This window comes from Lysinibacillus sp. NPDC086135 (genome assembly GCF_044746345.1).
GTDB lineage: Bacteria > Bacillota > Bacilli > Bacillales_A > Planococcaceae > Lysinibacillus.
Window position 1 is genome coordinate 92,227 of sequence record NZ_JBIVCA010000001.1, and the last position, 57,671, is coordinate 149,897.

Below are 57,671 nucleotides of genomic sequence, written 5' to 3' on the forward strand. Positions count from 1 at the left end.
GTTACACTACGCTTTCGCACAGAAAAACTTGTTGCTGCCGCTGCGTTACACTACGCTTTCGCACAGAAAAACTTGTTGCTGCCGCTGCGTTACACTGCGCTTTCGCACAGAAAAACTTGTTGCTGCCGCTGCGTTACACTACGCTTTCGCACAGAAAAACTTGTTGCTGCCGCTGCGTTACACTGCGCTTTCGCACAGAAAAACTTGTTGCTGCCGCAACGTTACACTGCGCTTTCGCACAGAGCAACGCTTCCTGGGGACGTTCGATAAGCCGCTTCACTCGTGGTGCTCGCTCCAAAGTCTCAGCTGATCCCCAAGGAGTCGCCCAGCCTTCACTCCAAGCAGAATACGTTTAAAAAAATGTCATCCGCAATTTTTGGGTAGTTTAGTAAAATCCTACTGTAGCTCTTTTACTAATGTTTTCACTAGAGTAGGGAGCCAATCATGAAGTTGACTAAATGTAAAGCCTGCCGCTTCTGCTTTTGTAGTTGACATATACCAATCTGCCCGAACCCCATATGGTGACTGCGACATTTCATCGTTACCTACCAGAGAAATTTTTGCAGACTTTCCGGTCGTTTTTTCAATAAGCCCAAGCAAATCTTTTAACGAAATTGCGCCTGCAGCCGTGGCATTATAAGGTCCTTCAATTGGTGTAATGCCAGCAAAGTATAAAAATGCAGCTGCTTCGTCATCCGTAATAAAGCTCATCTTTGCTGCGATATTTGGTAATGAAATAGGTTGTTCCTGTAAAACTCGTTCAACATGAAAATGTAAACGGCGTGTATAGTCGTTCTCCCCCATAACAATCGGGAAACGTACAGCGACAACAGGGAATGTGGCTTCTTTGAAAAGTACTGCCTCTGCTTGACGCTTACCCTCCCCATACGAAAATTCTTCACGGTTCCCCATCCGAACTTCATAATCATATGGATTAAAATCTTCTTCTGTTTTGACAATGCCGTCTATTTCGTAGGTTGATAGAGTAGATGTAAAAACGAACTTTTTCGTTTTACTTTCTAAAATTCCACATATTTTATGAGCTTCGTTAGGAGAATAGCAAATATTATCATAGACAATATCCCATGCTGTATTGGATAGTGCATGGGATAACGAATCGGCATCATCTCGATTAACTATTAGCTGCTTCACCTTTGTGCCAAAAGGATTCCCACTTTGTCCACGTGTTAAAATAGTCACGCTATGACCGTTTTGAATATAGAGTTCAACAAGCTTTTTACCAAAAAAACGAGTGCCTCCTAAAACTAAAATGTTCAATTATTTCCACCCCTTCAAATTAGTAGTCCCCTTTATAATGACAAAAAAACAGGCATACTACAATTACTTTTGAATTGTAGTATGCCGTGTAAGATTATTATTGGGTAGGTGGTGGATTAGTCGGTGGAGTTGTATTTCCGTTGTCTCCTCCGTTAGAGCCATTCCCAGTGTTTCCGGAACCATTCCCGTTATTTGAGCCATTACCGTTATTTCCGGAACCACTGCCGTTATTTGAGCCGTTTCCGTTATTTCCGGAACCACTGCCGTTATTCGAGCCGTTTCCGGTATTTCCAGAACCATTGCCGTTGTTTGAGCCGTTCCCGTTACTACCATCTGACCCATTGCCATTTTCCGAACCGTTTCCGTTATGGTTCGAGTCATTACCGTTAGTAGGTGGGGTCGTTGGAGGATCTTTTTCTTCCTTGTCTTTTTCAGGTTGTTTGTCATTCGCACTACCACCAGTAGAAACGACATTAGATTGCGATGAAGTTAAACCTGTAATATCGACAGCGACAACAACATAGGCTTGACCACTTGCTACCGTCATACTTTGTGATGACTCAAGCACTGATCCGACAAGCGTTTTACCACCGTTTGTTACTTTATATATTCGATAACCGACAACAGCATTTGAAGAGCCTGTCCAAGATAATGTATTGCCATTAACTGAAGCGGTTACTGCTGCTGGCGAATTGTGATCTGCCGGGAAATCAACAGCTGATACCGATGAATTCGATAATGTCGAATTTTTTGGTAGTAGGCTGGCTGGGTTACCGCCAAGTCTGCCTAACATTCGTTTAATAAATGCCTGATTAATACCTGCGCCACCTTGTTTTACAAATTCTGGTGGTGTGTTAGGGAGTGCATTATACGTTTTACCTTTAATCGTCACAACCTTTGAGGAAGCTAAGCTATCATCAGGCTGCGAAGGTAAAAATACTTTCGCGTTAAACAAATCAGAGCGTACGAGACCAGCATTAGCACATGCTGCTGAAGGTGCTAGACCAGAAATACCACAGAATGATGCAGTAACAACGTTTTTCGGTTGCTTAAATCTAGTTTTAGGGGAGATTAATTGTGGATCGACATCATACACAGAATTCATTAATGATCCCCATAGCTTGTTAATTCGCACACTAGGCTGTTGATACGTATTATTAAATGTATACAGTGATTGATTGTTATCATAACCCATCCATACACCAAGAGAAACATTCGGGTTATAGCCAACTAGCCAAACGTCTTTATAATTTTGCGAAGTACCTGTCTTAGCAGCAAAGTCAGCAGAGAATTTAAGTGAATTTCTTGCAACTGTACCTGTTCCTTGTGTTAACACATCTCGTAACATATCTGTAACGATATAAGAAGTTTCAGGACTAAACACTTGTTCAGGTTTAACTTCGTGTTTATATATGATATTTCCATTTTGGTCTTCAATTCTATCAATCATATAAGCGTCAATGAATTGACCGCCGTTTGCGAAAGTTGCATAGGCGTTGGTGTTCTCTTCAACAGTAATACCATCTTTTACTCCTCCGATCCCAGCTGCAAGGTTTGTAAAGTCATCAGGTTGTAAAGTTGAGATCCCCATTTTTACTAAATAATCGGCAGGACGTCTGTTAAGAATATCATAATATAGACGTAAAGCAGATAAGTTTTGTGAACTAGCTAAAGCTTCACGTGCAGGTATAAGTCCTCGTTCATCACTACTAATATAGTTGCTCGGACTCCAACTGCCAACAGAGAATTTTACGTCGACTAATGGGCTACCTGCACCGATTACACCGTATTCTATTGCAGGTGCATATACGAGTAATGGCTTCATTGTTGAGCCATTTGAGCGTTTTGCCTGTGTTGCATAGTTATAATTTTTTAATTCAAAGTCACGACCACCGACAAAGCTTAAAATACGTCCAGTATTATTTTCAATTAAAATACTGCCGACCTGTACAGGCATTTCAGTATCCACTGCTTCACCTGTTGCAGGATCCTTGTCTTTAACGGTGTAAGTATGACCGTAATTTTTGAAGTTTTCCGCTGCTTTTTGCATCGCATCGTACATATCCTTATTTATAGTTGAATAGATGCGATAACCTTTTGAACGGACATCACGATCTGCTAGGATCGTATACTTATCTTTTAATTTTTTTTCATTTTTTAAGCGTTCTGGATCAATACCATCTGCTACCGCTAGTTTTTCAGCAATAATTTCTGTCGCGCGACTTTCAAGCTCATATGTTAGCCATGGGTAGCGATCCTCTGTGCGCATCTCTGGTGAACGGAAGTCAGCGGTAATATCATAAGCGAGTGCTTCTTTATATTGAGCTTCGTTAATGTAACCTGCGTCTTTCATGCGATAAAGTACAGTTTTCATACGATCAATACCCTGTTGAAGAGCTTCTTTACTTTTAAGTGCACCTGTATTTGTAAAAGGTGTGTAAGTAAAAGGTGCTTGAGGAATACCAGCTATATACGCTGCTTGAGGAAGCGTTAAATCCTTTGCTTTTACATTGAAAATACCTTCAGCAGCTGTTTCAACCCCTGCAATGTTTCGACCGGAAGAGTTACGACCGTAAGGAATTATGTTTAAATAGGCCTCTAAAATTTCTTCCTTTTTCATAAAGTGCTCTAAACGCATTGCGAGTAAAAGTTCTTTTGCTTTTCGCTCGTAAGATACTTCGTTTGTTAATACTTGGTTTTTTATAAGTTGTTGTGTTAGTGTAGAACCACCAGTTTGAGTGGAAGAGTTTGTGACGTCTTGAAGTAGCCCGCGGATGACAGCTTTCGGAACTATTCCGTTATGTTCACGGAAATACTCGTCCTCTGTCGCTAATACCGCATTAATAACATCAGGTGCGATATTGTTTAATGTTGTTGCCCGACGGTCTAAATCTGTACGTAATTTTCCGATATAAATATCATTGGCAAAATAAATCTCACTTGTTGAATCGTAGTTGAAAATTTCATTTCGTAATTCTTGCTTTGAGCGTAGTGGCTCTTCTTTTACAAGTGACGCAAAATAGCCAGCGCCAACTGACCCGGCAAATACAGTACCTACCAATGCAAAGACTAAAAATAGTAAAAATAAGTTCCAGGTAACACTTCCTGAAATACGTAATTTCTTCATCCATTTTTGTTGAATTAATTCATCGATCTTTGCATTGATTTTCTCAATCCAATCTTTCAATGTATCGACCTCCTAAAATCTTGTTTATTATAGCACATATTGATTTAGGTCGAACATAGTTATTGACAATGAAAAAGAATCGTATAGAATAATGCTTATAGTTTTCTAGTGAGGAAGAGCTTGCAGTAGTGTCTATATTCCCTGTTTAGAGAGCCAGCGGTTGGTGAAAGCTGGTCATAATGTAGAGACGAATTACGTGCTTGGAGCTTAGACGTGCGCGCCTGCGATAAAGGCGGTTGAATGAAGAGGAAGATGGATAACATCTTCAAGCCGGGTGGTACCGCGTTAGTTATTAACGTCCCTGCATGCAATGTTTTGCGTGTAGGGACTTTTTTGTTTCTAAAATAATTCTCCCTACACAACATATTAAACACTTAGGAGGAATAATAATGACGAACGAATTATTACAAGACTTAGAATGGCGTGGATTGTTATACCAACAAACTGATGCTGAAGGTATGAAAAAATTATTAGATGAACAATCTGTATCTTTATACTGTGGTGTTGATCCAACTGCGGATTCTATGCATATTGGGCATATTGTGCCTCTTTTAACGCTACGTCGATTCCAAAAAGCAGGCCACCGTCCAATTTTGTTAGTTGGTGGTGCGACTGGTATGATTGGCGATCCATCTGGTCGCTCGGAAGAACGCCAATTACAAACTGTTGAGCAAATTGATAAAAATGTTCAAGGTATCCGTAGTCAATTAGAGCGTATTTTTGACTTTGCAGAAGATGGTAATGGTGCTCAATTAGTGAATAACCGTGACTGGATTGGCAATATAAATACGATTGAATTTTTACGTGATTATGGGAAATTAATTAACGTGAATTACATGTTAGCAAAGGATACGATTGCATCACGCCTTGATACAGGGATTTCATTTACTGAGTTTGCGTATACTTTAATTCAAGGTATTGATTACAATCATTTATACAACCATTACAACTGTCGTATTCAAGTAGGTGGCTCTGACCAGTGGGGGAATATTACAACAGGTTTAGAAGTTATTCGTAAAACACATGAGGAAGAAACGAAAGCTTTTGGTATAACAATTCCTTTAGTAACGAAAGCAGACGGTACGAAATTTGGTAAAACAGCAGGTGGTGCTGTATGGTTAGATAGTAAGAAAACATCTCCATACGAGTTCTACCAATTCTGGATTAATGCTGCAGATGCTGACGTTGTAAAATACTTAAAAATCTTCACATTCCTTTCTCGTGAAGAAATTGAAGCTTTAGCAGTATCTGTAGAAGAGGAACCACATTTACGTAAGGCGCAAAAAGCACTAGCTGAAGAAATGACTCGCTTAATTCATGGTCAAGAAGCATTAGACCAAGCAATCCGCATTACAGCTGCTTTATTTTCTGGAGACTTAAAAGCACTTTCTGCTGATGAAATGAAGGATGCGTTTAAAGATGTTCCTTCTATTGAATTGGCGAAAGAAGATAAAAACATTGTGGAATTATTAGTGGAAGCGGGTATTTCACCTTCAAAACGTCAAGCTCGTGAAGACGTAACAAATGGTGCGATTAGCGTGAATGGTGAAAAAGTCACTGAATTAGAATATGTAATCGACGGCAAAGATCGTTTAGAAGATGCATTCAGCATTGTTCGTCGCGGTAAGAAAAAATACCATATGGTGAAATTCGTATAATCCAGACTCAAAAACATCCCTTCGAAATTTGAAGGGATGTTTCTTTATGTGGCTCTTCTGCAAAACGAGGGGGTGATTTCCGTTCCGGCTGGGCGCTTTCCTGGGGGCGTCCGATGAGCCGCTTCGCTGCAGGGTCTCGGGCCAACACGATGTTGGTCACGAAGGCGTTATCACAGGACGTGATGCTTTTAGCCTTCGTTCCTCTATCGCTGATCCTCAAGGAGTCGCCCAGCCTCCACTCCAACCACCTACTTCACATAGAATATACCTTCTGGCATGTTCCTCTAATTTATAAGTGATAAAACTAAAACTTCAGCAATGTTTGTGCGAAAGCGTCATCAGCAACAAGATGTGTTTTGTGCAAATGCGAAGTGACAGCAACAACTATTTCCTGCGAAACGAAGTGTCAGCGGAAACAATAGCGGAGGAAGCGGCTCGACGCTCGCCCACAGGAAGCTTTGCTCTGCGCGAAAGCGAAGCGTCAGCGACAAAGCGGGTAGCCTGGAACGGAAATCACTCTCATTTAAAGTGTAACAATATTAACAAAGACCTCCTTGATTATTTCTTTTAGCTATCTAAAAAACTAGGAAGCTTTATGTGCTCATATTCTTTGGGGTGAAGCATATTTGCAAGCTTTAATGCACCCTCTATGAGGCGTGGTGATGGGCGACAATAAAGCCATTCCTCCATTACGTGAAGCTGTTTCATTTTAATGGCTTGAAGCTCCTGCGCTTGTGCACGCTTTAATAAATTAGCCGGTTGAATACGCTCAAATGCAACCCCTACCCAAGCCATCATAATATAGTCTGGGTCGCGCCTTACAACATCAGCCCAATCAGTTTGCACGCTTGCTAGTTCTACATCTTGAAACAGATTTTGCCCACCAGCAATGGCACTTATTTCAGTTAGCCAATTTATGTTACCTGGTGTAAAGATAGGGTTTGGCCACCACTCCCAATAGAGAGTTGGTTTTTTAGGAATCGTTTGAGCAACTGTGCGAAGACAATCGATACATTGTAAATATTCCTCAGAAATTTCTTTTGCACGTCCTTCAACTCCGCAGGCTTTACCTAAAGTACGGAGATCCTGTGCGATTTCCTCTAATGAATTAGCATTAAAAACAATATGGGGAATATTTCTAGCTTGTAATGCTTCAATATTTTTTTCCATGCCAGGGACACTTAAGGATGCGAGTACAAGATCAGGCTGCAACGCCTCTAATGCAGCCATATCAATTGATAAATCTGGGCCAAGCTGAGGTAAGTTTTTTACTGCTAATGGCCAATCCGAAAAATCATCGACTCCAACAAGCTGATCAGTCAGACCTAAATAAGCAACAAGCTCGGTATTACTAGGACAAATTGATATTAAACGCATCTTCTTATCTCCAATTCTTTTTAAGAAAAGTATAGCTAGTGTTGGAATCACATACAATGACAGAATGTTTTTCTCAATAAAAAAAGCATGCCAAGAGACATGCCTTCTGATTACTTATTAAGAAAGTGCGATAGCTTCGAGTGATTCTTCTTCTTTCGCTACAGGGCCCATCGCATTTGTAATAATTTGTTTAATGTCTTCTAAAATTGCTTTACGTGGGTTTGTTGCAGCACATACATCTAACATTGCATTTTTCGCTAAGATTTCAATATCCTCATCCTTTGCACCTAGTTCGCGGAAGCCACTTGGAATGTTCAAGTCGCTAGAAAGATTTTCAATTGCTACAATTGCCTTCTCCGCAGCATCACGTTTACTTAATCCTTCAACGTTTTCACCTAACAATTCAGCAATTTTTGCAAAACGCTCAGTACGTGCTGTTAAGTTAAAGCGACAAACATGAGGCAATAAAATAGCATTACAAACACCATGTGGTAGATTATAGAAGCCACCTAATTGATGAGCAATTGCATGTACGTAGCCAAGTGAAGCGTTATTAAACGCCATGCCTGCTAAAAATTGTGCGTAAACCATTTGCTCACGTGCTTCTAAATCAGCACCGTTTGCATAGGCACGTGGTAAATATTCAGGAACTAACTGAAGTACCTTTTCAGCGCAAGCGTCAGTAATTGGTGTTGCGTTTGTCGATACAAATGATTCGATCGCATGTGTTAATGCATCTAAACCAGTTGCCGCTGTTAGAGCAGGAGGTAAGCCAATCATTAGCTCTGGGTCATTAATTGATAGTAGTGGAGTAACATGTTTGTCCACAATAGCCATCTTCACTTTACGAGCTGTATCCGTGATAATCGTGAAGCGAGTCATTTCACTTGCTGTACCAGCAGTTGTGTTAATAGCGATTAATGGCACTAATGGGTTTTGTGATTTGTCAACGCCCTCGTAATCATGAATGCGTCCACCATTCGAAGCAATAAGTCCGATACCTTTCGCTGCATCGTGTGCGCTACCTCCTCCAAGAGAAACGATCGAGTCACAGTTTTCAGCATGATACACTGTAATCCCATCTTCAATGTTTTGATCTGTTGGATTTGGTTCTGCTTTCGGGAAAATTGCTACATCAATTCCAGCAGCTATAATGATGTTAGCAATTTGTTCAGAGAGACCTAGTTTGTGTAAGCCCTCATCTGTTACGATTAATGTCTTTTTCACTTCTAAATCATTTAAGCGTTTACCAACTTCTTGAATTGCTCCAGGTCCAAATAAGTTTGTTTTCGGCATAACAAATTGCTTTAGAACGTCTGACATATTTCCAACCCCTTTAAAAAAATTGTTATTGCTTGAATGATGGCGAACCACCTTTCGAAATTCATAGTATTCTATTCTTTGTAAAAGTTCAACTCGTATTTTTATTAAAATTGTTAATTCTAATTGTCTTATTATTTTACAAAAAAGTTAGCCTTATTTTTTGGTTAGCAGAAGGTTGAATTGTCTAGAAGCGCTGATTTTAAAAAGGTTTAAAAATCGTTTTCCTATGAAAATAAAATATATTTTTTTGAAATATGTTCTATTTTAAAGAAGTGTTGAATAGTAAATAACTGATATTTTGTTATTACTATAATAGTAGTGGTTAAGTTTTTTTATTGTGTAATTACTATTTTGAAGTACATAAAATCGTCATAATTTATAGGAATATTTAAAATTATTTGACCCTCCTTTTTAAATTGTTTAAGGAAATCTATAATGCGAGAGTTACATAAAGAATGTCCGTATATCCGAGTAAAGTGCACATATAGAAAATTGCCGTTGAATCTGAACTGATAGGAGGATAACCGCTATGAGCATTAAAATGATATACCTCCTGCTTATAACCGAACCAAATTGCTACTAATAAAAAGTTGGTTACAAGAAGAGCCAGTAAAGCTTTTTTATGAAAAGTGATGTAACAGATTTTCTTTAAAAGTAATTGGACGCTTAATTCCTTGCTTTGATGCTTTTTAAAGGAAACTAAGAAAAAAATCATAATGCCACTATAAACTAAAACACGCACAGTAAGTTCAGAAACCCCCAATATTTCCTCCTTTGAATTTTTAATATTTCTTATTTAGATTTTCGTAAAGATAAAAGGATTCCTTTTTCATTGATATATATTAATTAATATTTACAAACTGAAATGAAAACTTATTAAAGTTTTTATTTTCTGGGCACTTTTCAGGAATATTTGCAATTTTATTGAATATTATTACAATGAAAATATATTCAATAAAGGGGTGGGGGAGATGTCAATTAGACATGAACAAAAAGAACAACGAAGGGCCTTGATTTTACAATCTGCATTAGATTTGTTTATTCGGAAAGGGTATGGTGAAACGAAAGTTGCTGATATTGCTAAAGCTGCTAATATGAGCATGGGGTTGCTTTTTCATTATTTTGACTCTAAGGAAAAGCTTTATGAAGAGCTAATTCGCATAGGGTGTGAAAGACTTCAGATGGATTTTAGTTTTACTAACGAATCCCCATTAGCTATTTTTACAGCTGCTGCTGAGGAGTTGTTTGACATGATTCGTACAAACCCATCTGCAGCAAAAATGTTTGTCCTAATGGAGAATGCACAACATCTTGATTCCTTGTCGGAAGATTTAAAAGAAATGCTTATGGAAGCAGATAAAGTAATAAGAAAGAGTGTTCCATTAATAGAGAAAGGGCAAATGCTAGGTGAAATTAAACAGGGTAATGCTGAAGCCCTTGCAGTAGCATTTTGGTGTTCTATTCAAGGAATCGCTCAATACATTGCACTGCATCCCGAAACTCCTTGTCCCGATACGATGTGGGTTATTTCAATCCTTGAAAACAGGGAGGTGGATTGAAAAATGAAAACAAAACGCAACTTAATAATTTTTATAGTTGTTGTTTTGCTATGTGGTTGGCTTGGTGTTTTTGTAGATCGCTTCGTCCCTGAACAGCCTAGAGGTGACACGCTTGGAATGGGCATTTGGCTAGTGTTTCCACTGCTGACAACTATACTGTTACGTGCCTTTGCGGGAGATGGTTGGCGAGATATTGGCTTATTACCTAATTTGAAAGGTAACATAAAATGGTATATTGTCTCGCTCCTAATCTTTCCTGGCGTCACTTCTATAGTTTTGTTAGTAAGTGATCTATTTGGCTGGATGGATTTTTCGGATTTTAATTTAGATGCGCTTGTTTCGGTTTTCGTTGGTGGTTTACTGATTCAATTTATTAAAAACTTTTTTGAGGAATCCGTTTGGAGAGGGTATTTGACAAGTAAACTTTTAACGTTAAAAGTAAATGATTTTCGGTTATATTGTACTGTTGGTAGTGTTTGGGGAGCATGGCATATTCCGTACTTTTTGGTGTTCCTATCAGAAAGTGATATCTTCAGTGTACTTCCTGTAGATAGATGGCTATTTGCGTTAATAGGTATTGTGACGATGATTTGCTGGACAGTAATGTATACAGAAATTTATTTAATGACGAAAAGTATATGGCCACTTGTCCTTATGCATATGACAGAAGATGCGCTTGTAAATCCGCTTATTCTTGATGGCTATATTAAAATTGTTCAAGGGAAAGAATTCCTTGTTTCCCCAACGGCAGGCATTATTACTACAATTCTTTACCTAATGGTAGGGCTTTTATTTCGAACTAAACGAAAAAAGCTGGAGAGGGAAATTGTATCAAAATCAACTACTGTTATCGTGAAAATTTGAACTTTTTGGCGTTGTTGCTGCCGTTACGTTAGAACTACGTTTTCGCTTAGAGTTGTTGTAATGGTAAAACAGAGAAAAATTTCCAAATAGATTTAATTTGAGTATTATTAGACTAACGATGAAAGGGAGATAACAGTGGGATATTGGGAGAGGGGATTGTTTAAAATTGGAAGGGGATCCTCCTCATTTGTCGAATTGAAGTAGATGGAAAAAGGAGAGGTTTTATGGAAAGAGACCAACTTAAACAAAGAATAATAAGAGAATCATCTAAATTTATTTCATATTTGAAAGAACTAATTAGCGAAAATAGATTTGACGATGGTGAAGCGTTAGAAATATCGTTGCTTGTCATAAAAAATGGACCTGAAAGTTTATCGGATAAACAATGGTATGTTTTTTTAGAGAATGGTACTTTACGTGATAAGTATGTAGATAAATGCGAAAGATGTTCTGAACATATTCCTTGGTCAAATATGAACAGTGCTATATTTATAAATAAAGATTATCTTTGTGCTAACTGTAGTTATTTTGAAAATAAAGTTACCTTCCACAATTATCTGTGAAGGGTTATCTAATGTACCTAGAAATGCACTGTGTCAAACGGTGCTTTTTTTTTGTAAGTAAACTTTTCTTATAATGGACCAACAAAAAAGATGGAAGCAGTACCCAATTAGGTGTTTAGTCATTCATACCCACAAATGCGTTAATATTTAGCTCGGAAATAACAATATATAATACATTATTAAAAGCAAAAACCCTAGAGAGCCTTGATATAAAAGGCTTTCTAGGGTTTTCTAAACTACTCTTTGCAGAGTAATTTAATTAACGTGAGTAATACTCTACGATGAATGCTTCGTTGATTTCAGCTGATAATTCAGAACGCTCTGGAAGACGAGTGAATGTACCTTCTTTTTTGTCAGCATCAAATGTTAAGTAGTCAGGTACGAAGTTGTTTACTTCGATTGCTTCTGCTACTACAGCAAGGTTTTGAGATTTTTCACGAAGAGAAATCGTTTGACCTGGTTTTACGCTGTATGAAGGAATATCAACGCGTTTGCCATCTACTAAGATGTGGCCGTGGTTTACTAATTGACGAGATCCACGACGAGTACGAGATAAACCTAAACGGTAAACTAGGTTGTCAAGGCGAGTTTCAAGAAGGATCATGAAGTTTTCACCGTGTACACCTTTCATTTTACCAGCGCGGTCAAATAGAGTACGGAATTGACGTTCGTTCATGCCGTACATGTGACGAAGTTTTTGTTTTTCTTGAAGTTGTAAACCGTATTCTGATAATTTTTTACGTTGGTTTGGACCGTGTTGACCTGGTGCGTAAGGGCGTTTTTCGATTTCTTTACCTGTACCGCTTAGTGAGATACCAAGACGACGTGATAATTTCCAAGATGGACCTGTATAACGAGACATAGTGTTGTCTCCTCCTTTAAATTTGGTTTTTTTGTTGTAAAACAAAAACCAGTAGTACCCATTCTTATACGCATTTTATTTTCATGTATTTTCGCCTATGCAGCCGTTAGGTTACGCAATACACCATCTATTTGTTTAGAATCTGTTTAGTTATACTAAATAGAATAGAGGAATAAAATACAGTAATAAGCTCATACCACTGCTGCGTTTATTTTACACAAACTCCATTGTAACGGCTTAATACATAGACGTCAATTATTAGACTAACTATTTTCGAAAAAGGGTAATAGTATAAATTTCCTCTTTGTACATATTTCGATACACAAGAGTAGTTAATGGTACAGTGTGAAATGTAAAATGTAAAAGTAAAATAGAATAACATAGTCAAAATGACACAAATTATGTATACTATACTATAAGTTAATAGTATTGATTTGGACGTTATATAGAAAAGGTGATTTCATGACAGACCATTTACAAACGCTAAAATATATAAAATCAGATGTTTTGAGCATTTGGGTGAGTTCTAAGGAACAAGCCGGTTTTAATGAGTATTTTTGCTTATTGGAACAGTGTCTAAAGAAGCGCTTTGGAATTGTAAAAACGGCATTTCTTGGTTTCGAAGGTAATTCTTTAATACCTGTTGAAGAAATGGCTACTTTAACAATTGAAACAAAACTAAATGCTGTGTCATGGTTAATGATTGAAGCTAGCTTTTATCAACAGAAGTTAGTAAAAGTCCCTTATATATTAAAAGAAAAAGAAGCATATAAGATGATGACCGATATGGTGCTTTTCCAAACAGATGGCAAAACTCCAATTGGTGTGCTACTCGTTGAGGCAACCGATGCCTGGACAGACTTTATGGCTTCGGATTATGGGGAAGAGTTTGTTGCAACGCTCACGAAGTTCTTTCAGATAATTAGAGAAAATCTTCAAGTAAAAGTGAATGAAGATCAATATAGAAAATTGTACAATATGACAGATTTATTTCATTCCACTATGGATATTGATTTAATTTTAGAAAATGTCTTGAAAAATATTAAGGATAATTTTCCAGAGTTTAATGTGGAGCTTATACTATCGAATGATCAAGACCGCCATACGACGATCGATATTAAGCTATTTGATTACTTATCTGAAAGACCTGCGACAATTGAGGCTTTTGTCTCAGGAGAGCTGACGACGGAGCTAGCAAGCGATTTGAATTGTCGATTATTAAACGCCCCTATAAAAGGAAGACAAGCTATTTATGGTATTTTACAAGTAAGTGCACCTACAACATATCTTTTTTCAACGACTGAAAAAGATTTTGTACGAATGCTAGCACAAACATCTGGAAATGCGCTAGAAAATGCGAAATTATATCATCAATCACATCGCCTTGTAAGTGATTTACAACTCATCAATGAAACATCGCATCGTTTAAATATGAGGATTGACATAAATGAAATGTTACTTTTCCTTCAAAAACAGTTAATGAAATCTTTTCAACCAAAGGAAGTTTGTTTCGCTTTTAAACATAATGATACCTTTAAAGTGACGGATGCTAGTACAGCCTTATTCAATGCAGAGAAGGGTCAAACATATATAAAACATGTTGAACATCATTTTGAACATACCAACGATCCACTATTTATTGCCGATTTCAGTCGATTAACCCCTAATCAAATTGAATATCATTCAATTATGGCAATCCCGATTTTAATGGAAGAAAAAATTAATGGCTTTAGTATTGTGTTACACAAGGAGCCATATTTCTTTTCATTTGATAGCTTTAAATTAATGCAATCATTAATCCATCACTCTTCTTTAGCAATTGCAAACTCTATACTACGTAATCAACTTCAAGAAATGGTAGATTTGGACCATTTAACAAAACTATATGCAAGAAGTTATTTAGATCAGTATGTAGAAAAATCTCTTAAAAATGATCAATCAGGGATGTTTTTACTTATTGATATTGATAATTTCAAACGTATTAATGATACGTTTGGTCACCAAATTGGTGATAAGATTCTTATGCAAATTGCGGTACAGTTAAAAGAAACGATTGGAGCTCGTGGCATCTGTGCACGCTGGGGTGGAGAAGAAATGTCTGTGTATATCCCAAATATTAATGAGAAAGAAGCAATCGAATTAGCAGCTACAATCGTTGCAAAAATTCCAAATACAACAGATCCTCAGGTGACTATTTCAGCAGGTCTCATAACATGGGACGAACAGTACCATCCAGCGTTTCAGTCTGTTTTCCTCCATGCAGATACAGCGCTATATGAAGCGAAAAACAGTGGCAAAAATCGATTTTGTGTTCATGATCGATCTTATCAAAACAATTTATGAAAATAAAACGTCAGCCTTATGCGCTGAAATGCCCCGAAATGACAATACATCATTTCAGGGTATTTTTTATAAATGGAGAAGTAAGGTATTAACGAATATCTCTAACCCCTCTTGATCTTCTTTTGAAAAGCGGTTTACGATTGGACTGTCGATATCAAGAACACCGATGACCTGTCCTTCATTTATTAAGGGAATAACAATTTCGGATTGGGATGCGGCATCACAGGCAATATGTCCTGGGAAGTCATGTACGTCTTTTACTACTATTGTTTCTGCTTTGCCTACAGCTGTTCCACAAACTCCGCGTCCAATTGGTATTCTGACGCAGGCAGGTAAGCCTTGGAATGGCCCTAATACAAGTTCATCCCCCTGTAAGACATAAAAACCAACCCAGTTAATGTTTGGTAGGAATTGATTTAGTAAAGCAGAGGCGTTGCTTAAATTAGCAATGCGATCGCTTTCTCCCGTAAGTAAGGCATCTAACTGTCTTGCTAATATATTATATTGCTCGGCAATGGGCCCTTCATAATTAATTTGTGTAAACATAATAGCACCTCGTTTGAAAGTTATTTATTTTGGAAATATAACATTATAGTGTTGATGTAAATCAGCAACACTATGAGCATCTGAACCAAAAACCATTGGTAGCCCAATCGATTTACTATAATCGATAAAGGTAAAAGGTGGATAAGGTTCCTGACAATATGTTTTACTTAAACCAGCACTATTTAAATCTAGCTCATAGCCTTCTTCCTTCATTAAATCTAAAACTTCTCGAATCCACGTAGAGTCATCAATTTTCATCTTATGTGCTAATTGAAATTTGTGAATAAGTGAAGGATGTCCAATGCGCTTAGGCTTGTATTGCCCTAAATCTGCTTTAATGGATTGTAGGACGGTATCATAATATAAATTATACACTTGTTCAATAGAGCCCACTTTTTTTGAAAAAGCCATAAAGCTTTCTGGAGAAAAGTCTATGCATTCAAAGATATTTTGCCATTGTAAAAAATGGACTGATAAAATAGAGTCATCTAAAAAGTGTCCATATGTATCAAGAAATTGACGAGTTTCTTGTTCAAAGCCTTGAATATAGTCAACCTCAAGACCGATATGAATGCGAATGTCTTGTGCGTACTCCTCTTGAAGGCGTTGTAAATCTTCAAAATAAGGCATTAAAAATTCTGGATTCATACCACTATCTTGCTGAGGTGTAGGGTCAGTAAAATTCAATGGTAATGGTGCATGTTCTGTAAAAGTGATATCAGTAAAGTTGTGAGAAATTGCTTTTTCAATGTATTGCTTAAATGAATCAGAAGTACCATGTGGACAATAAGGACTATGAACATGGCCGTCACATTTCATAAAATTACCACTCCTTTAGCTTTTGGATCAAACACTTTTATTTGCGCAAATTGTTCGAAATTTAAGTAGGTGTTATTCTTGAAAGGCGTAAATACATAAAAAACACTCAAATTTTAGTACAAAAGGCGATAACATAGTATATAATAAATACAACTAGCCAATTCGTTTATTGTAGAATAGGAGGCTTACGATGGAGTATATCATCATTCCGGTTATCCTACTATTAATTTTAGCAATAGTAGGATTTATGATGCGACGAAAACATACAACAATCATTACTAAACTTGAAAATGAAAAATCACAAATACAAAACAATCCCATAAATGAGGAAATTTCAAAAGTTAAATCTTTGAACATGAACGGTGAAACGGAAGAGATGTTTGAACGATGGCGTAATAGCTGGGATGAAGTCATCGATGTACATATGACAAAAATTGATTCACTTTTATTTGATGCAGAGGATCAAATCAATAGACTTCGTTTTAAGAAAGCAACGTTAATTGAACGTGAGATAGAAGATTACATTCAAAAATGTGAACAAGATAAAGATAAAATTTTAGAAGAACTAAATGAATTAATTGGCAGCGAAGAAAAAAATCGTATTGAAATTGAACAATTAAAAGAATACTATCGCTCTGCACGTAAAACATTGTTAGCTCACCAACATTCATTTGGTGTAGCATTACCGGCTCTGGAGAAAAAGCTGGAGATGTTTGTTCAAAAGTTTGAGGAATTCGATGTACTTACTAGCGAAGGGAATTATTTGCAGGCTCGAGAAATTGTTATTGGATTGAACCAAGAATCACAACAGACATTTGAATATATTAATGATGTCCCAACAATTTTGACTGAATTACAAGTAAAGCTACCAGGAGCGGTACAAGAATTACGTAGTGGACAGCGTGAAATGGAGGAGCAATCCTACTATTTACAGCATTTAGAGCTAACTAAGGGGCTCGATAAATTTGATGAAGAATTTGCAACATTAAAAAATGAATTAGCAGAGCTTAATTTAACCGTTGTTAAACCACGTGTAGCTGAAATAAATGAAGAGATTGATCACTTTTACGATCTACTTGAAAAAGAAGTTATTGCTAAAAATTATGTTGACCAAAATTGTGATCGTTTATTAAGCTCAATTACTAATGTTATAAGTTCAACAAGATTAGTAAGTGATGAAGCAACTTTTGTGCAGCAAAGCTATCGTTTAAATGAAAAAGATGCAGAAATTCCAAAAGCTGGATTAAAGCAATTAGAGGCTTTACAACGTCGCTATGATTTATTAGCGATGCGTGTTAGGGAGGAAAAATCTGCATACTCAAGTTTGCAGGAAGAATTGATTGAAATTAACGAGGAACTTGAACGTATTCATGAGGAGCAAGGTCACTTATCAAATACGATGAAGAAGCTCCGAATTGATGAAAACAAGGCCCGTGCACAAGTAGAAAACTTAAAGAAAACATTACAAGAAACAGATCGTCTATTGAATAAGGCGAATATTCCAGGTATTCCTGAAGAGATGGACGCTCGTCTAGATGAGGCAGCAGAGCATATTTATGTAGTTGTGCAAAGCCTTCAAGAGGTACCACTCAATATGGGAACAGTTCATAACAATTTAAATGCTGCAACACTTTGTGTAGAGGATGTAAAAGCGAAGGCGCATGAATTGATTGAAAATGTAATGCTGATTGAACGTATTATTCAGTATGGTAATCGTCATCGTGCCACAAATCCAAAATTGCATACTTGTTTAAGAGAAGCAGAAAAATCCTTTAATCAATTCCGCTATTCCAAGGCATTAGAAGAGGCTGGAACGGCAGTTGAAGAAATGGAGCCAGGTGCTTTAAAGCGAATTCAAGAACTTGTAGCAGAAGAAACAGTATCAAAATAGTCAAGTATAATAAAGAATTACATCAGCTGTCTAAAAGGTATAGTTAATACTTTTTAGACAGTTTTGTTATAAAGGTGCAAAATTCAATAAACATATGATTTTACGTCTTGGAACGGTTGAGGAAGCTACGCATTCATTTTTAATGAGAAATGGAACGGGAAGCTTGACATGCTGTCTCACTACGATATTGATTAAAAACTATTAGAGGTGTTTCAAATGCATTTATATATTCGGGAAATGAATGAAATTTTTGCGACTGATATTTTAAGTTGGAAATATGAGGAACCATATGATTTTTATAACAATGATCTATGCGATGAAGCTCTAAAAGAAATTCTTGAAAGTCCGTATTATTCAATTGTCAATGATAAAGAAGAGCTAGTTGGTTTTTTCTGTACAGGAACATCAGCACAAGTACCTATAGGACGTGATTATAGTGCGTATTTAGACGAGTACATTGATGTGGGGATAGGGATGAAGCCTGAGCTAACAGGAAAAGGTTATGGTTCAGAATTTTTTTCATTTATTTTAAATCAGCTACAACAAGAAAATCATAGTCCCCTTCGTTTAACAGTAGCTACATTTAATACAAGGGCAATTCACCTGTATGAAAAATTTGGCTTTACAAAAGTCATGGAATTTACAGCTTCAACTGAATTTATAACAATGAAGAAAGATTGAAAATAAGCGTGTTGACTAGGATTTATAGTGGTGAAATTCGCCTTCAATACGGTGTTGAAATATAGTTTAAATATGGTCGCTGAAAGTTGAGGATGGCATTTATTTAAAGCATATGTCATGTATATAAGTTGATTGGAGTGGAGGTTGGGCGACTCCTTGGGGATCAGCGGCTCATCGGACGCCCCCAGCCGGAACGGAAATCAACCTCACGTTATAGTAATAAGCCTAACAATGCAAAACCCAAATTTTTATATTCAGGAAACGCTCATAGTAAATTTTAATATGCCACTCTATAATGGGTGGTTTTGCACATTAAAAGCAAACGAATGAGTGATTAAATTAGGATAATTGTTAAAGTTAGTAGTCAATCGCTGAAGATTGCGTTATGATAAATACCGTTAAATCAACGTTTTGAAAGTGTGTGAATATTAATGAAAGTTAATACAATCTATTTAGACAACAGTGCAACAACAAAACCTTTAAAAGAGGTTATGCAAGCATTTATGGCAGTGAATGAGCAGTATTATGCCAATCCTGCTTCCATTCATGCAATGGGTGTTGAATCAAACGAATTGTTAATGCGTGCACGTGAGCAAGTAGCAGATATTTTGCAGACAGAAGCAAAAAATGTGCTATTTACATCAGGTGGTACTGAATCCAATAACACGGCTATATTTGGTTTAGCAAGTAGCAATACACATAAAGGAAATCATATTTTAACAACCGAAGTTGAACATCCATCTGTTCTTGAATCTGTTAAGCAACTTGAGCAAGAAGGTTTTGATGTGGAATACTTACAAGCCGATAAAAATGGCGTTATTTCTTTAGAGGAGCTTCGTACAAAAGTGCGCAAGGATACCATTTTAGTAAGTATGATGCATGTAAATAATGAAATGGGTGCTATCCAACCAATTTTTGAAGCTGCAAAAATTATTCATGAATCAAGTCGCGCAGCTTTTCACGTGGATGCTGTACAAAGCTTTGGAAAGTTACCAATATTATTTAACGATGAAGATGGACCAGACTGTATTTCAATTTCTGGCCATAAAATTCATGGCTTTAAAGGTTCAGGTGTACTAGCGTTCCGTAAAAAAATGAAATGGCAACCATATGCACTTGGCGGAGGGCAGGAGTTTGGTTTACGTAGTGGAACAGTAGCTGTACCGCAAGCAGTAGCTTTATCCAAAGCAGCCCGAATGGCAGTCGAGACGATGAATAATCGTGCAAAAAAATATCGACAATGGAATGATGAAATATGTACGCAATTACGTGGTTATGGAGATGTAGTGCATATTTTATCAACCCCACAAGGTGCGGCACATATTTTATCTTTTAGTATTCGAGACTTAAAAGGTGAAGTCATTATCAATGCATTGCAAAAACGCAATGTAATTGTGTCAACATCGAGTGCTTGCTCATCGAAACAGACAAAAACAAGCCATGTTGTTGAAGCTTTAAATATTGATGAGCACTTTAAAAAGGGTGTTATTCGTATAAGTTTTGGAGCGCATGTAACAAATGAAGATATAGTAAAGTTTAAACAAGTATTAGATGAAGTATTGATGGAACTTAAAGGAGAATATTAAAAATGATTTGGAAAGAAATTTTAATTCGATATGGAGAGCTTTCTACAAAAGGTCGCAACAAGATGGATTTTATTCGTCGTTTACGCGAGAACATTCGTCATGCGTTTGCGGATTTAGGACATTTACACATTCGCACAGAGCGCGACCGTATGTTTATCGCCATTCAAAATGAAACACAAATGGACGTTCTATTAAAAGGATTACCTAAAATTTTTGGTATCCAATCTTTTAGTCCAGTGGCAGCATGTGAAAAAGACATGGAGGCCATGAAAAAACTTGCCATAACAATTATGGATACATTTAAAAATGAGCAGCTTACTTTTAAAGTAGAAGTAAAGCGTACAGATAAAACATTTCCGTTAGAATCACATGCTATTCAACGTGAAATTGGTGGTTATGTATTACCACAATATCAAAATTTATCAGTAAAGGTGAAACAGCCTGATATCGAGCTTCGTGTAGAGGTACGTCATGATGCAACATATATGATGGCACAAGTTATTCCGGGTGCAGGTGGAATGCCTGTAGGTTCGAATGGTAAATCTTTATTAATGCTTTCTGGTGGAATAGATAGTCCTGTTGCAGGTTATTTAATGATGAAACGTGGAGTGCGCTTAGAAGCGATACACTTCTTTAGTCCACCTTATACAAGCCAAAATTCATTAGAAAAAGTAAAGGTGCTGGCTAATGAATTAACGAAATTTGGCGCTAATATACGTTTACATGTTATTCCTTTCACTGAAATCCAAGTTCTTATTAAAGAAAAAGTACCTTCTAATGTATCGATGACAACAACTCGTCGTATGATGCTAAAAGTTGCTGACAAAGTACGAGAAGAAATTGGTGCATTAGCAATTGTTACAGGTGAGAGTCTTGGACAGGTAGCAAGTCAAACTCTTGAAAGTCTAACAGCTATTAATGCCGTAACGAACACACCGATTTTACGTCCATTAATCTCATCAGATAAATTAGAAATTATCGATATTGCAGAGAAAATAGGCACATACGAAACGTCTATCCAGCCATTTGAAGACTGCTGTACAATTTTTACTCCAGCAAGTCCAAAAACAAAGCCAAAGCTTGAAAAGGTTGAGCATTACGAAAGCTTCTCGGATTTTGATGAGCTAATCGAACGAGCAGTGAAAAACCGTGAAGTCTATATATTCCCGAAAAAAGAGCAAGAAGCCGATAAATTTGCAGATCTTCTATAGAAGAAACTTGCGATTTCATAAGCTAACGAGCCGACTCAGAAGTCTTGAGTCGGCTTTTTTGTTCATTTCCTTCGTAGGCACAATTTACCTATAAAATTTTCGTATTAAAAATCTAATATCGCACATTCTATATTCACAAGGAGGTGAGAGACATGACTTCAACAAATCGCAGTTCAAACAAACTTGCTGTACCTGGTGTAGAGTACGCTCTAGATCAAATGAAATACGAAATTGCACAAGAATTTGGTGTTCAATTAGGAGCTGACGCTTCAGCTCGTGCTAACGGTTCCGTTGGCGGTGAAATCACTAAACGTCTTGTACAAATGGCAGAATCACAATTAAAAGGTATGCCAAACAACAACCTATAATTGCATAATCAGCAATTATTAAAATTAAAACCAGTGACCGTAAAAGGCACTGGTTTTAGTTTGTTTAAATTTTTTATTTTTATCCTGTATTAACGGACTGTATCAAAAGAGAAGCGAGTTGTTCCTATTTCAATTCAATGAGAGCAAAGAAATAGGTGAGGCTAACTGCCCGTAAAAAACCGATTGGTGAAAACTAATAAAAGTTTCACCTTTATCCTACAAATGATTTAAATGTAGAGACTGTATTTGCAATATCCTCACTTTGGCAAATTGCAGAAATAACTGCTATCCCATCAGCACCTGCTTTAAATACCATAGGAGCATTTGAACAGTTTATGCCTCCAATTGCAACGATAGGGAGATCCGGATATTGCATCCGAGCTTGTTGTAAAAAATTAGTTCCACTAGGTGGATTGGCGTCACTTTTAGAAGTGGTTGAAAAAATCGGACCAATTCCTACATAATCAGCACCATATTGTAGAGCAGTTTGTAATTCAGCTTGTGAATGAACAGAAACACCTAAAATCATGTTGCCAATTTTATTACGCACCATCGACACAGGAAAATCCTCTTGCCCAATATGAACACCGTCTGCTCTAAGATTTATAGCCAGCTCGACATCATCGTTGACGATAAACGGAACATGATATTGTTGACAGAGCTTTTGACATTTACGAGCAAAATCTTCATAGGCTTGCCCAGTTAGTGTATTTGGTCCTTTTTCACGATATTGAAACATCGTAATTCCAGATTGCAGAGCTTTCTCTAAAACGTTTAATGGCTCGTGTTTGAAAACATTACTTGTACCCATTATAAAATATAGCTGTAGATCGTCATGTTTCATGAATGATCACCTCGCAGGAATTCTTCAAGTTTTGATAAGCAAAATGATTGGTAGGACCATGTCCATTACCAATAGATAAATCATGAGTTATTGCTAATTGAATAAATTTTTTAGCTTCCTCAATCGCATCTTCTAAAGTTAGTCCACGACCAAGAAAAGCAGTTAATGCAGCGGAAAACGTACAGCCTGTACCATGCGTATTTTTGGTTGCAATACGAGTGGACTGCATGGAAAATGACCGACCATCTTGGAAAAATACATAATCAGTAGCATAACATTTATCCTCTAAATGACCGCCTTTAATAATGACGCATTGAATGCCCATTTGTAATAAGACCTTAGCTGCTTCTTTAATATCTGTTAAAGAATTGATTTTCCTTCCAGAAAGGGTTTCTGCCTCTGGAATGTTCGGTGTTACCACTGTTGCTATAGGTAGCAAACAACTGCGTAATGCCTCAATTGCTTCTTGCTGTAATAAGCTTTCGCCACCTTTTGCAATCATGACAGGATCTACTATAAGCGGACTATTTATTTCAGTTAAAATCCGTGCAATTGATTGAATAATTTCCGAGGAAAACAGCATTCCGGTTTTAATAGCACTTATTGAAAAATCCTCGACAAGCGCTTGGAGTTGTTTTTCGACAAAACTAACTTCAATTGGTAAGACATCCGATACCCCGAGTGTATTCTGGGCGGTTAAAGCTGTAATAACAGACGTTCCAAACACCTTTAATTCCTGGAATGTTTTTAAATCAGCCTGTATCCCTGCACCGCCACCACTATCAGAGCCAGCAATTGTCGTTACAATATGCATCATTGTTCACCACCCTTGGAGAGGCGGTGTAGTTCGTTCAATACTGCAATTTGAAAATCGCCAATATATGGGGTAGAAGAAGCAGCTTGCTCTGCCACTTTTTTATAAAGCGATAATGTTTCTATTAATTGGTCAAATGGCTTATTTCCTACGAGGTAGGAAGCACAACAAATGGCACTCAATAAGCAACCTGTTCCAGTGACTTCTGTCATTTGTGAATTTCCACCTGTAACCCATTGCTGATGTTCGCCATCAGTAATAAAATCCTTTTCACCGGTCACAATAACAATACAATTGTAAAGTTGAGCTACTTTTTGTGCCTCAACTTCTAAAGAAATTGAACCACTACCACTATCTACGCCTTTTTGTTGCCATTCTACATCGGCTATTGCTGCAAGCTCTCCGACATTACAACGAATAGCAGCAAAATTTATTTCCTTGAGTAATTGTTGTACCGTTTGTTTCCGGTAAGTTGTTGCACCTGCAGCAACAGGATCTAAAACAACGGGAATGCCAAGAGCATTTGCTGTTTTTCCTGCAAGTAACATTGATTCTTTCATTCGCTCATTAAGGGTACCGATATTTATTAATAAGCCTGAGGCAATTGCGACCATTTCTTCAACTTCATGACTGTCATCTGCCATAACTGGTGAAGCGCCTATAGCTAATAAGCCATTTGCTTGGAAATTAGCTACAACATAATTAGTGATGCAATGAATTAGTGGATTTTGTTTACGGATAGTATGAAATAACATTTTTAGTCCTCCTTGTTGGATGGACGTAAGCGTGCAAAAAAGGCTCTTTTTCGTGTAGAAAAAAACACGTAAAAGAGCCTTTCATCAGTAAATAGATGTGAATTGCTCCCTACGTCAGTATTAACTAACAGGTTCAAAGGGTCAGGTTTTACCTTCTCAACTCTAAATGAGTCCCCCTGCAATCATGCTTTTAGTTGACCAAAATGTACCATATTATTCATTCGTGTTCAATAGTTTTTTTCTTCATTGCGAAAACGGCACTAATGCTAAGTCGAAATGGATAGTACCAATACGTGACTGATGCCATATAGCAGAGCATGATAGTTGTCACGACTTTAATGAATTGGAGTGAATTCCATTGAAAATGATAAAAATTGAGTTTTATAATGAGCGTACAAAAGGGGGCATTTGCCATGAAAAGAGAAGATTTAATCGCACCAGAATGGTATAACATTTCAGATGAAATTGAAAAATATGCACAGGATTCTACTAAAAATGCATTATTAGTTTATAACGAAGATGAGGAAATTCAATATTTAACATATCGAGCTTTACTTGAAAAGGCAAATCAGGCAGCACATGTATTTACATCTCAAGGTTTAAAAAAAGGTGATGTTATTTTGGTCATGGTGCCAAGATCAGTTGAAGCGTATATCGTTTATATTGCTGCCTTAAAGGCAGGCTTAACCATTATACCTAGCTCAGAAATGCTAAGAACTAAGGATATTGAATATCGAATCAATCATGCCGATGCAAAAGGCGTTGTTGCATTTGAACCTTATATTGAACAATTCGATAATGTGGGAAATTTACAAGAAATACAGCAGTTTGTCATTGGTCATGCACATGAACCTTGGCAGCCATTGCTTGAAAAAATGCAACATCAACCGACGACTTACATAAGTTCTACACCGACTAAGAGTACAGACATTGCATTTTTAGCTTATACGAGTGGTACAACAGGCAATCCAAAGGCAGCGGTTCATACACATAGCTGGGGTTATGCGCACTTGCGAACTACTGCTCCAAATTGGTTAGGTGTACAAGAAGGTGACATTGTTTGGGCTACCGCAGCACCAGGTTGGCAAAAATGGATATGGAGTCCGTTTCTTGCTACTTTAGGAAGTGGTGCGACAGCATTTGTTTACAAAGGTCACTTCGATGCGGCAACATACCTTTCATTGCTTGAGAAATTCAATATTAATATTCTGTGTTGCACACCGACCGAATACAGATTTATGGCAGGTCTTGAAAATTTGCAAGACTTTAATTTAAGTACGATACGTCAGGCTGTGTCAGCCGGTGAACCTTTAAATAGTGAAGTGATAAAAGTATTTTCCGAGGTCTTTAATGTACAAGTACGAGATGGTTATGGACAAACAGAGAATACATTACTTGTTGGAACAATGGTAGGGATGGAGGCTAGAATGGGCTCAATGGGTAGACCTACTCCAGGTAATATGGTTGAAATTATTAATGATTTTGGAAATCCTACTGTAATTGGAGAAGTAGGAGATATTGCTGTGCACTGTGAATCACCCGCGTTATTTAAGAAATATTTAAACGATCCCGAACGTACAAATTTACAATTTAGGGGCGAATGGTATATTACAGGAGATCGTGCATATAAAGATGAAGATGGCTATTTTTGGTTTGAAGGACGTGGAGATGATGTCATTATTTCGTCTGGGTATACGATAGGTCCATTTGAGGTAGAAGATGCGTTATTGAAGCATCCAGCAGTAAAAGAAACGGCCGTAGTCGCGAGTCCGGATGAAATTCGTGGAAATCTCGTGAAGGCATTTGTTGTGCTCTCTGATGGAGTAGTTGGTGATGAAACGCTAATAAAAAAACTACAAAGCCATGTAAAAACTTTAACTGCCCCTTATAAATATCCTCGTGCTATTGAGTTTGTTACTGAGCTACCAAAGACTGCATCAGGCAAAATTCGGCGTGTCGAATTACGTGAGCAAGAAAAAATCCAATATAGTAATCATCGTTGATTTCCTAGGAAATAATGTCGAAAATCAAAGTTCCTGCTTTTTTTATGAACTTTGATTTTTTTTTTATAGTAGATAATGTAGTATAGGTTGAATAAGTTAGATTGGTTAAAGCTTTTGCATAGTATTTGTCAGTTACCAAAATTTGGAAATGTAATTTGTTAAAATGTGTAATTTGTTTCTAAGTGGATTGGAAACGTCATAGATTTAGACCTGAGTAAGCCGAGTAGAGGAGACAAAGGTTAAAAGTATCATATTCTGTGATAACGATGCACTTTCGCAAGAGATCAACCCCATGTTATGGTGCTAAGCATATTATTGCAATAAGTATGAAACAAATTTGGATATCAATCGTATAACGTTATGAGGAGGCGGAAAGATATGAATGGTAAAAGGTGGACCGCTTTAATAATTGCAGGTGTACTATTAGTGTTTTCATTAGGGATCAACACAATTTTTGCAATTTTTAAATCGAATTTCTTTAGTAATTTTGATAGCTTGGTGGAGGGAAACGATTTATCTGTGATGGAAGAAGTTAAAGAAAGTGGCGAAATGGATAAACGTATTGCATACTTAAAGGTTGATGGTACGATTCAAGATGTTGGCTCAAGTTCGTTTTGGGAACCAGTTTCTTATGATCATCAATTTTTCTTAGATCAATTAGAAAATATTTTAAGTGATAAGACTGTGGAAGGTATCGTCTTAAGTGTTAATTCGCCAGGTGGCGGAGTAAAGGAATCAGCTGAAATCTATAAAAAACTCATGGAAATTAAAGAAGAGAGACAAATTCCAATCTATGTAACTATGGATTCGATGGCAGCTTCAGGTGGTTATTATATTTCAGCCCCTGCAGATAAAATATTTGCGCAACGTGATACAATTACAGGTTCGATTGGTGTCATTATGCAATCTATTAATTATCAGGCGTTAGCAGAAAAAGTTGGTATTAAATATGAAACGTTTAAATCTGGTGAACATAAAGATATGCTTAGCCCAATGCGTGAAGTGACACCGGAAGAGCGTGCTATGATGCAAGACATGATTAATGAAACTTATCAGGAATTCGTTCATATTGTGGCAAAAGGTCGTAATATGTCTGAAGCTAATGTGAAAAAAGTTGCCGATGGTCGAATTCTTAGTGGTAAGAAGGCTCTTGAAGCGGGCTTAGTAGATGAGATTGGCGATGAGGAAGCAGCAATTATTGCAATGCGTAAAGACTTTAGTTTAGAGGACGCAGAATTATTTGAGTATTCATATGAGACGGGTGGTTGGCCATCATATGTTGGGATGAAGATTGGATCAATGTTTGGCCCTTCAGCAGAGGAAAAAATGTTGATGAAAATTATGGCAGATTATAAAGCACCAAAAATGATGTACTTATATGGCGAAAACTAAGGAGGGAGTACAATGACAAACAATGATATTGTTATGCAAGGTTCACCCTCTATGGAGAATACGTTCCTAATAGATAAACCAACTACGAATAAAAATTATGCGTTAAAAACGGCAGGCTTTTGGATACGTTTTTGGGCATTTTTATTAGATGGATTCGTTATTACAGCTATAGTTGGAATTCTCGTTAACCCAATTTTTTATTTAATGGATTGGTCATTATCTGAGTCTGTATGGTATGCACCGATTTCGATTATATCCGCTATTCTTTATTACAGTTATTTCGTATTAATGACGAAGTTTTTTGGGCAAACATTAGGGAAAATGATATTTGGATTACGTGTTATGTCATTAAAGCATGATAAGCTTACTTGGTCAGATGTGTTATTCCGTGATTGGATAGGGCGTATCATCAACAGCATTTTCATGCCACTTTATATTCTTGTAGGCATTTTACCAAACAATCAAGGTTTACATGATTTTTTCGCGGATACAACAGTCGTTCATGAAAAAGTTTATATTGAAAAAGATATTGTACAATCATCTTTGCCAATCAAAGAGCAAAAGACTGAATCTGTACCTCTAGAGGAAAAACCAGAACCTGAAAAGCTGGAAAAACATAACGAAGAATAATGGCTTGAGCTGTCTCATTACGGTGAGACAGCTTTTATTTTTGTGAGGATAGAGGTGATTAATGGTTAGTTCATTGGAGAAAAGCCCCGAAAGTTGGGATGACATTTTATTATAACGTATACAATGAATAAAATTGATCTTCGTTCCGGCGGGGTGACTCATTGGGGATTAGTAATAGAGGAACGAAGACTAAATGTATCACGTTCTGTGATAACGCCTTCGAAAAGTGCTTAGTCAGAACGAATATCAACCCTATATTATGGTGGTGAGCTTGGAAAATGGTGCAATCATAAGCAAGTATGGTAGAACAGGTTCGAAAAAATTCTTTCAAAACTATTTTGATGAGCTGTCTTAGTTGCAATTAATTCCCTCCATTTAGTAATATTATGTACATATGAAGATTAGGAGGCGTTTATATGGCACAAGTAACATTTAAAAATGGCCCAGTAACACTTGTAGGTAACGAAGTAAAAGTTGGAGACAAAGCACCAGACTTTACTGTATTAGCGAATGATCTATCACCTGTTACATTAAAAGATTCAGAGGGGAAAATTCGTTTATTTAGCGTTGTACCATCATTAGATACTGGTGTTTGTGATGCACAAACACGTCGTTTTAATGAAGAAGCAGCAAATTTAGGTGACAATGTAGTTATTTATACGGTATCTGTTGACCTTCCATTTGCTCAAAAACGTTGGTGTGGTGCAACGGGCATTGATGCTGTTCAAACAGTTTCAGATCATCGTGATCTTTCATTTGGTGAAGCATACGGTGTCTACATCCAGGAATTACGCCTTCTAACGCGTGCGGTGTTTGTTGTGGATGCAAATGACAAAGTGACATATGTGGAATATGTTCCTGAAGCAACAAACCATCCAAACTATGAAGCGGCAATTGCAGCTGTCAAAGCACTAGCATAATTTATTGATATTAGGCTAAGATATTACTAGACAAAGGGGCTGTGACAAGTTTTTGTCACGGCTCTTTTCTGCTTGAAAGGAAGTTGTGTATGGAAAATATCGAAAAGTTATTTGGTATGCTAAATGAACATGCTGAAAAGATAGAAAAAGAACATAATGTTACATTGCTAGAGGGGATTTTAGATGGTTTAGAGGCATGGTTAGATGGGGAAGTTAATTTTTCACAAGACGGTGCTACAAAGGAAGATGTGCGCAAAGCAATTCAAATTGCTGTTTTAAAGGGAATGCGAAAAGGTTCTCAGCCGAATCACCAAATGACACCTGATACTCTTGGATTATTAGTTGGTTATTTTGTGGAGCAACTATTTGCAGAGCGTCTAGAAACAGAAAAAATATCTATTTTAGATCCAGCAGTAGGTACAGGGAATTTACTATTAACAGTTATGAATTTATTAGACGGAAAAACAGAAGCTACAGGTGTAGAAGTTGATGAGCTACTTATTCGTATAGCTGCTGCTACAGCTGATTTGACAGAGCAACCCGTTTCCCTATTCCGTCAAGATACTTTACAAGATTTATTAGTAAATCCTGCAGATGCTGTTGTTTGTGATTTACCGGTCGGGTATTATCCGAATGAAGAAGTCGCATTAGATTATGAACTATGTGCTTCAGAAGGAATGAGTTATGCACATCACTTATTTATTGAGCAGTCCATTAATTACACAAAGGATGGTGGCTACTTATTTTTCTTAGCACCAACCCATCTCTTCGAGTCTGAGCAGTCGAAACAACTGCATAAATACATTCAAAAGCATGCTTGGATTCAAGCGATTATTCAATTACCAGATACAATGTTCGCCAATAAAGCACTTGAAAAGAGCATTGTCATTTTGCAAAAGCAAGGTAAGGAATTCAATGCTCCAAAAGAAGTACTATTAGCAAAAGTACCAAACATGCAAAATAAACAAGCTCTTGCTATGTTCTTCGAAAAAGTGAAGATGTGGCAAGAAGGGAAATAAGTATAAAAGGTATCCAAAATAGGATACCTTTTAGTTTGCGCTAAAAGAATAAGTATAAAATAGCTTTTACTTCGAGTCGTCGCAAAAACGAGAGGGGTGATTTTCGTTCCTCTATCGCTGATCCCCAAGGAGTCGCCCAGTCTTCACTCCAATCAACCAATGCACTAGCGTGTCACTTAATGATATAACGAAGCTTCAGCGAAGTGTAGAAAAACCCCGCTTAGCACTTTGGAAGGAGCGTCTTAACTTTCCCGTTTTTCTCTATGATGAGTCATTACCTAATAAATAATCAAATCTTTTAATGTTATAGCTTCCGATGTCAATTCACTGCATGGTGTAGAACAATTGCCTTATTTAATAGGACACATTAATCTTAAAGTCATAAAGGTTTTTCAACAATAAGAAAAAGGTACCCAAAATTGGATACCTTTTATGTAAGACAAAATTAATTTTCAGGTGTACGGATTACAAGTACGTCACATTTAGCTGAGCGTACAATTGCTTCAGATACTGAACCGATTAGGAAGCGTTCTACTGCATTTAGACCAGTTGCACCACAGATGATTAAGTCTGCGTCTACAATTTTAGAAAGCTCTTTTGTAATGATATTTTTTGGTGAGCCGTATTCAATTACAAGGTTAACATTTGTTAAGCCTTCTTCTTCAGCTTGTTTTTTGTAACCATTTAATAGCTCTTCAGAGAATGCTTGAGCACGCTCAGCAATTGAACGATCATATGCTTCGATTGCAGCGAATGAACGTGTGTCAATAACATTTACTAAATTTAATACAGCACCTTCGTTACGTTTTGCTACATCAATCGATTTACGGAAAGCGTATTCAGCTTCCTTAGAACCGTCTACTGCAACTACAATGCTTTTATATTTATTAGCCATTTGAATTACCTCCCTGATTTGTATATGTTGATTATACCAAATGATTTTCTAAAGGAAATACTTTCCGGAAGAAAAAATGTGAAGAAGTGAAGGCATTTACATGCACAAAAAAATAAAAATTACTATCAAAAAGCAATTTTTTTGTTACTTACGAGGCATTCTCCAGAAAATCGCTTATCGACGAGAATAACTAATTACCAATATATTAATTGGAATGTTTACTGTTGTTAGAATATTAGGAATTTTATCTATTATTATTTTAATTAAAGCATTTTTTGTTTATGTTTGGTAATATGGAAGTGCAAGGGGTGCATCAATACATCGAAGAGTATGTAACAAAAATGTGCTTATTTTTTAGGTAATGGAAGGGGACAGGGAAGATGAAGATTGGTATTCCAAAAGAGATTAAAAACAATGAAAACCGTGTAGCTATGACACCAGCAGGGGTTGTTACATTAACGAATGCAGGCCATGAAGTGTACATTGAATCTGGAGCAGGTTTAGGCTCAAGCTTTACAGATACAGACTACGTTGCTGCAGGAGCTCATATTGTTGAGACAGCAAAAGAAGCATGGGCACAAGAAATGATTATGAAAGTAAAGGAACCCGTAGCATCAGAATACGATTACTTCTATGAAGGTCAAATCTTATTTACTTATTTACATTTAGCGCCAGAGCTTGAATTAACGCAGGCACTTTTAAATAAAAAAGTTGTAGGCATTGCTTATGAAACAGTCCAATTAGCAAATGGTTCCTTACCACTTTTAACACCAATGAGTGAAGTTGCTGGTAAAATGGCAACGCAAATTGGTGCACAATTCTTAGAGAAAAATCATGAAGGTAAAGGTATTTTACTAGGCGGCGTATCGGGTGTACCACGCGGTAAAGTTACAGTAATCGGTGGCGGTATAGCTGGAACAAATGCGGCGAAAATAGCTGTAGGAATGGGTGCTGATGTAACGGTTATTGATTTAAGCCCAGAGCGTTTACGTCAATTAGAAGATTTATTTGGCCGTGATGTTCAAACATTAATGTCGAATCCTTATAATATTGCAGAATCAGTGAAAAACTCAGATTTAGTAGTTGGGGCAGTTTTAATTCCTGGAGCTAAAGCACCAAAGCTTGTTTCTGAGGAAATGATTCAGTCAATGCAACCGGGTTCAGTAGTAGTCGATATTGCTATTGACCAAGGCGGAATTTTTGAGTCATCTGATCGAGTGACGACACATGATGATCCAACGTATGTAAAACACGGAGTTGTGCATTATGCAGTAGCAAATATGCCAGGAGCTGTACCACGTACATCAACAATTGCTTTAACAAATAATACAATTCCTTATGCGCTACAAATTGCGAATAAAGGTTACAGACAAGCGTGTGTTGAAAATGCTGCACTGAAACTAGGTGTTAATACTATAGATGGACATCTTGTTTACAAGGCTGTTGCAGATTCTCAAGGTTTGCCATATGTAAATGTTGATGAATTAATTCAATAAGTAACATAACAAAAGGAAGCACCATGTTTAATTATGAGTGCTTCCTTTTGTGTTGCATGTTGGTTGCTTCCTTTTCCTTAAATAAACTTACAGTACAATCAAATCTTTCGGGAATTTTGTAAGTATTTCTACGCCATCTTTTGTTACTACCACATCATCTTCAATGCGGACACCAGTCACATCGGATTTATAGATACCTGGTTCAATTGTGAAGACCATGCCTTCTTCCATAGTCATTTCATTAGCGCCTGTAACAGAAGGGAATTCATGTACAGAAATGCCGAGTCCATGACCAAGTCGATGTGTGAAATATTCGCCATAGCCTGCGTCAGTAATAGTATCACGAGCGATTTTATCTAAATCCATTGCGCGAACACCTGGTTTTACAGTTGCGATTGCATTTGTGTTAGCAGCTAGTACTGTGTTGTAGATTTCCTTTTGTGCCTCACTAGGTTCACCAAAGGCAACCGTACGTGTAATGTCAGAACAATAACCGTCGTAAATTACGCCAAGGTCGAATAATATCATATCGCCTTTTTCTATTTTTCGAGCACCTGGTTTACCGTGTGGAGAGGCTGTTTTTGGACCGCTCAATACCATTGTTTCAAAGGACATCTTGCAGCCTTTATCCTGAATAGCGCTTTCTATCGCAGTTAAGATTTCCATTTCTGTTTTGCCTTCAGCAATTTCTTTACAGCCGATTTCAATAGCATAGTCAGCTAGTTCTGCAGCTTTACGTAATTTTTCTAATTCAATTTCATCTTTAATTACTCGCATAGCATTGATTTTTTCGTCGAGACGAACAAAACTAGCCTGCGGAAATGATTGTTGTAGGGCTTCTAAACGCTCTACGATGAGCTGAGCTTTTTCAATAGCAAATGTTTGTGGGTTAACATTACGAGCTTTAATAGCTTGGGCAAGAACTTCCATTGAATTTTCAGTATCTTGATGACCGATGACCTCATAAGGCCAACCTGCATCCTTCGCATCTGGGATTTCCATTTTGGGGCAAATCAAAAAAGGTTCTGCCTCTTTAAAAATCATCACGCCAAGTAATCTCTCGTGCGGATTACTTTTAAAGCCTGAAACGTAAAAAACATTATCAGGTGTCGTTACGAAAGCGGCATCAATTTGGTTTTGTTGTAAATAGTTTTGAATTTCTTCAACCTTTAACATACACAGTTCCTCCTCTTATTGCATTGAAAAAAACTTCAAGTGCTTAGCTAAATTTATAGCCTCCCCGGCATGGGGCTTCAACGAAATGAATAATTGTTTCCTACAAGGTATACCTGTTAGGAAAGTATCTATTATTCTCTGTACTAGCATATCAAAAAAAGGGAAAAATCGCATGGATAGCGAATAAAAATGATGTGGCACAATATGTACTGCTGGGAGGAAACTTATATGGAAATTAGTTATCATGGACATTCAGTTGTTAAAATTCAATCAAATGGGAAAACAATATTAATAGATCCATTCATTAACGGGAATGGGCTAACAGATTTAAAGGTTGCTGATGAGGCTCCGGATATTATTTTACTTACACATGGCCATAATGATCATGTCGGTGATACAGTGGAGCTTGCGAAGAAAAAAGATGCGCTTGTCATTGCACCGAATGAGCTAGCCAATTGGATTTCTTGGCAAGGAGTTAAAACGCATCCAATGCATATAGGGGGAGCTAAGGAATTTGATTTTGGTAAAGTGAAGTTTACTCAAGCGTTCCACGGTTCGTCATTTGTAACAGAAAATAATGAAATTATATATATGGGGATGCCTGCTGGAATTTTATTATTTATCGAAGACTTAACGATTTATCATGCAGGGGATACAGCTTTGTTTAGTGATATGAAATTAATTGGAGAACGCCATCCTATTGATATTGCATTTTTACCGATTGGTGACAATTTTACGATGGGCCCAGAGGATGCTGCTTGTGCAGTTTCATTTTTGAAGCCGAAAATTGTCGTACCAATTCATTACAATACATTCCCTCCAATCGAGCAGGATCCACAAATTTTTGCAGATTTAGTGCAAAATGCAGAGGTTCAAACTTTAAAAGTAGGTGAAAAAGTTAACTGTTCCTAATTAGTGACACTGCTGTACTATATGAGTTGGCACCACGTGCGTAGTTGAAACGATGGGAAAAGTAAAACAAATTATCACTTTACATTAAATATTTTAATAAAAAATATGGTACACTAAGAGCAGAATTTGATGCTTGAGAAATAGGTGATATTTTGTCTACAAAACATGAGAGAATTTTACAATACATCGAATCATTACCCGTGGGTGATAAAATTTCAGTACGTCAAATTGCAAAGGAAATGCAGGTGAGTGAAGGAACGGCATACCGCGCCATTAAAGAAGCGGAAAATCGACGTTTAGTAAGCTCTATAGAACGTGTTGGAACAATTCGTATTGAGAAGAAAAAGAAAGAAAATATTGAGCGATTAACCTTCGCTGAAATAGTTAACATTATAGACGGCCAAGTTTTAGGTGGAAAAACAGGTCTACATAAAACGTTAACGAAATTTGTTATTGGTGCCATGCAATTAGAAGATATGATGCGTTATACAGATGCTGGGAGCTTGCTCATCGTTGGTAACCGTATAAAAGCACATGAAAATGCGCTGCGAGCTGGTGCTGCTGTTTTAATTACAGGGGGCTTTGATACAACTGAGGAAAACAAGTTACTTGCAGATTCCTTGGACTTACCGATTATTTCAACAAGCTATGATACCTTTACCGTAGCAACAATGATTAACCGCGCAATTTATGACCAGTTAATCAAAAAAGATATTTTATTTATTGAAGATATTTTTGTGCCGATGACAGATACTTCTGTTCTTCGAAATGATGAAACAATTCATCATTTCCAAAAGCTAAATGAACGAACAACTCATGGTGCATTTCCCGTTGTTACAGCAAACAATAAGCTTGTTGGGATGATTACCGTAAAAGACGTTATTGGTCGAGAAGAAAACGAGCTAATTGATAAGGTTATGACAAAAAATCCGATTGCTGGATCGATGAAAATGAGCGTTGCCTCTGCAGGACATCGTATGATTTGGGAAGGGATTGACCTATTACCAATTGTTGATGATGACAATATTTTGCAAGGTGTGATTAGTCGACAAGATGTACTAAAAGCGCTTCAGCTTGCTCAAAGACAACCGCAGCATGGTGAAACGATTGATGATTTAGTGAAAAACGAGATGAAGGTACTTGGCGATGAAGAATTAATCGTAGATTTTAAAGTAACACCACAAATGACAAACCAATACGGTGCAATTTCTTATGGAGCATTCACAACTTTGTTAGCGGAAGTTGGCTCATTCGCATTAAAGCGCCGTAAACGTGGGGATGCAGTTGCCGAAAACATGACGATTTATTTCATCAAGCCTGTGCAAATGGAAAGTACACTTACTGTAAAGCCTCGAATATTAGATATGAGTCGTAAGTTTGTGAAAATGGACTTCGAAGTGTTTAATCAACAAATGCTTGTTGGGAAGGCTATGATGATGTTCCAACTACTGGAACGTTAAGTAAACACAAAAAGGGATGGTCTAGGGTAAATGCTAGACCATCCCTTTCACTTCTTTCAGCGGGTGTCACGGAATCGGAGGGGAGTTATTAGCCTATAACAGCTAACTGACCTGCATCGGTGCCGCTCCCGCTGCGTTAGCACTACGCATCGCACAAAAAACATCTGTTGCTGCCGCTACGCTTTCGCACAAAAAAATATATGCTGCCCTAAGCACAAAGCCGATTTCATACGCAATTATGCCGGTGCATAATTGATTATTTATTGGTTAATTCGGTACTCCTCGTCAACAAATTGACCGTAATGACGAACCCTTTTAATATTTTCTATAACAACAAAGATGCCTAAAACGATAAGAATTGCTACAATAATAAATGTATATAACCCAGGGAATAAATAGGCTTGGTTTAAACCAAATAAAAGGATAAATGTACCGAAACTTACATTAGCTTTACTTTTGTACCAATTTTTAGCGATTGGTAATGAAGAACGAAACTGTTTTGTTTTAAAATAAAAATAAAAAACAAATGATATGATTATTGCAAATACAAATATTAAATTGAGCATAGTAAACCTCCTAGCATAACTAGTCATTATTGTAACGATAATTAGAGAAAAATGCTAACGGTTATTACTATCATTTTGGGGGAAATTAATTTGAAAAGACAAATCATCGACACAATTGCTTCATATGAAACAATCATTATTCATCGCCATGTGCGTCCAGATCCAGACGCATATGGATCTCAGCAAGGGTTAAAAGAGCTTATTTTAGCAAATTATCCGGAAAAGAAGGTTTTTGCTGTAGGTGAGCATGATGAATCTTTATCATTTTTAGCATATCCAGATTACATTACGGATGATATATACGACGATGCTTTAGTTATAGTGACAGATACGGCTAATACTGAACGTGTTGACGATCAACTCTATACAAAAGGAAAAATGATCATAAAAATAGATCACCATCCAAATGATGATCCGTATGGTGATTTACTTTGGGTGGATACGAATGCGAGTTCTTGTAGTGAAATGATTTATGAGCTTTTTGAGGAAGGGAAACAAGAAGCAAACTGGATTCTACCTGATGCCTCCGCTAGATTATTATTTGCCGGTATTGTAGGGGATACAGGACGTTTCCAATTCCCTAGCACGACCGTAAAAACGTTTAAAATTGCAGGAGAGCTTATTACATATAATTTTGATCGAAATCAAATTTTCGATGGAATGTATGAAATGGATCAAAAGCTATTAAATTTACAGGGCTATATTTATCAAAATTTCAAAATGGATGAGTATGGAGCAGCGCATATCAAGCTGACAAAGGAATTGCTGGCAGAATTCAATGTTGTACCGTCAGAGGCGTCACTGTTAGTTGGCTGTCTTGGAAGTGTGAAAAGTATTTGTGCATGGGTGGTCTTCATTGAAGAGAACGATCAAATTCGAGTGCGTTTACGTTCAAAAGGCCCTATCATTAACACTTTGGCGAAGGAATTTAACGGTGGAGGGCATCCTCTTGCATCTGGGGCTACAGCTTACTCATGGGAAGAAGCAGAGCGTGTAATAATACGATTACAGGAAATTTGTAAGGCGTATCAATAAACATAAATATTTGGGCTCATCACTAAAATTTGTGGATGACATTTGTTAAACTCGTATGCCATATTTAAGTTGATTGGAGTGGAGGCTGGGCGACTCCTTGGGGATCAGCGTCACAGATGAGACCCTGGAGCGAGCAAATAGGGGAACGAAGGCTAAAAGCATCACGTCCTGTGATAACGCCTTCGTTTTGCTGCCGCTACGTTACACTACGCTTTCGCACAAAAAACATCTGTTGCCCCAAGCGGCTCATCGGACGCCCCCAGGAAGCTCTGCTCTGCGCGAAAGCGAAGCGTCAGCGGCAAATGTTTTCTGTAGCGAAAGCATAGCGACAGCTACATAGCGCCCAGCCGGAACGGAAACCAACCACTCATCATGGTGATTATCCAATACTTAGCGATAATTTGTAAACTCAACAGAATAAGAACGTGCTTCTGTCATAATAATAAAGCTTTGAATTAACATTTTTAAATACCTAGAAAGGAAGGGATTCATTTGACACATGTATACACGAAAATGCATACGAGTGCGGATTTATTGAAAAGTACGATTCGGCTTGAACAATTGATCCCTTTTTTACAAGAGCAAAATACTCAGGCCTGTGCAATCGTCAATTCAAAATTGTACGGGCTTTTGCCTTTTTGTAAAGCATTGCAGCAAGCGAATATTCATGCTGTAATAGGGCTCACGATAAATGTACAGTGGCAAGAAAGAAAGATTCCACTTGTGCTCTATGCTCAGACGCAAGAAGGCTACAAGCATCTTTTAAAGATTAGTAGTGCAGTTTCAATTCGAGAGGATGATGCACTTCCTTGGAAATGGCTTGAAGGATATGCAGCGGGCTGTGTGGCATTACTTTCTTCGGATAACTTAATAGAAATTGAGGATTGGACTGAAGTAGCAAATGCTCTAAACAAGGTATTTGGTAACCGTTTATTTATGGGTATAGCAAGACCTGCAGGGATGATAGCAGAAAAAGAAGAAGCGTATGTAGCATGGTGTGAAACTTTGAACATAACACTAGTTGCCTCTCAGAGCTGCTATTTTTTACGTCCAGAGGATCATTTTGCCTTTGAGGTTGCAAGAGCGATAGATTCAGGTGACAAGATTACCGGTACAATGTTATCAGCTTATTTACAAGGTTATTTCGCCCCAACGAAAGAGGAATGGCAAAGTTGGTTTGCTGATCATCCAGAATGGCTTGAGTCTAGTGCAATGATGCTTGCTAGCTGTACGGCGGAAATTCCTGAAATGCACGTACAAATGCCTAAATTTCCTGTCCCAACAGGAGAAACAGCCGAAAGCCTACTTGTCAAAGAGGTTTTTGCAGGATTGGCAGAACGTTTAAAGCAAACTGAAATTCCTCAAATTTATCGGGAGCGACTTCAATATGAGCTTGAAATTATTTGTGCAATGGGCTTTGCAGATTATTTTTTAATTGTTGCAGATTTCATGCATTTTGCTAAAGAAAATCGTATTTTAACAGGTCCTGGTCGTGGCTCATCGGCGAGTTCACTGGTGGCTTATAGCTTATCTATTACGCAAGTAGATCCGTTAGTTTACGGCTTATTATTTGAACGATTTTTAAACCCTGAACGTGTTACACTGCCAGATATAGATATCGATTTTGTCGACAGTAAAAGACAAAAAGTTATTCATTATGTCACTCAGAAATATGGAAAGGCAAATGTAGCGCAAATTATTACGTTTGGTACTTTATCCGCTAAGGCAGTTGCTAGAGATGTTGCCCGTGTTTTTGGTTTTGACGCTGAAACATTGGAGAAAATTTCGAAAATGATTCCGAATAAACCTGGGATAACATTGCAAAAAGCACTGGCCGAATCACAAGGTTTACAAGGCTGGCTAGCCGAGGATGAAAAACATCGGCGCTGGTTTGAAGTGGCGTTAAAACTAGAAGGGTTGCCAAGAAATTCTTCTACTCATGCGGCAGGGATTGTGCTGTCGCCTTCACCATTAGTCAATACGATACCGATTGAAGAAGGACATGATGGCGTATATTGTACGCAATGGCCGATGGGAGATGTAGAAGCTAGTGGGCTTGTCAAAATGGATTTTCTAGGATTGCGCAACCTGACAATTTTAGAGCAGATACGTTGGTCGATTTATAAAGCTGGCGGTCCTTGGATCGAGTTTGAGCTTATTCCCATGCAAGATGAAAAGACATTTCAACTTCTTCAAATGGGCGATACATTAGGAATTTTTCAATTAGAATCGGAAGGTATGAAGCAAGCTTTACGTGATATTCATCCAAATCATTTTTTAGATATAGTGGCAATCAACGCGTTATATCGCCCTGGTCCAATGGATTTTATTCCTGTATATGCAAAACGAAAAGCAGGAAGGGAATCGGTTACTATGCTACATCCAGCTTTAGAACCCATATTACGCGATACGTTTGGTGTCATAATTTATCAAGAACAAATTATGCAAATTGCTTCGGTGATGGCTGGTTTTACGATGGGACAAGCGGACTTACTGCGTCGGGCGGTAAGTAAGAAAAATCGTCAAGTATTAGAGGAGCAACGTGCCGCATTTGTAAAGGGAGCAATGAAGCAAGGCTTTGACGTTCATGTGGCAGAGGAAGTGTATGCATTAATTGTGCGCTTTGCAGACTATGGTTTCCCTAAAAGCCATGCTGTCGCATACAGCGTTATTTCCTACCAAATGGCTTATTTAAAAGCACATTTCCCACAAAGCTTTTATACAGCACTTTTATCAAATGCAACAGGAAATGTGGAGAAAATTCTACAGGTTGTGAGTGAGGCGAAAGAGAAGGGGATTCCATTTTATCCACCGTCATTAAAACAGAGCACAAAATTTTTTACTGTTGAAAAGGATGGAATTCGCTATAGTTTATCAGGAATAAAGGGAGTGCCTCATACATTTATAGAGAAGGTGAATGCCTTACGCCAAACGAATGCAGAAGCATTTGATAATTTATTTGACTTGGCAGTTGCTTTAAGTGCACAGCATTTTAAACCAAAAGTAATGGAATCTTTAATTTTTGCTGGAGCTCTTGATTATATAGGTAAAGATCGTGCTGTACTAATAGCTACATTGGAGGCAACCTTAAAGCATGCTGAACTGCTAAGACCAACTGAAGATATTGATATAGAATCTGCTACTGCCTTTAGTTTTGGTAAGCCGAAGTATATGGAAGCGGAAGCGATGCCACAAAAGGAAAAATTACTTCATGAAAAGGAGAGTCTTGGTTTTTATATTTCTGCACATCCGGTCTCAGAGGAAAGAGCTTTTTGGAATGAAGTAAATAGTACGTGCCGAGAGTTGAAGCATGCTCGTGAGGGAACGTATGTAAAAATGATTGGCATAATAGAAGAAGTAAAAAAAATACGCACAAAAAAAGGTGAGCAAATGGCTTTTGTTCAGCTTCAGGATGAGTTTGGAACGGTATCTGTAACATTATTCCCGCAAGTTTTCCATCTTGTTCAAGAGCTGTTACTAGTAGACGAAATGCTTTACATTGAGGGAACTATTGAAAGGCGCTTTGGTAAACCTCAAGTGAAAGTAAAACATGCGCAAACGACGAAAAGAATATGAAATTAAAGAAAAATTTAGAAACTGCATAATCCTTTATGCAGTTTTTTCTTTACTTTTTAATAATTATTTTGTAAGCTAGAGTCAATGTTGAAAAGTGGTCAGACCACTTTTTTCTTCATTCAGTAGGAGATTCCATCTTTTGGAAGTGGTGGACTTCCTTTCTTTTCAATAGGTATCCAAACACCTGCTGAATGAAGATAAAGCCTTTGGATGCATTGTTTATCTGTGCGAAAGCGAAGCGACAGCTACAAATAATCTAAGGCAAAATAGATAGAACGGGGAGTTGATCGTATGGATAAAAAAACCGAACAAAAGAAAGTTTTTTTAGATATCGTCCAACAATTACGACAACTTATTAAATTAGAAAAAATACAGGCTGGTGAAAAGCTACCTTCCGAACGAGTCCTTTCAGAACGTCTAGGTGTCGGGCGATCCTCCGTGAGAGAGGCATTGCGAAGCTTAGAGTTGTTGGGTCTTATTGAAACGAAACATGGGGGAGGTACTTTCCTAGCGTCCACACATAAACATCAGCTAGTGGAAATACTGTCGATGTTTATATTAGAAGATGAAAAATCAAAAAAGGATGTCGAATTAACGCGAGAAATTCATGAAAAGGAAGCCGTTCGCGTAATAAGTTGTACAGAGACTCTACGAACACTACCTGTGTGGGACAGTTTTTTTGTAAAGCTAGAGATAGAAAGCGCGATTAATTGTCGGGACGTTTTACGGGAAATAATAATCACGTCAGGAAATCGTCTTTCACTAAAAGTATGGTTTCAGTTAGCAGTTTATGACGGTGACCGATTAAATCGAAACTCAACAGAAGAAGAAAAAATAATCATTCAAACAATGTTGAAATCGATGCAGCTAGGATATGAAAAAGAAGCATTAAAAGCTTACGAGCAATGGATGAAGACTGTACGAAGTAATTAGACAACAAAGGGGGAGTCAAACATGGCAATTCGCAGCTTATTTACTAAAAAGAAAGAGGATGGACAAGAAAAGGGATTTCCAGAAGGACTTATGACAAAATGTCCAGAATGCCGTCACATTCAATTAACGAAGGAATTAGAAAAAAATGATAAAGTATGTTCGAAATGTGACCATCATTTCAAAATGACAGCACAGGAGCGCGTTGCATGTTTTTTAGATGAAGGATCATTTGTTTCAATGGACGATCATTTACAAACAAGTAATCCGCTTAATTTCCCTGCTTATGTTGAAAAAATTTCAGCGGATCAACAAAAAACGGGATTAAATGAAGCTGTGCTGACAGGAAGAGGCGCCCTTGATGGAGAAGAAATTGTAGTTGCAATTATGGATTCTCATTTCCGTATGGGTTCAATGGGCTCAGTTGTTGGAGAAAAAATTACACGTGCCATTGAAAAAGCTACTGAATTACGTGTACCGTTTATTATCTTTACTGCAAGTGGCGGAGCGCGCATGCAAGAAGGCGTACTATCATTAATGCAAATGGCAAAAACGAGTGTTGCATTAAAACGTCATAGTGATGAGGGTCTGTTGTTTATTTCAATACTCACGCATCCTACAACAGGTGGCGTTTCTGCGAGTTTTGCCTCTGTTGGAGATATTAATATTGCGGAGCCACAAGCATTAATTGGCTTTGCTGGTCGTCGTGTAATTGAAGAAACAGTAAGAGAAAAACTACCAAGTGATTTCCAAACGGCAGAATTTTTACTAGCGCATGGTCAGCTTGATGCCATTTTCCATCGAAAAGATTTACGAAACCAAGTAACGGTGCTTGTAAAAATGCATACGAAAGGCGGCGTGCAACATGTCTAAAAATTTAGCTTTTGAAGAACCAGTAGTACAATTACGTGAAAAAATTGATGAATTAAAAACGATTGCTTCCGAAGCAGATGTAGATATGACAGGCGAAATCGAAAAGCTTGAAACACGTCTAATACAGCTTGAACAATCTATTTATGCCAATATGAAGCCATGGGATCGCGTACAGGTTGCTAGACATCCAGAACGACCAACAACTTTACAATATATAGAGGCTATTTGTGAAAACTTTATTGAGTTACATGGTGATCGTACATTTGGTGATGATGCAGCTATTCTTGGAGGAATTGCTTTTTTTGAGGGACAGCCGATAACAATTATTGGACACCAACGCGGAAAATCTACAAAGGAAAACATCCGTCGAAATTTCGGTATGCCACACCCTGAAGGATATCGTAAGGCATTACGCTTAATGAAACAGGCTGAGAAGTTTAAGCGTCCAATTATTTGTTTTATTGATACGAAAGGTGCCTATCCGGGTAAAGCAGCTGAAGAACGCGGTCAAAGTGAAGCGATTGCTAGAAATCTCGTCGAAATGGCGGGCTTAACAGTGCCGGTTATTTCTATCGTTATTGGGGAAGGCGGAAGCGGCGGTGCACTTGCATTAGGTGTAGCAAATCGTGTCTTTATGTTAGAGAACTCAACTTATTCGGTTATCTCGCCAGAAGGGGCTGCGTCGATTTTATGGCGTGATGGTAGCCTAGCGAAGCAAGCAGCAGAAGCAATGCGTATAACAGCACCTGACTTAAAAGAGCTTGGTGTTATTGATGGAATTATCCCTGAAATTACAGGCGGAGCACATCGCAATGTAGCGAAACAAGCACTTAATATAAAAGAATGTATAAGTGATACACTTAAAGCATTGAATTCTTTAAATGGCCAACAATTAATTGAAGACCGTTATGAGAAATTTAAAAAGATTGGACAATATACAGAAGCTTAAATTACAATTTTAAGTTTTTGGATATGTAAATTTGCTCGAAAATAGTTAGAAATTATGATTCGTATTAATAAAAAAATTAGAGTGAATAACATGAAAAAATAAGGGAAATATATTGAATGGATGTTAAATTTCGGATATTTTTGAATAGAAAGAGTGTGTGAAAGCGCATTCTTTTTATTTTTTATGTAAAAGTTATGTTTTTCTAGCCTCAGAACCCTTACATAGTTTGTTTTTTCATGTTAATGTGAATAATAATAGTATCTGCAGGAGGTTCGACAATGAAAAAAATTGCCGTATTAACAAGTGGTGGAGATGCGCCAGGAATGAATGCAGCCATTCGTGCAGTCGTTCGTAAAGCAGCATATCATGGAATTGATGTTGTCGGAATTAAGCATGGCTATGATGGCTTAATAAATGGTAATATGGAAAATCTCGATTTAGGTTCAGTAGGTGGCATTATTCAACGTGGTGGTACACATTTAAATTCAGCAAGATGTCCTGAATTTAAAGAAGACGCTGTTCAGCAGCGGGGCATTGATAATATGCGTGAAGCTGGCATTGAAGGACTAGTCGTTATTGGTGGTGATGGTTCTTACCGTGGAGCTATGGATTTAGTGAAAAAAGGCTTTCCTGTTGTAGGCGTACCAGGAACAATTGATAACGACGTACCTGGAACCGAGTATACTATAGGATTCGATACTGCACTAAATACAGTCGTGGAATCGATTGATAAAATCCGCGATACAGCAACTTCCCATGAAAATTCCTTTATAGTTGAGGTAATGGGGCGAGATGCAGGGGACATTGCTTTATGGGCAGGTCTTGCAGCTGGTGCTGAAACAGTTTTAATTCCAGAAGAAGATTATAATTTGGATGACATTGTGGCACGCTTAGACCGTGGTGCAGCTCGCGGGAAAAAGCATAGCATTATTATCGTCGCTGAAGGTGTCATGTCTGGTAGCGAATTGGCGAAGCTTTTATTTGAAAAAACAGGAAAAGAAACGCGTGTTTCTGTTCTTGGACATATCCAACGTGGCGGTTCACCTACTGCGCGTGATCGTGTTTTAGCGAGTCAATTTGGTGCACATGCAGTTGAATTGCTGATGGAAGGAAAATCTGGCAGGGCGGTAGGTATCCGCAATCATCAAGTTATTGACTACGATATGCCTGAGGCTTTCGAAAAAAATCATGAGGCAGAAGTAAGTTTATATACTTTAATGAAAGAACTATCAATATAATTTGTCATAAAAACGGAGTGGGCAGAAAATGAGAAAAACAAAAATCGTATGTACAATTGGTCCAGCAAGTGAGTCACCAGAAGTTTTAGAGAAACTAATTGAAGCAGGTATGAATGTAGCCCGCTTAAACTTTTCGCATGGTTCTCATGAGGAGCACGAAGTACGTATTAATTTAATTCGCGAAGTAGCACAAAAACTTGGGAAACCAGTTGGAATTTTACTCGACACAAAAGGTCCAGAAATTCGTACGCATAATATGAAAAACGGAGAATTGCATTTAGCAGCAGGGCAAGTAATTGATATTTCAATGACTGAAGTTGAAGGAACTGAGTCAAGCTTCTCTGTAACGTATGATCGTTTAATCGAGGACGTTGAGCAAAACTCTATTATTTTATTAGATGATGGACTTATTCAATTACGTGTATTAGCAAAAGATATGGAAAAAGGACTTATTCATACGATTGTTGAAAATACAGGTATCTTAAAAAATAAAAAGGGTGTTAACGTGCCGGGCGTTTCTGTACAGCTTCCTGGAATTACAGAAAAAGATGCACAGGACATTCTATTCGGTATTAAACAAGGTGTTGATTTTATTGCAGCCTCGTTCGTTCGTCGAGCAAAGGATGTACTAGAAATTCGAGAATTACTTGAACAAAATGGTGGTAACCACATTCAAATTATCCCGAAAATCGAAAACCAAGAGGGTGTCGATAATATCGATGAAATCATCTTAGTTTCAGATGGATTAATGGTAGCGCGTGGTGACCTAGGTGTAGAAATTCCGGCAGAAGAAGTACCACTTGTACAAAAGAAATTAATTTTAAAATGTAATCAAGTAGGTAAACCAGTTATTACAGCTACACAAATGTTAGATTCGATGCAGCGTAATCCACGTCCAACTCGAGCAGAGGCTAGTGACGTAGCAAACGCAATTATCGATGGTACAGATGCAATTATGCTGTCTGGTGAAACGGCAGCAGGGCTTTATCCAGTAGAGTCCGTACAAACAATGAATAAAATCGCACAGCGTACAGAAAATTCATTAGACTATAAGGTAATCGTCTCTACTCGTAGTCGTGAAAAAGAGGCGAACATGACCGAGGCGATTTCTCAGGCAGTAGCATACACTTCGATTAACTTAGGTGTGAAGGCAGTATTAGCACCAACAGAAAGTGGTAACACAGCTAGAATGATTGCAAAATATCGTCCTGGTGTACCGATTGTCGCTGTAACAGGTTCTTCTAATACAGCTCACGCATTAACATTAGTTTGGGGTGTGAACCCAGTTGTATGTCAACGAGTTACGACAACAGATGAAATTTTAGAACTAGCTGTTGATGAAAGCTTGAAGCATGGTTTCGTAACGCACGGTGATGCAGTTGTCATTACGGCAGGTGTACCAGTTGGTGAAGCAGGTACTACTAACTTAATGAAGGTACACATCATCGGAGATTTATTAGCTCGTGGTCAAGGAATTGGTAAAGCTTCAGTAGTAGGTAAAACAGTTGTTGCAAAAAATGCTGCAGAGGCACTAGCATATGATACAGACGGATGCATTTTAGTAACGGTTGGCTCAGATCGTGATATGATGCCAGCACTTGAAAATTGTAGTGGTTTGATTACAGAGGAGGGCGGGCTAACAAGTCATGCAGCGGTTGTAGGACTAAGCCTTGGTATCCCTGTTATCGTCGGAGTAAAAGAAGCGACTACATTGATTCGCCATGGTCAAGAAATTACAATGGATGCTGAAACAGGCGTTATTTACAAAGGGCATGCAAGTGTTCTTTAACTTCTTTAGCAAATGTTATTATCTATAACAAAAAGCTCTAGTACAAATAATTGTACTAGAGCTTTTCTTATAAAGATGAAGTAAATAGCATTTTGCGGTTTATCACCGGAATCAAGAGATGACAATTTGTTAAAAAGTATGTCGTGTGTATAAGTTGATTGGAGTGGAGGCTGGGTGACTCCTTGGGGGGATTAGCGTCACAGATGAGACCATGGAGAGTGAAGCGGCTCATCGGACGCCCCCAGGAAAGCACCCAGCCGGAACGGAAATCAACCACACGTTATGGTGATGACCTAGTTTTAAAACAATATTTAACAAACGTAAAAATCGTTCCCTCATGAAATGAGAAATTACTATAAAAAGAATAACGTCGTTTTCTCTTTAATAGGGCCCATAATTTTTTAAATGAAACTTAATGGGCTATAATAACGTATAAAAGGTATAGCATTTTCAACTAGAAAGGAGAAAAATATGAGAAAAGTACTTCTTGGTTTCATTGTCTATGCATTAGCCGAGTTGGCGTTATTAATAGTAATTGGTCAAAATATTGGTGTTCTAAATACATTATTGCTTATAGTCGCTACGAGTATTATAGGTATTTATATAGTGAAAAATAAAGGTATGAATTCTGTACAAAAGGTAAAAAATACGATAGCACGCGGAGAAGCTCCGGGGCCAGCATTAGTTGATACAGTATTAAATTTCAGTGGTGGTGTACTTCTAGCATTACCAGGTTTTATAACAGATCTTGTTGGTTTATTATTACTCATGCCTTTTTCTCGTAAAATGTTCCAGCCAATCTTTTATTATTGGATGCGGAAAAGGATGAAAAAAGGTCAATTTATCATCGTTCAAAAATAGCATTATCCTTTAGTTTAACCGCCAAAAATAAAAATATAGGGCTCAGTAAAATGCCGTAAAAACCAAATAATAAGATAGAGGCAGCACTGATGAAAAAAGTATGGAATGTACGTAATTGTAATGTATTTGACCAAAGCATGGATTCAGCTAGCTGCCTTGTTAATTGAACGAAGAGATACAAAAGTAAAATAGCTGCACATAAAAAGGTATTGCCTTTTAAGTAAAAATAAACGCTCATGGGTACAAGGAATACGCCAATCCCAAAGAACGGAAGTACATCTGCAAATGCAACTATAAAAGCTTTAATGATGGCTTGTTCAAATTGGAGAATCATAAATCCCGCACAAAGAATGAGCAGTGTAATCGTGAATAGCTGAAACTCCACGTACAAAAAGTAATGAAATAGCTGCATTATTTTAGAAAAATGCTTCTGCCATTCATTGCGGAATTTTTTTGGCACATATTGAAAAAACCAATATCGGGATTTGCGCGTTTCCAATAGGGCGAAATAGTAAGCAATAAGGAATATAAATACTTCAATTACATGCTTCATGAATAGCTGGAAAATATTAGCTGTGTATAAAAAGATTGAATCGAAAATAGAAAGTGATTTTTCCTTTAAAACTTGGATGAACATTGATTCATATTCAGTAAAAAGCGGGAAATTTTGTAATGTATTTCTGATTTCAGGGAAGACAAGAATAATACTGTTTATCGATATGATAACGAGAAGAAAAACGCAAGCTAGTATAAGTGCTTCCACAATAATTGCTGCAAGCCAATAGGTAATTCTACAATAAGAATGAAGAAATTTTATAATAGGATAAGTGGAAAAAGACAAAAAAATCGCAAGAGATACAGGTAATACGAACCACAATATTACCAAATAGAATATAAAAAACAAAATACTTGTAGTCTTTTCGTATGAAAAATATTTAATATTCCTCATTTTTACAAATTCACCCCGTTTCAAATGATAATTTAAAATTGAAATGCACAAAAGAATCTCTTTTAAAACTTATTTATAATCGCTCGTGCACCTTTTTCTTTATTCGGAGGTTTTTCATTCACAAAGCTGTCAAAAATGATTATAATAGCAATGTAAGCGATTAACTTAATGGTTCATATGAGCAAAAAACGTAAATGCGAGCTAATAACTGCATTTACCACTAAAAAATATATTATGAGGGAGCGATAATTTATGTCAGCAACTAAAGGTTTAGAAGGTATCGTAGCAGCGGAATCTAAAATCAGTTCAATTATCGATGACACACTTACATATGTTGGTTACAACATTGATGATTTAGCAGAGAATGCGTCATTCGAAGAGGTAATTTATTTATTATGGCATACTCGTTTACCAAAAGCGGACGAGCTAGCTGAATTAAAACAACAATTGGCAGACAACATGTCTATTCCACAAGCAATTGTAGAGCAATTCAAAACATACCCACTTTCAACTGTACATCCAATGGCTGCACTACGTACTGCAGTATCTTTACTTGGTGTATTCGATGAAGAAGCGGATGTTATGGATACAGAAGCTAACTACCGTAAAGCAATCCGTTTACAAGCTAAAATTGCTACAGTAGTTACTGCATTTGCGCGTGTTCGTAAAGGTTTAGAGCCAGTTGCGCCAAAACCAGAATTAGGATATGCAGCAAACTTCTTATACATGCTTAAAGGTGAAGAGCCAGCAGCAATCGAAGTGGAAGCATTCGACAAAGCATTAGTATTACATGCTGATCACGAATTAAATGCATCTACATTCACAGCACGTGTATGTGTAGCTACATTGTCAGATGTTTATTCTGGTGTAACTGCAGCTATCGGTGCATTAAAAGGACCACTTCATGGTGGTGCAAATGAGCAAGTTATGAAAATGTTAACTGAAATCGGCTCACTAGAAAACGTTGAATCTTATATTCAAAATAAATTAGATAACAAAGAAAAAATCATGGGCTTCGGTCACCGTGTATACCGCAAAGGCGACCCACGTGCACCACACTTACGTGTAATGTCACAAAAATTAACTGAGCTAACTGGTAAACCAGAGCTTTACGAAATGTCAGTTAAAATCCATGACATGATCGTAGAACAAAAGAAATTACCTGCAAACGTAGACTTCTTCTCTGCGTCAGTGTATGATTCTTTAGGTATTGATCATGACCTATTCACACCAATTTTCGCAGTGTCACGTACTTCTGGTTGGGTAGCTCATATTTTAGAGCAATATGCTAACAACCGTCTAATCCGTCCACGTGCAGAGTATGTTGGACCAGGCATGCAAAAATATGTTCCAGTCAGCGAGCGCTAATTCGGAAAATATGCTAGAATATTTGGGACTGTGTTACTGAAAACACAGTCCTATGATTATGAATTTAGGAGGCAACATCAATGTCAAACAAAATTGTAGTTGAAAATGGCGTACTTAATGTACCAAACAATCCAGTGATTCCTTTCATCGAAGGTGACGGAATTGGTCCAGATATTTGGGCTGCAGCATCACGCGTAATCGACGCAGCTGTAGAAAAAGCTTATAACGGTGAAAAGAAAATCGAATGGTTAGAAGTTTTAGCTGGTGAAAAAGCATTCAACCAAACTGGTGAATGGTTACCACAAGAAACTTTAGACAAAATTAACGAATACCTAATCGCAATCAAAGGTCCTCTTACTACTCCAATCGGTGGTGGTATCCGCTCTCTAAACGTAGCATTACGTCAACAGCTTGACCTATATGTATGCTTACGTCCAGTACGTCACTTTGATGGAGTACCTTCTCCAGTTAAACGTCCAGAAGATGTTGAAATGGTTATCTTCCGCGAAAACACAGAAGACATCTACGCTGGTATTGAATTCGAATCTGGTTCTGAACAAGCACAAAAAATCATCAACTTCCTACAAACTGAATTTGGTGTTAACAAAATCCGCTTCCCAGAAACTTCTGGTATCGGTGTAAAACCTGTATCTAAAGAAGGTACTGAGCGTTTAGTACGTTCTGCTATCGAGTATGCTATTAATCATAAACGCCCATCTGTTACTTTAGTACACAAAGGTAACATCATGAAATTCACTGAAGGTGGATTCAAAAAATGGGGTTATGAATTAGCTGAAAAAGAATTTGCTGACCAAACATTCACTTGGAACCAATATGATGCTATTAAAGCTGAACAAGGTGAAGAAGCAGCAAACAAAGCACAAGCTGACGCTTTAGCAGCTGGTAAAATCTTAGTTAAAGATTCTATCGCTGATATCTTCTTACAACAAATCTTAACTCGTCCAAATGAGTTCGACGTAGTTGCTACAATGAACTTAAACGGTGACTATATCTCTGACGCATTAGCTGCTCAAGTTGGTGGTATCGGTATCGCTCCAGGCGCAAACATTAACTATGTAACTGGACACGCGATCTTCGAAGCTACTCACGGTACAGCTCCAAAATATGCTGGTCAAGATAAAGTAAACCCATCTTCAGTATTACTTTCAGGCGTATTAATGCTTGAGCACTTAGGATGGCAAGAAGCAGCTGACATGGTTACTAAATCTGTAGAGAAAACAATTTCTTCTAAAGTTGTAACTTACGACTTCGCTCGTTTAATGGACGGCGCTACAGAAGTAAAATGTTCAGAATTCGCTAATGAATTAATCAAAAACCTATAATTTTCTATTTTAAATAGAAATTATAGTTAAAGCGGAAGTATGTTCTGCCGATATAATTAGGGTGAAATGTAAATTTCTATTGACCTTAGCTTAATAAAATATTTACGATGAACTTGTTTAATCGAGGGAGGAGAATTTATTCTCCTCCCTTTTTTAAATTCTTTCAGCGGGTGTTTAAACACCCGCTGAAAGAAGCCTCCGGCGGATGTCACGGAATCGGAAAGGAGTTCACATAGGATGTTAGCCTAAAAGCATCGCATCCATGCGATAACGGCTAACTGACCTGCATCACGCAGGCCTAAAGCCGATTCCTGACACAATTATGCCGAGGCATAATTGATTATATAACCTAATTTTAAAGGAGCGTATTCGAATGTCTCTGAAACGAAAAAAAATCTCAGTAATCGGTAGCGGTTTTACTGGCGCTACTGCAGCATTTTTAGCAGCTCAAAAAGAACTTGGTGATGTAGTGTTAGTGGATATTCCTCAAGCTGAAAACCCAACAAAAGGTAAAGCTTTAGATATGTGGGAAGCTGCACCAGTGCAAGGCTATGATTCTTATGTTAAAGGTACTTCTAATTATGCAGATACTGCAGACTCTGATGTAGTAATCATCACTGCTGGCGTTGCACGTAAACCAGGTATGAGCCGTGACGATCTTGTTCAAATTAACCAAGATGTAATGAAAGCTGTTTCTAAGGAAATTGCTAAGTACTCACCAAATGCAACAATCCTCGTTCTTACAAACCCAGTTGATGCAATGACTTACACAGTATTCAAAGAAACTGGTTTCCCTAAAAATCGTGTAATAGGTCAATCAGGTGTACTTGATACAGCTCGTTTCTGTGCGTTTGTAGCTGAAGAACTGAATATCTCAGTAAAAGACATCACAGGTTTTGTGTTAGGTGGTCATGGCGATACAATGGTGCCACTTACTCGCTACTCATTCGCTGGTGGTATTCCATTAGAATCATTAATTCCAGCAGATCGTCTTGAAGAGATTGTAGACCGTACACGTAAAGGTGGTGCAGAAATCGTTAACCTCCTTGGTAATGGTTCTGCATATTATGCTCCTTCGGCTGCGCTTATTGAAATGGCGGAAGCGATCATTAAAGACCAAAAACGTATACTTCCATCTATTGCATACTTAGAAGGCGAATATGGCTACAATGATTTATATCTAGGTGTTCCGACATTATTAGGTGCAAATGGTATAGAAAAAATCTTTGAGCTTGATTTAACAGACAAAGAAAAAGCGGCTTTAGATAAATCGGCAGAGGCTGTCCGCGACGTTATGAAAGTTTTAGCTTAATAAAAGTTTATGAAATCGAGTGGGATTCATTCCTACTCGATTTTATGTTGTTGAAAAAACGATTAATGTCAATGAAATTAAAGTATGACTCTTTGGCAAAGTGAGGGGTTGATTTCCGTTCCGACTGTGCGCTTTCCTAGGGGCGTCCGATGAGCCGCTTCGCTGCAGGGTCTCATCTTAGACGCTAATCCCCAAGGAGTCGCCCAGTCTCCACTCCAACAACCACTTCATATAGCGTATAACTTCGGGCATGTTACTTTAATGTATAGTAATAAAGCAAAACTTCAGCAACAAATGTTCTCTGTACGAAAGCGAAGCGTCAGCGGCATCAGATTTACAAACTTATCACTGTTAGAAGTCTTTCCGTTCGATTATGGTGAGTAGCTTGGAACGGAAATCACCCCTACGTTATGATACTAAACTTTAATCTATTTCGCCTTGAAATAATGGTAGCTGTCGCACAGACGAACTCATTTTGCTGAATAAAGATAAAATGGTTATTTTGCTTTTCGTTGTACTTTTGGAATAAAATTGATACTATGAAGGTATATGATAGAAAAGGGGTTGGCGTATTTTTGCTTCAAAAAAACAGTAAGCTTGGTCTCACTATTGATGAAATTACAGTTGGCGAGAAGATTCATATTACCGAGAAGATAGAAGATAAGGATTTACTGCTTTATTTAGGACTTACGAATGATAATAATCCGCTTTATATTCAACATGATTATGCAGCGATGACTCCTTTTCAAAAGCCAATCGTACCAACAATTATGTTAAATGGCATTATTACTTCAGCAGTATCAAAGTATATTCCTGGACCAGGTGCACGAATTATTGAGCAACATATAAAATATTTAGAGCCGCTCTATCATTATGAATTATTTGATACTCTTTTAGAGGTGACAGAAGTAAATAAATTACAAAATACAATTACTGTATCGGTACACTCTTATAATGAGCAGAAGCAGCTTATGATTGAGGGTACTTTGCTGGTGACACCACCACTTGCTTTATAGACGTCTTGAGATTTGAAATGGGGGTTTCAAATCACTAACGGAGGCTTTATACATGACAAAAACGATTTTAGTTGTAGAAGATGAATTTTCGATTGCGACATTATTGAAATATAATTTAGAACAGGCTGGATATGTAGTAGAAACAGCTGCAGACGGTCAAGAGGGTCTAGGTAAGGCAATCGACTTACAACCCGATTTAATTTTATTAGATTTGATGCTTCCAAGGCTTGATGGTATGGAGGTTTGTAAACAGATCCGTCAACAACGTATGAATACACCTATTATTATGCTAACAGCAAAGGATGATGAGTTCGATAAAGTACTTGGTCTAGAGCTAGGAGCAGACGATTATATGACGAAGCCCTTTAGTCCGCGCGAAGTGTTAGCACGGGTAAAGGCGGTTTTAAGACGTTTTACACAAAATGTAGTGCCTGAAGAGAAGAATGGGCCACAAGAGAAAATGTTTGAATTTGGACAATTGCGTGTCTTTCCAGAGCGTTTTGAAGTATTTTTACAGGATGAGGCACTGGAATTTACACCAAAGGAATTTGAGTTACTCATTTATTTACTTGAAAATAAAAACCGTGTTTTAACACGTGATCAGCTATTAAGTGCTGTATGGAAGTATGATTTTGCTGGTGATACTCGAATTGTAGATGTGCACATTAGCCACCTTCGCGATAAAATCGAAGAAAATAGCCGTAAGCCGATGTTCATCAAAACAATTCGTGGCCTTGGCTATAAATTCGAGGAGCCGAAGACGACATGAAATCAATGAGCAACCGCTTATTCTTGACATTCATGCTATTGCTTGGATCGATATTAGCTGTCCTAATGATTGTTATAGGTCAGCTTTTTCCTGTTTATATAGAACAGTACAATGAGCAAGCTAGTTTACAGGTGCAAGAATCCATTAACCAAGTATTAGATGAACGAAAGATTGAACTAACAAAAGAAGATAGAGAGGCACTGTATACTGCTCAAAACATTGAGGCAACAGATTCTATAATATCGAATGTTCATGCGCGACTATATGTTGTGCTAGCGATTCTTTTTTTAATAGCGCTAATTTTAATGGCTATTGTAAGTCGCTATATGATTCGAAATTTCACTGCTCCTATTGATAACGTGACAGATACAGCACTTGAACTGGCGAAGGGAAATTACCGTGCTCGTGCCCATGAAAATGAGCATGAACGCATGATGCCACTTAGTCACTCCATCAATATTTTAGCGCGTAACTTACAGGATATTACGGCGATTCGCGAGGTAGAAGAGGAAAGGCTTAAAACGTTAATTGAAAATATGGGAAGCTCCCTCATGATGATTGGACGTGAGGGGAATATATCTATCGTGAACCGTGTATTTTTAGAGCGTTTCGGTATGCAAATTAACGATGTACAAGGAAAAGTTTTTCGTACAATTGGCTTACCTAAAACTCTGGAGCAATTTATCGACCATGTGTTTCTAACGGAAATGCCTTATCGACAACAAATTAAAATGGAGGTCCAACAGGAGCTATACAATAAGGAAGTCTATGGAGCACCTGTTATAGGGGATCATGGTAGATGGCTTGGTGTTGTTATCGTTATGCATGATATTACAGAGCTTGTTCGTTTAGAGCAGATTCGTAAGGATTTTGTAGCAAATGTATCCCATGAATTGCGTACACCCATTACATCTATTAAAGGCTTTTCTGAAACTTTACTGGATGGAGCATATAAGGATGAAAAAATGCTGCTATCTTTTTTAGAGATCATTTATAAGGAAAGTAACCGTCTGCAAATGCTTATCCAGGATTTACTAGAATTATCGAAAATTGAACAGCATGGTTTTACCGTTAATATTATGCCGATGGGCTTGCAAGATGTACTTATACGTGGGGCAGAGCTGACAGGACCTCGTCTGGATGAGAAAAATATGAGCTTTCGTGTTGATATAGAACGTGATGTTCAAGTTATGGGTGATGCGAATCGTATCATTCAAATTGTCACTAATTTAATTACTAATGCTATTACGTACTCTCCGGAAAATACAATCATTACGATTCGATTAAAGGAAAATGAAACGTACGGTATTCTTGAAATAGAAGACCAAGGTATAGGTATTGAAAAGCATGAAATTGCCCGTGTCTTTGAACGGTTTTACCGTGTGGATCGTGCACGAAGTCGGAATTCTGGGGGTACAGGTTTAGGGCTTGCTATTGTGAAGCACTTAGTAGAGGCGCATCATGGCCGCATTCAGGTAGAAAGTGAAGTTGGAATTGGGACAAAAATGATTGTCATGATTCCGAAAAAATTAACGAATTCTTTACATTAGCACAATTTTAGATTCACAATAGGGCCTTATACTTGTTAGTAGAAACCCCTATATAATTGTTAAGACTTTTTAATAGCCAAAAAAATCTTTATATATGAAGATTTTCTGATTGTGTTGCTTAGTTATCGCCGATAGGAAGAATCTATTGCCAAATTTTTTGGTGATAGATTCTTTTTCTGTTTTACACGTAACGCAAATAGGTGTAAAGTATAGTAGCATAATATTCAACTAACTTATTAGTTGAGCCAATCGGGCTTACGGTCTGCACTTATCTAGAAGTGCTCTATATTCTGACCGTTTAAGCGGGATAAAAAATTGAGAGAAGGATGACCATGAAAATCGTCAAAAGTATCGTGCAAATCGGCTATCTATATGTAATTTTATTTGTTGGGAATAGTATTGCACGTCTACTTCACTTGCCGATTCCAGGGAGCATAATTGGACTAGTCTTATTGTTTTTACTTTTGCAGTTTCATATTATTAAGCTTGAATGGATTGAGCTAGGTGCAGGTTTATTACTTAGTGAATTATTACTATTTTTCATTCCATCTGCTATCGGAGTAATCGATTATACTGCATTATTCGGTGTGCAAGGTGTGAAAGCTGTGCTTGTTATTGTATTGAGTGCCATAGTTGTAATGTTTGCAACAGGTTTCACAGCACAATTGCTAGGGCAACGAAAGAAAGGTGATACTGCATGAGCTTTTTAATAGCTATACTAAGTTTACTAGGTACTATTGCAGTTTTTTATACTAGTAAAATGTTTTATAAAAAGTATCAGAAGGAATGGTTAACACCTATACTGATCACACCATTAGTGGCAATTATCATCCTGCTGCTAACGGGTACATCCTATAAATCTTATACTGCAGGAGCCGGTATTTTATCAAATTTACTAGGCCCAGCAACAGTTGCATTCGCGGTACCAATTTATAAAAATTTTAACCTATTAAAGAAACATGCTTTTGAAATTTTTCTAAGTATTGCAGTTGGCTCAGCTGTCGCGATTACATCATCATTTACCTTTGCTGTATTAGTTGGACTAAATAATGAGCTTGTGCATAGCATAGTTCCACGCTCAGTTACTACACCAATAGCGATGGACATTTCCAATA

50 protein-coding genes, 1 riboswitch and 1 other annotated feature (1 of these 52 running past the window's edge) are annotated in these 57,671 nt (G+C 37.5%); of the genes, 35 read left to right on the plus strand and 15 right to left on the minus strand.

What is annotated here, in order from left to right:
* Positions 1-270 (plus strand): hypothetical protein (locus tag ACIPKN_RS00390; protein WP_400932385.1); only part of this gene is annotated, 270 nt, incomplete at its 5' end.
* 126 nt (positions 271-396) lie between these two features.
* Here the strand turns inward: ACIPKN_RS00390 and ACIPKN_RS00395 are convergent.
* Together ACIPKN_RS00395 and ACIPKN_RS00400 are read right to left on the minus strand one after the other, a co-directional pair.
* Positions 397-1,278 (minus strand): NAD-dependent epimerase/dehydratase family protein, encoded by an 882-nt coding sequence (locus ACIPKN_RS00395; RefSeq protein ID WP_400932387.1) that lies wholly within the window; start codon positions 1,276-1,278, stop codon positions 397-399.
* Positions 1,279-1,375: 97 nt separating this feature from the next.
* Complete coding sequence (locus ACIPKN_RS00400) at positions 1,376-4,465, minus strand: transglycosylase domain-containing protein (RefSeq protein ID WP_400932389.1); 3,090 nt, start codon at positions 4,463-4,465, stop codon at positions 1,376-1,378.
* Between the two features lie 102 nt (positions 4,466-4,567).
* Positions 4,568-4,771 (plus strand) — a binding site (T-box leader).
* An 83-nt stretch (positions 4,772-4,854) separates the two neighbouring features.
* On the opposite strand from ACIPKN_RS00400, the gene tyrS reads away from it, so the two are divergent.
* Entirely contained in the window at positions 4,855-6,123 is a 1,269-nt protein-coding gene (gene tyrS / locus ACIPKN_RS00405) for a tyrosine--tRNA ligase (RefSeq protein ID WP_142508764.1), read from the plus strand.
* Positions 6,124-6,690: 567 nt separating this feature from the next.
* On the opposite strand, the gene ACIPKN_RS00410 is transcribed toward tyrS, so the two are convergent.
* From ACIPKN_RS00410 to ACIPKN_RS00420, 3 genes are all read right to left on the minus strand, one after another.
* Entirely contained in the window at positions 6,691-7,500 is an 810-nt protein-coding gene (locus ACIPKN_RS00410; RefSeq protein ID WP_400932392.1) for a cobalamin-binding protein, read from the minus strand.
* Between the two features lie 117 nt (positions 7,501-7,617).
* Positions 7,618-8,823: an iron-containing alcohol dehydrogenase gene (locus tag ACIPKN_RS00415; protein WP_132357225.1), complete on the minus strand. Its 1,206-nt coding sequence runs from the start codon at positions 8,821-8,823 to the stop codon at positions 7,618-7,620.
* Between the two features lie 430 nt (positions 8,824-9,253).
* Entirely contained in the window at positions 9,254-9,586 is a 333-nt protein-coding gene (locus ACIPKN_RS00420; protein ID WP_400932394.1) for a hypothetical protein, read from the minus strand.
* A 208-nt stretch (positions 9,587-9,794) separates the two neighbouring features.
* Here ACIPKN_RS00420 and ACIPKN_RS00425 point away from each other — a divergent pair, with 208 nt between their 5' ends.
* The 3 genes from ACIPKN_RS00425 to ACIPKN_RS00435 all read left to right on the plus strand — a co-directional run bounded on the left by ACIPKN_RS00425 (position 9,795) and on the right by ACIPKN_RS00435 (position 11,809).
* Positions 9,795-10,382, plus strand: a complete 588-nt coding sequence (locus ACIPKN_RS00425; protein ID WP_400932396.1) for a TetR/AcrR family transcriptional regulator — start codon at positions 9,795-9,797, stop codon at positions 10,380-10,382.
* Positions 10,383-10,385: 3 nt separating this feature from the next.
* A complete protein-coding gene (locus ACIPKN_RS00430; protein ID WP_400932398.1) occupies positions 10,386-11,246 on the plus strand; it encodes a CPBP family glutamic-type intramembrane protease in 861 nt (286 codons plus the stop codon).
* Between the two features lie 224 nt (positions 11,247-11,470).
* Positions 11,471-11,809 carry a hypothetical protein gene (locus tag ACIPKN_RS00435; RefSeq protein ID WP_400932400.1) on the plus strand — a complete coding sequence of 113 codons (339 nt, stop codon included), beginning with the start codon at positions 11,471-11,473 and terminating at the stop codon, positions 11,807-11,809.
* A 259-nt stretch (positions 11,810-12,068) separates the two neighbouring features.
* Here ACIPKN_RS00435 and rpsD read toward each other — a convergent pair whose 3' ends face one another.
* Complete coding sequence (gene rpsD, locus ACIPKN_RS00440) at positions 12,069-12,671, minus strand: 30S ribosomal protein S4 (protein WP_142508770.1); 603 nt, start codon at positions 12,669-12,671, stop codon at positions 12,069-12,071.
* 462 nt (positions 12,672-13,133) lie between these two features.
* Between rpsD and ACIPKN_RS00445 the strand changes: the two genes are divergently transcribed.
* Positions 13,134-15,014 carry a sensor domain-containing diguanylate cyclase gene (locus ACIPKN_RS00445; RefSeq protein WP_400932403.1) on the plus strand — a complete coding sequence of 627 codons (1,881 nt, stop codon included), beginning with the start codon at positions 13,134-13,136 and terminating at the stop codon, positions 15,012-15,014.
* Between the two features lie 66 nt (positions 15,015-15,080).
* On the opposite strand, the gene ACIPKN_RS00450 is transcribed toward ACIPKN_RS00445, so the two are convergent.
* Both ACIPKN_RS00450 and hisJ read right to left on the minus strand, forming a co-directional pair.
* Positions 15,081-15,560, minus strand: a complete 480-nt coding sequence (locus ACIPKN_RS00450) for a GAF domain-containing protein (RefSeq protein ID WP_400932405.1) — start codon at positions 15,558-15,560, stop codon at positions 15,081-15,083.
* Positions 15,561-15,584: 24 nt separating this feature from the next.
* Entirely contained in the window at positions 15,585-16,379 is a 795-nt protein-coding gene (gene hisJ, locus ACIPKN_RS00455; RefSeq protein ID WP_400932407.1) for a histidinol-phosphatase HisJ, read from the minus strand.
* A 190-nt stretch (positions 16,380-16,569) separates the two neighbouring features.
* Here hisJ and ezrA point away from each other — a divergent pair, with 190 nt between their 5' ends.
* The 5 genes from ezrA (at position 16,570) to ACIPKN_RS00480 (ending at position 22,116) form a co-directional block, all read left to right on the plus strand.
* On the plus strand, positions 16,570-18,270 hold the full coding sequence (gene ezrA, locus ACIPKN_RS00460; protein WP_400932409.1) for a septation ring formation regulator EzrA: 1,701 nt from the start codon (positions 16,570-16,572) through the stop codon (positions 18,268-18,270).
* A gap of 216 nt (positions 18,271-18,486) precedes the next feature.
* Entirely contained in the window at positions 18,487-18,951 is a 465-nt protein-coding gene (locus tag ACIPKN_RS00465) for a GNAT family N-acetyltransferase (RefSeq protein WP_400932411.1), read from the plus strand.
* 431 nt (positions 18,952-19,382) lie between these two features.
* Complete coding sequence (locus tag ACIPKN_RS00470; protein WP_400932413.1) at positions 19,383-20,537, plus strand: cysteine desulfurase family protein; 1,155 nt, start codon at positions 19,383-19,385, stop codon at positions 20,535-20,537.
* Between the two features lie 2 nt (positions 20,538-20,539).
* The gene (gene thiI / locus ACIPKN_RS00475) at positions 20,540-21,748 is read left to right on the plus strand and encodes a tRNA uracil 4-sulfurtransferase ThiI (RefSeq protein ID WP_142508777.1); all 1,209 of its coding nucleotides are present in this window, start codon (positions 20,540-20,542) and stop codon (positions 21,746-21,748) included.
* Between the two features lie 152 nt (positions 21,749-21,900).
* Positions 21,901-22,116, plus strand: a complete 216-nt coding sequence (locus tag ACIPKN_RS00480; RefSeq protein WP_142508778.1) for an alpha/beta-type small acid-soluble spore protein — start codon at positions 21,901-21,903, stop codon at positions 22,114-22,116.
* Between the two features lie 211 nt (positions 22,117-22,327).
* Here ACIPKN_RS00480 and thiE read toward each other — a convergent pair whose 3' ends face one another.
* Genes thiE through thiM form a run of 3 tightly spaced genes read right to left on the minus strand, consistent with a single transcriptional unit; the run spans position 22,328 to position 24,529 of the window.
* Positions 22,328-22,960 carry a thiamine phosphate synthase gene (gene thiE, locus ACIPKN_RS00485; protein WP_400932416.1) on the minus strand — a complete coding sequence of 211 codons (633 nt, stop codon included), beginning with the start codon at positions 22,958-22,960 and terminating at the stop codon, positions 22,328-22,330.
* Complete coding sequence (thiD, locus tag ACIPKN_RS00490) at positions 22,950-23,774, minus strand: bifunctional hydroxymethylpyrimidine kinase/phosphomethylpyrimidine kinase (RefSeq protein WP_400933158.1); 825 nt, start codon at positions 23,772-23,774, stop codon at positions 22,950-22,952. Before thiD ends, thiE begins: the two co-directional genes overlap by 11 nt.
* Positions 23,774-24,529, minus strand: a complete 756-nt coding sequence (gene thiM, locus ACIPKN_RS00495; protein ID WP_400932418.1) for a hydroxyethylthiazole kinase — start codon at positions 24,527-24,529, stop codon at positions 23,774-23,776. The genes thiD and thiM overlap by 1 nt, the downstream gene beginning before the upstream one ends.
* Positions 24,530-24,618: 89 nt before the next feature.
* Positions 24,619-24,717, minus strand: a riboswitch (TPP riboswitch).
* 225 nt (positions 24,718-24,942) lie between these two features.
* Here thiM and mbcS point away from each other — a divergent pair.
* The 5 genes from mbcS (at position 24,943) to ACIPKN_RS00520 (ending at position 30,493) form a co-directional block, all read left to right on the plus strand.
* On the plus strand, positions 24,943-26,532 hold the full coding sequence (mbcS, locus tag ACIPKN_RS00500; protein WP_400932420.1) for an acyl-CoA synthetase MbcS: 1,590 nt from the start codon (positions 24,943-24,945) through the stop codon (positions 26,530-26,532).
* A 378-nt stretch (positions 26,533-26,910) separates the two neighbouring features.
* Positions 26,911-27,924: a signal peptide peptidase SppA gene (sppA, locus tag ACIPKN_RS00505; RefSeq protein WP_400932422.1), complete on the plus strand. Its 1,014-nt coding sequence runs from the start codon at positions 26,911-26,913 to the stop codon at positions 27,922-27,924.
* A 12-nt stretch (positions 27,925-27,936) separates the two neighbouring features.
* Positions 27,937-28,554, plus strand: coding sequence for an RDD family protein (locus tag ACIPKN_RS00510; RefSeq protein WP_400932424.1), 618 nt, complete (start codon positions 27,937-27,939; stop codon positions 28,552-28,554).
* 416 nt (positions 28,555-28,970) lie between these two features.
* Entirely contained in the window at positions 28,971-29,474 is a 504-nt protein-coding gene (gene tpx, locus ACIPKN_RS00515) for a thiol peroxidase (RefSeq protein WP_400932426.1), read from the plus strand.
* A gap of 89 nt (positions 29,475-29,563) precedes the next feature.
* Positions 29,564-30,493, plus strand: a complete 930-nt coding sequence (locus tag ACIPKN_RS00520; RefSeq protein WP_400932428.1) for a class I SAM-dependent methyltransferase — start codon at positions 29,564-29,566, stop codon at positions 30,491-30,493.
* Between the two features lie 445 nt (positions 30,494-30,938).
* On the opposite strand, the gene ACIPKN_RS00525 is transcribed toward ACIPKN_RS00520, so the two are convergent.
* Positions 30,939-31,388 (minus strand): universal stress protein, encoded by a 450-nt coding sequence (locus ACIPKN_RS00525; protein WP_049667487.1) that lies wholly within the window; start codon positions 31,386-31,388, stop codon positions 30,939-30,941.
* Positions 31,389-31,768: 380 nt separating this feature from the next.
* Here ACIPKN_RS00525 and ald point away from each other — a divergent pair, with 380 nt between their 5' ends.
* Positions 31,769-32,884 (plus strand): alanine dehydrogenase, encoded by a 1,116-nt coding sequence (gene ald / locus ACIPKN_RS00530; RefSeq protein WP_400932430.1) that lies wholly within the window; start codon positions 31,769-31,771, stop codon positions 32,882-32,884.
* Between the two features lie 87 nt (positions 32,885-32,971).
* On the opposite strand, the gene ACIPKN_RS00535 is transcribed toward ald, so the two are convergent.
* Positions 32,972-34,060: a M24 family metallopeptidase gene (locus ACIPKN_RS00535; protein ID WP_400932432.1), complete on the minus strand. Its 1,089-nt coding sequence runs from the start codon at positions 34,058-34,060 to the stop codon at positions 32,972-32,974.
* 228 nt (positions 34,061-34,288) lie between these two features.
* Here ACIPKN_RS00535 and ACIPKN_RS00540 point away from each other — a divergent pair, with 228 nt between their 5' ends.
* Positions 34,289-34,972, plus strand: a complete 684-nt coding sequence (locus ACIPKN_RS00540) for a metal-dependent hydrolase (RefSeq protein WP_400932434.1) — start codon at positions 34,289-34,291, stop codon at positions 34,970-34,972.
* Between the two features lie 152 nt (positions 34,973-35,124).
* Entirely contained in the window at positions 35,125-36,432 is a 1,308-nt protein-coding gene (locus tag ACIPKN_RS00545) for a DRTGG domain-containing protein (protein ID WP_142508788.1), read from the plus strand.
* A gap of 260 nt (positions 36,433-36,692) precedes the next feature.
* On the opposite strand, the gene ACIPKN_RS00550 is transcribed toward ACIPKN_RS00545, so the two are convergent.
* Positions 36,693-36,998, minus strand: coding sequence for a YtpI family protein (locus ACIPKN_RS00550; protein ID WP_142508789.1), 306 nt, complete (start codon positions 36,996-36,998; stop codon positions 36,693-36,695).
* A gap of 90 nt (positions 36,999-37,088) precedes the next feature.
* On the opposite strand from ACIPKN_RS00550, the gene ACIPKN_RS00555 reads away from it, so the two are divergent.
* From ACIPKN_RS00555 to ACIPKN_RS00590, 8 genes are all read left to right on the plus strand, one after another.
* Positions 37,089-38,033, plus strand: coding sequence for a DHH family phosphoesterase (locus ACIPKN_RS00555; RefSeq protein WP_400932437.1), 945 nt, complete (start codon positions 37,089-37,091; stop codon positions 38,031-38,033).
* A gap of 492 nt (positions 38,034-38,525) precedes the next feature.
* Positions 38,526-41,609, plus strand: a complete 3,084-nt coding sequence (gene dnaE, locus ACIPKN_RS00560; RefSeq protein WP_400932439.1) for a DNA polymerase III subunit alpha — start codon at positions 38,526-38,528, stop codon at positions 41,607-41,609.
* 291 nt (positions 41,610-41,900) lie between these two features.
* Entirely contained in the window at positions 41,901-42,542 is a 642-nt protein-coding gene (locus ACIPKN_RS00565) for a FadR/GntR family transcriptional regulator (protein ID WP_142508792.1), read from the plus strand.
* A gap of 21 nt (positions 42,543-42,563) precedes the next feature.
* Positions 42,564-43,412 carry an acetyl-CoA carboxylase, carboxyltransferase subunit beta gene (accD, locus tag ACIPKN_RS00570; RefSeq protein WP_400932441.1) on the plus strand — a complete coding sequence of 283 codons (849 nt, stop codon included), beginning with the start codon at positions 42,564-42,566 and terminating at the stop codon, positions 43,410-43,412.
* A complete protein-coding gene (locus tag ACIPKN_RS00575) occupies positions 43,405-44,361 on the plus strand; it encodes an acetyl-CoA carboxylase carboxyltransferase subunit alpha (RefSeq protein ID WP_400932443.1) in 957 nt (318 codons plus the stop codon). The genes accD and ACIPKN_RS00575 overlap by 8 nt, the downstream gene beginning before the upstream one ends.
* Positions 44,362-44,639: 278 nt before the next feature.
* Positions 44,640-45,599, plus strand: coding sequence for a 6-phosphofructokinase (gene pfkA, locus ACIPKN_RS00580; protein ID WP_400932445.1), 960 nt, complete (start codon positions 44,640-44,642; stop codon positions 45,597-45,599).
* A gap of 28 nt (positions 45,600-45,627) precedes the next feature.
* On the plus strand, positions 45,628-47,388 hold the full coding sequence (gene pyk, locus ACIPKN_RS00585) for a pyruvate kinase (RefSeq protein WP_400932447.1): 1,761 nt from the start codon (positions 45,628-45,630) through the stop codon (positions 47,386-47,388).
* 471 nt (positions 47,389-47,859) lie between these two features.
* Positions 47,860-48,249 (plus strand): FxsA family protein, encoded by a 390-nt coding sequence (locus ACIPKN_RS00590; protein WP_400932449.1) that lies wholly within the window; start codon positions 47,860-47,862, stop codon positions 48,247-48,249.
* Here ACIPKN_RS00590 and ACIPKN_RS00595 read toward each other — a convergent pair.
* Positions 48,233-49,198 carry an AI-2E family transporter gene (locus ACIPKN_RS00595; protein ID WP_400932451.1) on the minus strand — a complete coding sequence of 322 codons (966 nt, stop codon included), beginning with the start codon at positions 49,196-49,198 and terminating at the stop codon, positions 48,233-48,235. The two genes, ACIPKN_RS00590 and ACIPKN_RS00595, sit on opposite strands and share 17 nt — an antisense overlap.
* Before the next feature lie 252 nt (positions 49,199-49,450).
* On the opposite strand from ACIPKN_RS00595, the gene citZ reads away from it, so the two are divergent.
* The 8 genes from citZ to ACIPKN_RS00635 all read left to right on the plus strand — a co-directional run.
* On the plus strand, positions 49,451-50,566 hold the full coding sequence (gene citZ, locus ACIPKN_RS00600; RefSeq protein ID WP_132357192.1) for a citrate synthase: 1,116 nt from the start codon (positions 49,451-49,453) through the stop codon (positions 50,564-50,566).
* A gap of 80 nt (positions 50,567-50,646) precedes the next feature.
* On the plus strand, positions 50,647-51,909 hold the full coding sequence (gene icd / locus ACIPKN_RS00605; protein WP_142508800.1) for an NADP-dependent isocitrate dehydrogenase: 1,263 nt from the start codon (positions 50,647-50,649) through the stop codon (positions 51,907-51,909).
* 373 nt (positions 51,910-52,282) lie between these two features.
* Entirely contained in the window at positions 52,283-53,221 is a 939-nt protein-coding gene (gene mdh, locus ACIPKN_RS00610) for a malate dehydrogenase (protein WP_132357190.1), read from the plus strand.
* A 575-nt stretch (positions 53,222-53,796) separates the two neighbouring features.
* Positions 53,797-54,237, plus strand: a complete 441-nt coding sequence (locus tag ACIPKN_RS00615) for a MaoC/PaaZ C-terminal domain-containing protein (RefSeq protein ID WP_142508802.1) — start codon at positions 53,797-53,799, stop codon at positions 54,235-54,237.
* A gap of 52 nt (positions 54,238-54,289) precedes the next feature.
* Entirely contained in the window at positions 54,290-55,006 is a 717-nt protein-coding gene (locus tag ACIPKN_RS00620; protein ID WP_400932455.1) for a response regulator transcription factor, read from the plus strand.
* Positions 55,003-56,556 (plus strand): two-component system histidine kinase PnpS, encoded by a 1,554-nt coding sequence (pnpS, locus tag ACIPKN_RS00625; protein ID WP_400932457.1) that lies wholly within the window; start codon positions 55,003-55,005, stop codon positions 56,554-56,556. The genes ACIPKN_RS00620 and pnpS overlap by 4 nt, the downstream gene beginning before the upstream one ends.
* 332 nt (positions 56,557-56,888) lie before the next feature.
* Complete coding sequence (locus ACIPKN_RS00630) at positions 56,889-57,257, plus strand: CidA/LrgA family holin-like protein (RefSeq protein WP_079561583.1); 369 nt, start codon at positions 56,889-56,891, stop codon at positions 57,255-57,257.
* Positions 57,254-57,671, plus strand: partial view of an LrgB family protein gene (locus tag ACIPKN_RS00635; RefSeq protein WP_400932460.1) — the 5' portion only. Its footprint extends 296 nt past the window's final position; only the first 418 of its 714 coding nucleotides appear in the window; it begins with the start codon at positions 57,254-57,256; its stop codon lies beyond the right edge, outside the window. The genes ACIPKN_RS00630 and ACIPKN_RS00635 overlap by 4 nt, the downstream gene beginning before the upstream one ends.

Coding starts and splice junctions, on each gene's coding strand:
- ACIPKN_RS00550 (WP_142508789.1), bottom strand. CDS start 36,998: ATGCTCAATTTAATATTTGTATTTGCAATAATCATATCATTTGTTTTT.
- ACIPKN_RS00480 (WP_142508778.1), top strand. CDS start 21,901: ATGACTTCAACAAATCGCAGTTCAAACAAACTTGCTGTACCTGGTGTA.
- ACIPKN_RS00410 (WP_400932392.1), bottom strand. CDS start 7,500: ATGCGTTTAATATCAATTTGTCCTAGTAATACCGAGCTTGTTGCTTAT.
- citZ (WP_132357192.1), top strand. CDS start 49,451: ATGTCAGCAACTAAAGGTTTAGAAGGTATCGTAGCAGCGGAATCTAAA.
- ACIPKN_RS00540 (WP_400932434.1), top strand. CDS start 34,289: ATGGAAATTAGTTATCATGGACATTCAGTTGTTAAAATTCAATCAAAT.
- ACIPKN_RS00470 (WP_400932413.1), top strand. CDS start 19,383: ATGAAAGTTAATACAATCTATTTAGACAACAGTGCAACAACAAAACCT.
- pyk (WP_400932447.1), top strand. CDS start 45,628: ATGAGAAAAACAAAAATCGTATGTACAATTGGTCCAGCAAGTGAGTCA.
- tpx (WP_400932426.1), top strand. CDS start 28,971: ATGGCACAAGTAACATTTAAAAATGGCCCAGTAACACTTGTAGGTAAC.
- ACIPKN_RS00590 (WP_400932449.1), top strand. CDS start 47,860: ATGAGAAAAGTACTTCTTGGTTTCATTGTCTATGCATTAGCCGAGTTG.
- ACIPKN_RS00565 (WP_142508792.1), top strand. CDS start 41,901: ATGGATAAAAAAACCGAACAAAAGAAAGTTTTTTTAGATATCGTCCAA.
- ACIPKN_RS00465 (WP_400932411.1), top strand. CDS start 18,487: ATGCATTTATATATTCGGGAAATGAATGAAATTTTTGCGACTGATATT.
- thiE (WP_400932416.1), bottom strand. CDS start 22,960: ATGAAACATGACGATCTACAGCTATATTTTATAATGGGTACAAGTAAT.
- mbcS (WP_400932420.1), top strand. CDS start 24,943: ATGAAAAGAGAAGATTTAATCGCACCAGAATGGTATAACATTTCAGAT.
- ACIPKN_RS00620 (WP_400932455.1), top strand. CDS start 54,290: ATGACAAAAACGATTTTAGTTGTAGAAGATGAATTTTCGATTGCGACA.
- ACIPKN_RS00430 (WP_400932398.1), top strand. CDS start 10,386: ATGAAAACAAAACGCAACTTAATAATTTTTATAGTTGTTGTTTTGCTA.
- pnpS (WP_400932457.1), top strand. CDS start 55,003: ATGAAATCAATGAGCAACCGCTTATTCTTGACATTCATGCTATTGCTT.
- ACIPKN_RS00525 (WP_049667487.1), bottom strand. CDS start 31,388: ATGGCTAATAAATATAAAAGCATTGTAGTTGCAGTAGACGGTTCTAAG.
- pfkA (WP_400932445.1), top strand. CDS start 44,640: ATGAAAAAAATTGCCGTATTAACAAGTGGTGGAGATGCGCCAGGAATG.
- rpsD (WP_142508770.1), bottom strand. CDS start 12,671: ATGTCTCGTTATACAGGTCCATCTTGGAAATTATCACGTCGTCTTGGT.
- ACIPKN_RS00425 (WP_400932396.1), top strand. CDS start 9,795: ATGTCAATTAGACATGAACAAAAAGAACAACGAAGGGCCTTGATTTTA.
- accD (WP_400932441.1), top strand. CDS start 42,564: ATGGCAATTCGCAGCTTATTTACTAAAAAGAAAGAGGATGGACAAGAA.
- mdh (WP_132357190.1), top strand. CDS start 52,283: ATGTCTCTGAAACGAAAAAAAATCTCAGTAATCGGTAGCGGTTTTACT.
- ACIPKN_RS00630 (WP_079561583.1), top strand. CDS start 56,889: ATGAAAATCGTCAAAAGTATCGTGCAAATCGGCTATCTATATGTAATT.
- ald (WP_400932430.1), top strand. CDS start 31,769: ATGAAGATTGGTATTCCAAAAGAGATTAAAAACAATGAAAACCGTGTA.
- thiD (WP_400933158.1), bottom strand. CDS start 23,774: ATGCATATTGTAACGACAATTGCTGGCTCTGATAGTGGTGGCGGTGCA.
- ACIPKN_RS00415 (WP_132357225.1), bottom strand. CDS start 8,823: ATGTCAGACGTTCTAAAGCAATTTGTTATGCCGAAAACAAACTTATTT.
- icd (WP_142508800.1), top strand. CDS start 50,647: ATGTCAAACAAAATTGTAGTTGAAAATGGCGTACTTAATGTACCAAAC.
- ACIPKN_RS00575 (WP_400932443.1), top strand. CDS start 43,405: ATGTCTAAAAATTTAGCTTTTGAAGAACCAGTAGTACAATTACGTGAA.
- thiI (WP_142508777.1), top strand. CDS start 20,540: ATGATTTGGAAAGAAATTTTAATTCGATATGGAGAGCTTTCTACAAAA.
- ACIPKN_RS00520 (WP_400932428.1), top strand. CDS start 29,564: ATGGAAAATATCGAAAAGTTATTTGGTATGCTAAATGAACATGCTGAA.
- ACIPKN_RS00535 (WP_400932432.1), bottom strand. CDS start 34,060: ATGTTAAAGGTTGAAGAAATTCAAAACTATTTACAACAAAACCAAATT.
- ACIPKN_RS00595 (WP_400932451.1), bottom strand. CDS start 49,198: ATGAGGAATATTAAATATTTTTCATACGAAAAGACTACAAGTATTTTG.
- sppA (WP_400932422.1), top strand. CDS start 26,911: ATGAATGGTAAAAGGTGGACCGCTTTAATAATTGCAGGTGTACTATTA.
- ACIPKN_RS00435 (WP_400932400.1), top strand. CDS start 11,471: ATGGAAAGAGACCAACTTAAACAAAGAATAATAAGAGAATCATCTAAA.
- ezrA (WP_400932409.1), top strand. CDS start 16,570: ATGGAGTATATCATCATTCCGGTTATCCTACTATTAATTTTAGCAATA.
- hisJ (WP_400932407.1), bottom strand. CDS start 16,379: ATGAAATGTGACGGCCATGTTCATAGTCCTTATTGTCCACATGGTACT.
- ACIPKN_RS00450 (WP_400932405.1), bottom strand. CDS start 15,560: ATGTTTACACAAATTAATTATGAAGGGCCCATTGCCGAGCAATATAAT.
- thiM (WP_400932418.1), bottom strand. CDS start 24,529: ATGTTATTTCATACTATCCGTAAACAAAATCCACTAATTCATTGCATC.
- ACIPKN_RS00510 (WP_400932424.1), top strand. CDS start 27,937: ATGACAAACAATGATATTGTTATGCAAGGTTCACCCTCTATGGAGAAT.
- ACIPKN_RS00445 (WP_400932403.1), top strand. CDS start 13,134: ATGACAGACCATTTACAAACGCTAAAATATATAAAATCAGATGTTTTG.
- tyrS (WP_142508764.1), top strand. CDS start 4,855: ATGACGAACGAATTATTACAAGACTTAGAATGGCGTGGATTGTTATAC.